Origin of the sequence: Thiopseudomonas acetoxidans, from assembly GCF_030362935.1 — a bacterium.
In the GTDB taxonomy this organism is placed as follows: Bacteria; Pseudomonadota; Gammaproteobacteria; order Pseudomonadales; family Pseudomonadaceae; genus Thiopseudomonas; species Thiopseudomonas acetoxidans.
Genome location: NZ_JAUCDY010000003.1, coordinates 55,773 through 113,443 on the forward strand (window position 1 = coordinate 55,773; position 57,671 = coordinate 113,443).

Genomic DNA, 57,671 nt, shown 5'->3' on the forward strand with positions numbered 1-57,671 from the left:
ATTGCCTCAAGCACCTTTCTTTTATAAGCATAACCGCAAAACCTCCAAGCAAAATTTTGATAAGCATCAATAAACATAGACACTATTAAACTAAGCTTTGGTTTTTAATGGCGTTCGTGTTTCTGTGCGTACATGGGCTGTCAGTGTTGTGAATTCATTGACTGTGCAACAACTCAGAAGTGATTTTATTTTGGCGTTAAAGATTAGTTGGCACGCCAAGTGCTTGTTAGTGGGGGCTGAAAACAAAAACAATTTTACAGGGCCGTAAAAACAGGGTGCATCATGAAAATAAATTTACCAGTCATAGATGAGCAGGTTTCATTTAAAGCAGAACAGCAGTTAATTTCAACGACAGATTTAAAGGGAATTATCACCTCGGCAAATGATGATTTTGTTGAGGTAAGCGGTTACTCACGGGATGAGTTAATCGGTAAAAATCATAATATTATTCGCCATCCAGATATGCCGCGCGCTGCTTTTAAGCAGGTGTGGGATACCATACAAGCCGGTCATTCATGGAAAGGAATGGTAAAAAACCGTTGTAAGGATGGCCGTTACTATTGGGTGGATGCGTTTATTACGCCGATCTCGAAAAATGGACAGAGGGTGGGTTATCAGTCTGTGCGTGCGTTGCCCAGCCAATGCAATATAGAGCGCGCGCAAAAGTTGTATAAAAACTTAGATGAAAGTAATAAAAAATCAGCTTACCAGCAGCCTGTGTCTTACTTTGCACAGCTTTTCTTAAGTTGGTTTTTGCCGCTTTGTGTCAGTGCCGGTTTGCTGGGCTATTTTTATGGTTGGCAGGCTGTGGTTGTTTTACTGGGCGGATTGGCTGTCAGTAGTTTGGCGTTTTCATTGAGGTTGAAGCCTTTGCTGCGTTTAAATGAGTACGCTAAAGGCATAACCTATAACCCTTTGATGCGTTATTTGTACACGGGCTATAAGCACGAAGTGGGCGATATTCAGTTTGCTATCCAAACACGCACCTCGGGTTTGCGGGCTGTGACGGCGCGTTTGCAATACACCGCTTCTATACTGAATGAAGTGAAGAATAAAAGTGCAGCCAGTCTGGCAGGTTCTAATACCTTGATAACTAAGCTGAGTAAAACGGTGGATGCGATTTTTGTCGCCATGGAGCAGCTTTTGGCCAGCCAACTGCAACTTACCCAGGCGTCGGGCAATATGGCCGAGACGTCGAGCGAGTCGCAACGCTTAACGCTGTCTGGGCGAGATTATATTGAGCGTTTGTTAGGCTCGATTAATGAGCTGTCTGATGAGCTGCAGCACATAGAGAAAGAAGTGTCCGAGTCCACGACACGCGGACAGCGCATTGGTACGGTGCTGGAAGTTATTACCATGGTGGCTGAACAGACCAATCTGTTAGCGTTGAACGCTGCGATTGAGGCGGCACGGGCAGGTGATGCAGGTCGTGGTTTTGCGGTGGTGGCAGATGAGGTGCGTAAGCTTGCTTACCGCACTCATGATTCCACTACTGAAATTCGGCAAATCATTTCTGAGCTGCAAGACAATACCAAGGCGTCGTTACATGCGATCGAGTTGGGTGTGGAGCGCTCCGAAGCAACACGCAGTATGGCCAATGAGGTTGATCAAGAGCTGCGCGCTATTTTGGATCAGGTGCAGTCCATGAGCCGTTTGGCGTTAACCATTGATAGTGCGATCCAGACGCAAACGGCGTTGAGCACGCAAACCAGTGATCAAGTAGCGGACTTGCGCGAGGACAGTGCGGGTGTGATGCAGGTAAATCATCAGGTTAACGAACACAGTGAGCAGGTTGAAAAGAATGTGGATGAGCTGTTGGATTTGGCTAACCATTTTTTGAAAATCACGGTTAATACGCGCCGTGCAAGTTAAGAGCTAAGCTCGCTCAATAGCATCATAAAAGCGTTAGCGGCATTGGAGAGGGTGCGCTCCTTGTGCACTATGTAACCCAAGTCGCGGCTGAGCTGGATGTCTGGCATATCCAGCTCGACCAATTCCTCATCCAGCATGGTGCGTGGCAGCACGCTCCAAGCCAAGCCAATTGATACCATCATTTTTATGGTTTCCATGTAGTTGGTATGCATGCTGATGTTGGGTGTGAGTCCGGCGTCCGCAAACAGGTTCAGGGCGATTTTACTGGTGAAGGTTTGGCTGCCGGGAAAAACAGCCGGGTAATCACTGAGATCCTGTAAGCTAATTTGTTTTTTGTGGCTTAACGGATGTTCGGGTGCAACCACAAATACTAGGTCGTCCTGCCAGACTTTAACGCTTTCTAGGTGTTCAACATGCTGTGGCGACAGGGTGATCAATGCCAGTTCACAACGCCCTTGCAGCACATCGTTGTACGCTACTTCTGAATCTAAAAAACGTATATCCAGCACGACCTCTGGGTGCTCCTTGGTGAAGCGGCGCAAAATAGGCGGCAAGCGTCTTAGGCCGATGTGGTGACTGGTGGCTAGGCTTAAACGCCCACTCACAGTGCCGCTAAGATTGCTCAAGGCACGTTTGCTGTCTTCCAATTCATTGACAATGCGGTAGGCGCGCGGCAGTAGCGTTTGTCCGGCCTGAGTCAGGGTGACTTCGCGGCCCATGCGGTCAAATAAGCGCACCCCCAGTTGTTCTTCTAGTGTAGCTAGGCGTTTGCTGACCGCTGGCTGGGTAATATGCAGCTGCTGACCTGCTAAGGAAAAGCTGCCCTGTTCGGCGATGGCGATAAAGGTGTGCAGGCTAGCGAGATCCATGGTTATCTATTCCTGTTTGGAATTTATATTATAAAAAATAACCATTGGAGTTATAGCTTTAATCGACTTAGCATGCAATACATAAGAAAGTTTCGTTTAAGCTGCCGTTGCAGCAACCAATGAGGAAAGTCCCATGGCTGGAAAAACACTCTACGATAAACTCTGGGAAATGCATGAAGTGAAGCGCCGCGACGATGGCTCTTCGCTGATTTACATTGACCGTCATATTTTACACGAAGTGACCTCGCCGCAGGCGTTTGAAGGGTTGCGTTTGGCCAATCGTCAACCTTGGCGCATTGATGCCAACATTGCCACGCCGGATCACAACGTGCCGACCACTAAGGCGGAGCGTGCTGGCGGTATTGATGCCATTGCGGATGAGGTCTCGCGTATTCAGGTGCGGACTTTGGATGATAACTGCAACAGTTTCGGTATTTTGCAGTTCCCGATGAATGATATTCGTCAGGGCATTGTCCACGTGATTGGGCCGGAGCAGGGCGCGACCTTGCCGGGTATGACCATTGTTTGTGGTGACTCCCACACCTCAACCCACGGTGCGTTTGGTGCTTTGGCGCACGGTATTGGTACCTCTGAAGTTGAGCATGTATTGGCGACGCAATGCCTAGTGGCGAAGAAAATGAAGAACATGCAGGTGCGTGTTGAGGGTGAACTGCCCTTTGGCGTGACCGCTAAAGACATTGTGTTGGCGGTTATCGGCAAAATCGGCACCGCTGGCGGCAACGGCCACGCGCTTGAGTTTGCCGGCAGTGCGATTGAAACCTTGTCGATGGAAGGGCGCATGACCCTGTGTAACATGTCCATTGAAGCCGGTGCTCGCGTGGGCATGGTGGCGGTGGATGAGAAGACCATCGAGTACGTTAAAGGCCGTCCTTATTCGCCAAAAGGCGCGGACTGGGATGCAGCAGTGAAGGTGTGGCAGGATTTGGTGTCTGATGCCGATGCCCACTTTGACACTGTGATTGAAATGCGCGCCGAAGACATCAAGCCACAAGTGAGCTGGGGTACGTCACCTGAGATGGTGTTGCCTGTGGATGCCAATGTGCCTGATCCGGCGCAAGAGGCGGATCCAGTTAAAAAGGCTTCGATTGAGCGTGCGCTGAAGTACATGGGCTTAACCGCGAACCAAGCCATTACAGACATTAAACTGGATCGTGTTTTTATTGGTTCGTGCACCAACTCGCGTATTGAAGACTTGCGTGCGGCGGCAGAAGTCGCCAAAGGCCGTAAAGTCGCTAGTAGTGTGATTCAAGCGTTGGTGGTGCCAGGCTCTGGCTTGGTCAAACAGCAGGCCGAGCAAGAAGGTTTGGATAAGATTTTCTTGGACGCAGGCTTTGAATGGCGTGAGCCGGGCTGCTCCATGTGTCTGGCGATGAACCCCGACAAACTGGGCAGCGGCGAGCATTGCGCTTCGACCTCTAACCGTAACTTTGAAGGCCGTCAGGGCAATGGCGGACGCACGCACTTGGTCAGCCCAGCCATGGCCGCCGCCGCCGCGGTGACCGGTCACTTTGTTGATGTGCGTGAACTTTTACAAGGAGCAGAATAATGAAAGCCTTTACCCAGCATCAGGGTTTGGTCGCGCCCTTGGATCGCGCCAACGTGGATACGGATCAAATTATTCCCAAGCAGTTTTTAAAATCCATCAAGCGCACTGGTTTCGGTGAGAACCTGTTTGATGAGTGGCGCTACTTGGATGAAGGTCAGCCGGGCATGGATAACAGCATGCGCCCGATCAACCAAGAGTTTGTGCTGAATCTGCCGCGTTATCAGGGGGCAAGTATTTTGCTCGCGCAGGAAAACTTTGGTTGTGGTTCCAGCCGTGAACACGCGCCATGGGCGTTGGATGAGTACGGTTTTCGCGCCATTATCGCGCCTAGTTTTGCGGATATTTTCTATAACAACAGCTTTAAGAATGGTTTGTTACCCATTGTTTTGCCACAGAAAGTTGTGGATGAGCTGATGGGTTTGGTTGAAGCCAATGAGGGTTATCAGTTAACGATTGATTTGGCTGAGCAGAAAGTGATTCGTGACGATGGTGTGAGCTATGACTTTGAGGTAGATGCGTTCCGTAAGCATTGCTTGCTTAACGGCTTGGACGACATTGGTTTGACGCTGCAAGATGCCGATGAAATTCGTGCGTTTGAAGCGAGCTATCAGCAAAAGTACCCTTGGTTGTTTGGTGCACTGAACCAGTAAAAAACCGCACTTGCAGGCTGACTTTTGTAGGAACCCGGCTTTGCACGAATGGTTTGTTGTAGGAGCGCAACTTTTGCGCGAAGCGGATTTTCAGGCGGCACTGATGTTTTGGGGTTAACCCCAATCGCGCATAAGATGCGCTCCCACAAGGCCCAGTGCTTCCTCGGGAGGCATGGTTTGGTTTTGCTCTTGTGGGACCCGACTTGTCGGGGAAGCTTTTGCTTTTAAAGCAGGGCAAGGTCAGTGGTTGGGTTTTTGGTTTGGTGCTTAGGCAGATTTTGGTTCCCTGACAAGTCAGGTCCCACACTGCACTGTGCCACTTGGAAACTCAGCATGACTGGTTTACTTTTGTTGGAGCGTAACGTTTGCACGAAGCGGATTTTCAGGTGGCACTTCGAATTTATAAACACGGGCTATAGCCCTAGGCGAGAAATGAAATGACAAAAAAAGTTTTAGTATTACCCGGTGACGGCATCGGCCCAGAAATCATCGCTGAAGCGGTGAAAGTACTTAATCTAGCCAACAAAAAATACAACCTTGGCTTAGAGCTGGTTGATGGCGAACTCGGTGGCGCGGCGATTGATAAGCACGGCGTACCTCTAGCCGACTCAACGCTGGCTTTAGCCCGCGAAGTAGATGCGGTACTGCTTGGCGCGGTGGGCGGCCCTAAGTGGGACACCATCGATAAAAGCATTCGTCCTGAGCGCGGTCTGTTAAAAATCCGTTCCGAGCTGGGCTTGTTTGCCAACCTGCGTCCTGCGATTCTGTATCCGCAACTAGCTGACGCCTCCAGCCTTAAGCCTGAAGTAGTCTCTGGTTTGGATATTCTAATTGTCCGCGAATTGACTGGCGGTATTTATTTTGGCACTCCACGCGATACCGTAATCCTAGAGAATGGCGAGCGCAAAGCCTTTGATACCTTACCCTACAGCGAAAGTGAGATCCGCCGTATTGCTAAAGTGGGCTTTGATATGGCACGCTTGCGTAATCAGAAGCTTTGCTCCGTGGACAAGGCAAATGTGCTAGAATCCAGTCGTCTATGGCGTGAAGTGGTTGAAGAAGTAGCCAAGGACTATCCAGATGTTGAGCTGAGCCATATGTACGTCGATAACGCTGCAATGCAGCTAGTACGTGCACCCAAGCAGTTTGATGTAGTGGTCACCGACAACCTGTTTGGCGACATTTTGTCAGATGAAGCCTCCATGCTTACTGGCTCAATTGGCATGCTGCCATCGGCGTCTTTAGATGCCAACAATAAAGGCATGTATGAACCCTGTCATGGTTCAGCGCCTGATATTGCAGGGCAAGGCCTGGCGAACCCATTGGCAACCATCTTGTCGGTTTCCATGATGCTGCGTTACAGCTTTGCTCAATCACAGGCCGCTGAAGCTATAGAAAAAGCTGTTAGCGATGTGCTGGACCAAGGCCTGCGTACAGGCGATATTATGTCGGCGGGTATGCGCAAAGTGGGTACAGCCGAGATGGGTGATGCTGTAGTAGCAGCACTGGAAAAGCTCTAATTAAATTATCGATTAGAACGTTTGTCTAACGGGTTGGCAGAGAAAAATCTGTACCCGTTAGACGTATTAATTTAACAAAGGTGTAGTCGTATGAAACGTGTAGGACTTGTAGGTTGGCGTGGAATGGTTGGTTCTGTGCTTATGCAGCGCATGCTAGAAGAGCGGGATTTTGAACTGATTGAGCCAGTTTTCTTTACGACCTCGAATGTAGGCGGTCAAGGGCCGGCGATCGGTAAAGATGCTCCCGCGCTGAAAGATGCTTATGACATCAACGAGCTTAAAGGTTTGCATGTTATTTTGACCTGTCAGGGTAGCGACTACACCAATGAAGTATTTCCGAAACTGCGTGAAGCAGGTTGGGACGGTTACTGGATTGATGCAGCCTCTGCGCTACGCATGGACGATGACTCGGTAATCGTACTGGATCCTGTAAACCGCAAAGTGGTGGATCAAGCGCTTGAAAGCGGCGTTAAAAACTACGTTGGTGGTAACTGTACGGTTAGCTTAATGCTGATGGGGCTTGGCGGTTTGTTTGAGGCTGGTCTAATAGAGTGGATGAGCGCTATGACCTACCAAGCAGCCAGTGGTGCCGGCGCACAAAACATGCGTGAGCTGTTGGGCCAGATGGGTTACATCCATGATGCCGTTGCTGAGGACTTAGCTAATCCAGCTGCTGCGATTTTAGATATTGACCGCAAAGTAGCTTTGGCGCAACGTAGTGATGACATGCCGGCGCAAAACTTTGGCGTACCTTTGGCAGGCAGTCTTATCCCTTGGATTGATAGCGCGCTGCCAAATGGTCAGAGCCGTGAAGAGTGGAAAGCACAAGCAGAAACGAACAAAGTGCTGGGTCGTTTTAAAAACCCTATTCATGTGGATGGTATCTGTGTGCGTGTTGGTGCCATGCGTTGTCACAGCCAGGCATTAACCATCAAGCTGAACAAAGATGTACCTATGGCTGATATTGAACAGCTCATTAGTCAGCACAACCCTTGGGTTAAGCTGATTCCTAATCAGCGCGACATTACGATGAAAGAACTTACCCCAACAGCGGTAACCGGTACTTTGAATGTGCCGGTAGGGCGTTTGCGCAAGTTAAATATGGGCTCACATTATTTGGGTGCCTTTACCGTAGGTGACCAATTGTTATGGGGTGCTGCAGAACCTTTGCGACGGATGCTACGTATTCTGCTTGAGCGCTAGTTCATACCATTAAATAAAAGGCTGCTTTTCATAGGGCAGCCTTTTGCTTTAAGCTTAATAAAGAGTTTACAGCTTGCTAATGTGTGCAGTAAGTCCAATTCTAAGGCAAAGTGTATTAAAAACAGCGTAATAGACGTGATTAGTTATTGATAAAACTTCAACTGTAAAAGATACTTACTATAAAGATTGAAGAACGATTCTAGCTTTGCTCTTGCAAACTGGTGTCAACGTTAGGCAAAACAGCCGCTTCAAGCATCTCCGTATTGCTCGGAAAGTGAATAAGGGATAAGACTATATGCTTCGGGTTCGTAAACTGGTGTTGGCTGTTGCAGCCGCTACTGCACTTACATCTGGCGTGGCACATGCGCTTGGTTTGGGTAATGTCTCTGTCAAATCTTTCTTGAATCAACCTCTAGAAGCCGAAATTGAGCTTTTAGAGGTTGGTGGATTAACTGCATTAGAAATTAAATCGCAGTTAGCATCCGCTGAAGAATTTTCCCGTGCTGGCGTAGAGCGTCAGTTTTTTCTTACTAACTTGCAGTTTACTCCTATTATCAGCGCAGGCGGAAAAAGCGTATTGCGGATAACCAGTGAGCGGTCGGTGCGTGAGCCTTACCTGAATTTTTTAGTCGAATTGCTCTGGCCTAACGGGCGAATTCTGCGTGAATACACTGTGTTGCTTGACCCACCTATGTACACACCACAAGAAATTGTGTACGTACCAGCAACGACCACGCCGTTGTCTACACCTAAAACAACAGCTCAGTCGGCTGCTAAGCCTGCAGCAGCTAGAAGAGCAACACCTGCAAGTCCACGTCGAATCACGGCCAGTGGCGACAATCAATACCGAGTTGAGAAAAACGATACGCTTTGGTCAATCGCTTCCCGAGTGGGCGGCAGCTCAACAACCCAGCAAACCATGTTGGCTATTCGCGATCTCAACCCGCAAGCCTTTGTTAATGGTGACATTAACAGACTTAAAGCAGGGCAGGTTTTAACCTTGCCAGATGACGCGCAGATTCAAAAGCGCAGCAAGAGTGCTGCAATTGCTGAAATTAAAGCTCAGAGTTCAACACTAACCGGCAGTACGCCTGAAGCAGCTGCCGCGGTAAAACAGCTTGATGCTCGTCAGCGCACCACGGCCGATGCCGCGCCTGCCAAAGTTGAGCAACAAGATACATTACGTCTCGTTGCCAGTGATACAGGACAAGCGGCTATAGGCAGTGAGCGAGGTCGAGACAGTGCCGATGCTTTATTTGCCCAGCTAACCGAGGCTAAAGAGCTGTTGGACTCCAGCAGACGCGAAAACTCAGACCTGCATGAGCGTGTTGCAGAGCTAAATAACCAGCTTGATAAGCTGCAGCAGTTGATTGAGCTAAAGAACACACAGCTTGCCAGCTTACAGCATCTTGATGTGCTCTCTGAGCCTCCAGTAGCCGATGAAGCAGAGGCTGTTGAAGCAGAGGCTGTTGAAGCTGTAGAAGAGCCCGTTGAAGTGATCGAGGGCACAGACGTTGTCCAAGAAGAACAATCGGTTACGGATGAGCAAACAGCCGCATCACAAGAGACAACGTTAGCCGCAGAAACCTCGTCTGAGCCTGTTGCCGAAACCACCGTTGAACCTGCAGCAGAAGAAGCGCAGCAGCCAGAAGCCGCAGTAGAAAAACCTAAGCCAGCAGCTGTAGTACCTCCATTACAGGAAATCCCAAGCCCTGAGCAATCCTTGCTGGATGAATTAATGGACAACCCACTATTCATGCCGGCAGTGGGTGGTGGCTCATTGCTGCTGCTATTATTGCTACTGATGTCGGCTTCACGTCGCAGGAAAAAAGCTAAGGAGCTTAGTCTAGCCGCCATTGCCGAAAGCCCAGACAAACCAGAAAAAGATGGTTTAGCCCCAAGCTTTACAGCGGATGCGGATGAAGATTTACCTGTAGCTGAGCCAGTGTCAGATTTTGCTGATTTCGATACGGTCGAAGTAGCACAAGAGCCAGGACTAGAGATTTCTGCCGAGTCCGTGAACAGCATCGCAGAGGCCGATAACTACATTGCCTACGGCCGATTCAATCAAGCAGCAGATGTACTTATGCAAGCGATTGATAAAAAACCACAACAAGCGGATTTACGCTTCAAACTGCTCGAAGTGTTGGCCGACTTGGAAGACAGAAACGGCTTCAACCGCCAGCTTAATGAGATGGTTGAAATGGGCATAGCGCCTAGCGAGTTAGAAGCAGTCAAAGCGCGCTACCCACACTTGGTTGACAGCGGCACTTCTAGTATCAATCAGGTTGAAGACTCTGAAATTAGCCTAGATGATCTTGGCTTGGATACGCCAGAATTCGATGTTGATGCATTTGCTGAGCTAGACTCAGAGCCATCTACGAACGACTTTACCGATGAGCTGTTTGATGAGCTTGATGGTGGCTCTTCCAGTGAAACTGCCGAACAAGCATTGTTTGAGCTGGACGAGCTGTCACTGACTTTAAGCGATACCCCAGAGATACAGCAGCCTGCTGCAGAGCAACCTTCGGCAACCCCTGAGTTTGAGTTGCCCGACTTTGATGATCTTGATGAAGAGTTACTGGCGTTGGCTGAGTCGCAAACAACTGCAGCTCAACCAGAAGTTGAAACTGAGGGTGAAGTCCCGAGAGTTATCGAAAATCTAGGAGGTGACCTGGTTGATCTTGAAGAACCTATTGATGAAGACTTTGATTTCGACACCCTAACCGAAATCGAAGACGCAGAGTTTGCTGAAGTTGTAAAAGAGGTGCAGGACGAAACCGATACCAAACTCGATTTTGAGCTGCCGGACGATTTTGACCTGTCAATCAATGAAGAGCCAACGCCTGACTTAAAAGATGAGTTGGATTTAGAAAAAATGGACCTTGCGGCAGATTTCACTGAAATCAGTGCTGAGATGGATGAGTTGGCTGAAACTTTAAAAGACAGCATGGATACTGATGACCTGCTCGATGCTGAGTTCCCAGCACAGCAGGCAGAAGAACAAGCACCAACTGTTGATGAGTCTGAACAGGATATTAGCTTTGATACATTGGCTACTATGGACAACCAAGAGTTACCGAGTGAGTCATTAGAAGACTTTGACTTTGGTGATTTGGAAGAGCCTGTTGAAGACTTTACAGCAGAGCTAGACTTGCAGGCTGAGACAGAATCAGATGCTGACTTGATGGATGAGCTAGCTAAATTAAGCGAAGAGAGCAATGCTGAGCCAGCAGCGCACACTGATGGTGAACAAAGACCGGAAGCTTTTGCCGCATTAGAAGAAGCTTTGGAAGATGATTTCAGCTTCCTAGCCGGTACGGATGAAACCACTACTAAGCTGGATTTGGCGCGCGCCTATGTTGACATGGGTGATGGCGAAGGCGCTAAGGATATTCTGGAAGAAGTCCTCAATGAAGGTAATGAAACGCAGCAGCAGGAAGCACGCGAGTTAATGAAAAAACTGAGCTAACTAATGCTGCATGAGTCCACAACTACGGCAGTCGATTCGACTGCCGTTGCTGTTTCTAAACTAGCCATCGGTATTGAATACAACGGTGCCAACTACTACGGCTATCAGACCCAGCATAATCATTTACCTACGATTCAGGTTGCCGTAGAAAACGCGTTAAGCCAAGTTGCCGGTGGGCACCCGGTTCAGTTACATGGTGCTGGACGCACTGATGCGCAGGTACATGCGTGCGAACAAGTAGCGCACTTCCAGCCACCTGTAGCGCGCGACACTAAAGCATGGTTGTTTGGTGCTAATAGATATTTACCTAAAGATATCAGCGTGCTTTGGGTAGCAGAGGTTGCGGAAGATTTTCATGCGCGTTTTAGCGCACAAAGACGCCGTTATCGCTACGTGATTTATTCAGATCCAATACGACCCGCCTTATTAAGAGAGGGTATAACCTGGACGCACAAAAAACTTGATGCACAGCGCATGCATGCAGCAGCACAGTTGTTACTTGGCACCCAGGACTTCACGTCGTTTCGTGCCAGTGAGTGCCAGTCCAAATCCCCGATTAAAACCATTGATGCTATCAGTGTCGTTACCTATGGTCGCTATGTGGTTCTTGATGTGCGCGCCGATGGTTTTTTGCATCATATGGTGCGCAATATTGCTGGTACACTCATTGCTGTAGGTGCAGCAGAAAAGCCGATAGACTGGGTGGCTGGGGTGTTAGCCGCCAAACAACGTGCTCAAGCTGGAGTGACGGCACCACCTTACGGGTTATATTTAGTTCGGGTTGAATACCCGAATGTGTTTGCTTTACCCCAGCGCGAGCTTGGGCCGCACTTTTTATCATCCATGCCAGATATGTTAGCGAGAGTTTGATGCGAACCAGAGTTAAGGTGTGTGGAATTACCAACATTGAAGATGCGCTAGCCGCTGCACACGCAGGCGCTGATGCCATTGGCTTGGTGTTTTATGCACAAAGTCCTAGGGCCGTAACCGCCGAGCAGGCAGCCGAAATTGTTGCCGCCTTGCCACCCTTTGTTACCACAGTTGCTTTGTTTGTTGATGCACCCGCGGATGAGGTTCAGCAGGTTCTTCAGCAAGTGCCTATAGATTTGTTGCAATTTCATGGTGATGAACCATCTGAGTTCTGTGTATCCTTCCAGCGCCCTTATATCAAAGCCCTGAGAATGCAGCCGGGCATTGATATCACCCGACAGGCTAATATGCACCCGTTAGCCCTAGGTATATTATTGGACGCTTGGGTGCCAGGCTTGCCCGGTGGTACCGGTCAAACATTTAACTGGAATGATATTCCCAGTCTTACCCAACCGCTCGTATTAGCGGGTGGTTTAACAGCTGACAACGTGCAGCAAGCGATTACACAGGTTAATCCTTGGGCAGTGGATATCAGTGGTGGGGTAGAAATGAGCAAAGGCCGTAAAGACCATGCTAAAGTGCAGGCTTTTATGCAGGCAGTTAATAATGCGGTTTAATTTTATCAGTATTCTTAGGGCGGTTTAGCATTAAGCGTGTGTGACGTTAGCCATGCTGGGGCCGTCAGTACAATTATTTATTATGCATAGGGCTATTACAGTGTATTTAGCCAAAGCGGAGAAAATTACGAATGAGTAACTGGTTAGTAGACAAATTTATTCCTTCAATTTTGCGCTCTGAAGTTAAGAAGAGCTCAATTCCGGAGGGTTTGTGGCACAAATGTTCCGCTTGTGATTCAGTTCTGTACAAGCCTGAGTTGGAGAAAAATCTAAACGTTTGCCCTAAATGTCAGCACCATATGCGTATTGGTGCACGTCGCCGTTTGGATATTTTCCTCGATGAGAATGGCCGTGAAGAAATTGCTGTTGATCTCGAGCCTGTTGACCGTTTGAAATTCCGCGATAGCAAGCGTTACAAAGAACGTTTGGCTGCCGCACAAAAACAAACCGGCGAGAAAGATGCTCTGGTAGCAATGAGCGGCTTTTTAGAAGGCATGCCGATTGTAGCAGCAGCATTTGAGTTCTCCTTTATGGGTGGTTCGATGGGTGCCGTGGTGGGAGAGCGCTTTGTGCAGGCCGCCAACGTTGCTTTAGAAAAACGCTGTCCTTTGGTGTGCTTCTCGGCTTCAGGCGGTGCGCGTATGCAAGAAGCCTTGTTATCGCTGATGCAGATGGCTAAAACCTCAGCTGTGCTAGCGCGTTTGCGTGAAGAGCAAATCCCCTTTATTTCAGTTCTAACTGACCCTGTTTATGGCGGCGTATCAGCCAGTTTAGCAATGTTAGGCGATATCATTGTTGGTGAGCCCAAGGCATTGATCGGCTTTGCTGGTCCACGCGTTATCGAACAAACAGTGCGTGAAAAACTGCCTGAAGGATTTCAGCGCAGTGAGTTTTTATTGGAGCATGGTGCGTTGGATATGATTGTTCCTCGCAACGAGTTGCGTATACGTATGGGTGCTATCCTGCGTAAACTAACCCATGCACCGATGCAGTATTGCCCAATCGTTGAGGAAGTTGCACAGTAATGCCTGAGCGTACTTTGCAGCAGTGGCTAAGCTATCTTGAACAGCTGCACCCCAGTGAAATTGAACTGGGGTTAGCACGCATTCAAACAGTAGCTGAGCGCATGGACGTACAACGTCCAGCTAGCAAAGTAATCACGGTAACAGGCACTAATGGCAAGGGCTCGACCTGTGCGTTTGTTGCGCAGCTATTGATGCAGCAACAGCTGCAGGTTGGGGTATACAGCTCACCGCATTTCTTGCGCTACAACGAACGTATCCAAATCAATGGCGAAGCAGTGAGTGACGCACTGATTTGTGCAGCCTTTGTGGCGGTTGAGCAAGCACGTCAAGATATCAGCCTGACCTATTTTGAGTTTGGTACTCTAGCAGCCTTATGGATATTCACGCAGGCTAAGCTGGACGCGGTAGTGTTGGAAGTGGGTCTGGGTGGACGCTTGGATGCGGTTAATATTATTGAGCCCGATATCTCGGTAGTGACCAGCATTGCCGTAGACCACACAGATTGGCTGGGTGATACCCGTGAAACAGTTGCCTTTGAGAAAGCCGGGATTTTCCGTGCAGGAAAACCTGCTGTTTGTGGTGATTTACTCCCTCCTGCTAGTTTGCTTGAACAGGCTAAAAACTTAGGCGCACCTTTAGTGTTGCGCGGACGAGATTTCGATTTAGCTGTAGCGCAGCATGCTTGGCACTGGCGTGGCGTTAATGCCAAGCATGAGCCTATAGAGCTGCAATCCATTCCCTTGCTGGATCTGCCAATCGAAAACGCTGCTTTAGCGCTGCAAGTCTATGCTTTGCTCGATATGCCATGGCAACCCGAGCGTATTATTGAGTCATTACAGGCAACCAAACTGACAGGGCGCTTGCAGGTTATAAAACTGCCCTATAAAAACCAACAACGTACACTAATTTTAGATGTGGCGCATAATCCGCATGCGGCTGAGTATCTAGCGCGCTGGCTTGAGAACCGTGCGATAACAGGGCAGCGCTATGCTGTTTTTGGTGCGCTGGCTGATAAGGATGTTCAGGGTGTTATCACAGCCATGACTAAGCAGGTGGCAGACTGGGCCATAGCACCGCTTCCTTCGCCACGTAGTTATCAAACTGCAGATTTAGAACAGATTTTTGCAACGAATCATGCATATGCAAGGTCTTATGAAAGCATCGTCTGTGCTTTAGAAGCACAGCTAAATAAAGCAAGTGAAGCCGATGAGATTGTTGTGTTCGGCTCTTTCTTTACTGTGACCCAGGCGCTTGAGTTTCTACAGCAGGCTTAAGTAAGCTAGAGTTCAAACGTGCTTATCGATTGAGGCCATCTTTATGTCACAAACAGAAAATAAATTTAAGCAACGCATTGTGGGCGCTGTTGTATTGGTTGCGTTGGCAGTTATTTTCTTGCCTATGTTGTTTAATACACAAGAAGAGCAGCCACTCCCGGAAGCGTTGATAGAAGTGCCAAGCAAACCCAACATTCCAGCCGCGCCGGACTTCGCTATAGAAGAAGTACAGCTACCTGAGCCCGTAGCCGAACCTATACCCGACCCCGAGCCTGAGCCGAAAACCCCCATAGCGCAAGCTGCGCCTGTGGAGCCCGAGAAAATCACAGAGCCGGCTCCGAGTCAGTCTACTCAACCAGAAACCGTAAAGCCGCCAGTTGCTAAGCCAGGCATCGATAAAGATAACTTACCTGTGAGCTGGTCAATACAGGTGTCGAGCAGTTCTAATGAAGCCGCTGCCAACAAACTACGCGATGAATACCGTAAAAAAGGCTATAAAGCTTACGTTCGTCCAGAAGCAGCTACATTCAAAGTATTGATTGGCCCTTTTCCGCGCCAAGCTGATGCGATAAGCGAGTGCGAAACGATCAAACAACGAGAGCGCAGTAAGCATGCATGCTTTGTTACTCGTTACCAGCCCTAGGGTTATATCGCACCTGAATGACGACTTTTCCAAAAAACACTTACCAGCACCCACAAGCTTTGTTAAAATCCCCGCTTTAGGGTTCAGGTGTTAACATAGTGTCATTCAATTGGGTCGATTTACTTATTTTTGCCGTCATCGGCATTTCTGCATTAATCAGCTTGGGTAGAGGGTTTGTTAAAGAAGCCTTATCTTTGGTTATCTGGGTTGTTGCCGGTGCAGTGGCTTGGCTTTTTGGCGGCAGTTTTGCGCAGTACCTAACCCCCTACATAGAAACATCTAGTCTACGAATCATCGCGGCCTGTGCCATTTTATTTGTCTGTACACTACTGGTTGGCGGAATCATTAATTTTCTCATTGCGCGACTTATTTTGGTTACGGGGCTATCTGGAACCGATCGCTTCTTAGGTATTTTCTTTGGCGCCGCTCGTGGCGCTCTCTTGGTCACCATTGTCGTGGGTTTGTTAAGCTTAAGTCCCGTAGTTGAAGACTTAGCTTGGCGCGACTCCTTGCTAGTTCCGCACTTTTTATTAATTGCGGATTGGTCAAAAAATATGGTTCTAGGGCTGTCGGCTTAAGAGACAGCAACTCGTAAGCATAATGATTTTTTGTTGAGCTCCCAGAGGTACGCTGAAAATGTGCGGCATTGTCGGAATTGTAGGTAAGTCCAATGTTAACCAGGCGCTGTATGATGCGTTAACGGTATTACAGCACCGTGGTCAAGATGCGGCTGGCATGGTCACAAGCCACCAGGGGCGTTTATTTTTACGCAAGGCAGACGGGCTCGTGCGCGATGTGTTCCGCACTCGTCATATGAAAGAGTTAGCCGGTTGCGTAGGTATTGGCCATGTTCGCTATCCTGTTGAGGGCAGCGCGACGAGTGCTGAGGCTCAGCCTTTTTATGTGAATTCGCCTTACGGTATTACCTTGGCGCAAAACGGTAACCTGACCAATGTGGAGCAATTGGCCAAAGAGATTTATCAGGCTGATTTGCGCCACATTAATACCAACTCTGATGCGGAAGTCATGCTCAACGTTTTTGCTCATGAGCTAAGTACCTACGGTCGTTTACAGCCAACAGCGGATGATGTTTTTGCTGCGGTTGCGCGTGTACACGAGCGTTGCCGTGGCGGCTATGCGGTGGTTTCTATGATTACCGGCTACGGCATTGTCGGCTTTCGCGATCCCCATGCTATACGTCCTATCGTTTTTGGTCAGCGCCAGACTGCGCTGGGCGTTGAGTACATGATTGCCTCGGAAAGTGTAGCACTTGATGTGCTGGGTTTTACGCTCATTCGTGATTTAGCACCGGGCGAAGCCATTTACATAACCGAAAACGGTGAGCTGCACACGCATCAGTGTGCTAAAAACCCACAACTTAATCCGTGTATTTTCGAGCATGTCTATTTGGCGCGTCCTGACTCAATTATTGACGGTATTTCCGTGTATAAAGCACGCATGCGTATGGGTGAAAAGCTGGCAGAAAAAATTCTGCGTGAGTATCCAGACCATGATATTGATGTGGTGATGCCTATTCCTGATACCAGCAACACCTCAGCGCTGGAGCTGGCAAATAAGCTTGGGGTTAAATACCGCGAAGGCTTTATTAAAAACCGCTACATTGGCCGCACCTTTATTATGCCCGGCCAGGCGATGCGTAAAAAATCGGTACGTCAAAAGCTGAACGCTTTGGAGCTTGAGTTTCGTGGTAAAAACGTCTTGCTGGTCGACGACTCTATTGTGCGCGGTACTACCTGTCAGGAAATTATTCAAATGGCGCGTGAAGCGGGTGCCAAAAATGTGTACTTCTGCTCGGCAGCTCCAGAAGTGCGCTATCAAAACGTGTATGGTATTGATATGCCGAGCATACATGACCTGATTGCGCATAACCGTAGTGTGGACGAAATATCTGAACTGATTGGTGCCGACTGGCTGCTGTTTCAAGATTTAGACGATTTAATCGAGTCGGTCAGTGGTGGGAAATTAAAGATTGACCGCTTCGACTGTGCTGTTTTTGATGGTGTTTACGTTACCGGTGATATAGATGCGAATTACCTGAGTCATATCGAAAGCTTGCAGGCTGAGTTACAGTTTGAACCAAAACCTGCGGCCAATGCCACGCTAGAACTGCACAATACGGACTCCTGATACCACCTGAATAAATCAGCGTTAAGAATTAAGCTATAAGGATTAGACAGAAAATGACAATTCAATGGCAGCCCGGTCAATTAGACAGCGACTTAACCGAGGCAGGCTTTGATACCTTAGCTGTGCGTGCTGGACAGCGCCGTGGTTTTGAGGGTGAGCATGGTGAGACGATTTACACCACCTCCAGCTATGTGTTTCGTGATGCGGCACATGCGGCGGCGAGCTTTGCCGGTGATGAGCCGGGCAACGTCTATTCTCGCTACACCAACCCAACTGTACGTACCTTCGAAGAGCGCCTTGCGGCTTTAGAGGGGGCAGAACAAGCCGTAGCCACAGCTTCTGGCATGTCGGCGATTATGGCCACGGTGATGAGTTTCTGCAGTGCCGGTGATCAGGTGTTGGTTTCGCGCAGTATTTTTGGTGCCACGGTCAGTCTGTTTGATAAGTACTTCAAGCGCTTTGGTATTCAGATCGATTACATCACAATTGATGATTTGGATGCTTGGCGTGCTGCCTGCACGGATAAAACCAAGCTCTTATTTATTGAATCACCGTCTAACCCTTTAGCTGAGTTAGCTGATATTCGTGCCTTATCTGAAGTCGCTCAACAAGCAGGTGCCTTGCTGGTGGTGGATAACTGCTTTTGCACGCCTGTGTTACAAAAGCCATTAGCTTTGGGTGCGGATATTGTCATTCATTCCGCCACTAAGTACATCGATGGTCAGGGCCGCTGCTTGGGTGGGGCTGTGGCGGGTAGTGCAGAGTATATGAAAGAAGTGCTGGGCTTTATTCGTACGGCGGGTCCAAGCATGAGTCCGTTTAACGCTTGGGTGTTTTTAAAGGGTTTGGAAACCTTGCGTTTGCGTATGATGGCGCACTGCAGTAGCGCTATGAATTTAGCGCAATGGCTGGAGCAACAACCACAGGTTACCCGTGTTTACTATGCAGGTCTTGAAAGCCATCCACAGCATGAACTGGCTAAGCGTCAGCAAGAAAACGGCTTTGGTGCCGTAGTGAGCTTTGAAGTGCAGGGCGGCAAAGAGGCAGCTTGGCGCTTTATTGATGCCACCCGCATGATCTCTATCACTGCCAACCTAGGTGATACCAAAACCACCATCACCCATCCTGCCAGTACCACACATGGTCGATTAAGCCCAGAAGAGCGTAGTGCTTGTGGAATTAATGATGGGCTGTTGCGTATTGCTGTGGGTCTTGAGGAGTTAACCGATATTCGCGCAGATTTACAGCGTGGGTTAGCGGCTGTTTAAGGTGCGTGGTTTTAGCTCGGGCATGAACACCCGCGCTACTGTTGGAGCCCAGCTTCCGGGTGATGCGATTCATAAGGCAGCACCGCCTCGCTTTTGTGGGACCCGACTTGTCGGGGAAGCTTTTTGCCTTTTGGTCTGAGAAGGGTGCTTAGCTTGGTGCTACAGGCAGATATTGGTTCCCTGGCAAGTCAGGTCCCACACGGCATTGTGCTTCTTTGCAGCCATTACGCTAATGGTTCTAGCTCACCCAAAACCTTAGTTTTTGGTAGGAGGATGCCATGCATCCGACCGCAGATTTCACCAGCAAACACACTTGTCGTAGGCATGGCCTACTCCTACAGGAGCGGTCTGTTTTAAGTGCGGGCATGGTGTTCTGTTTTTGCTTCTAGCAGCCTAAACCCTTTGCGATACAGCAACCAAGCGCTGATACCAGCGATGAGGTTGCCGAATAAAACGCCGTAGTAAATCCCTTCCATCTCCGCCAGATACGCGCCCAGTGCGACAGCCGGCAGATAACAAGCAAACAGACGCAAGATCGAAATTAGTACCGCACGCATGGGCATGCCTAGTGCGTTGCACACCGACACCATCAAGATACACACACCCAAGAAACTGTAGCTGATTGGCACCCACAGCATATAGCTGGCTAGGTAGGTTGCAGTTACGGGATCTTGTGTGAGCGTGCTGACTAGCCAAGGCCTGACCAAGAGCCAGAACAGAGCAACCACTACCTGTAGCATTAAAATAAAACGTACAGCCATGCGGATAAGCTTATGCGCCTGTTCAAGATTACCAGCGCCCAGCATACGACCAAGCATAGGTGGCATGGACATGGTTAGCGCCAGCACAATGACAATCGAGAAGGTTTCCAAGCGCGTGCCCAGCGCCCACGCCGCAATAGCTGTGGTGCCATATAGAGCGACAATACGGGTGGCTATCAAGGCAGCCATACCGGGCATCAGTTGGCTAAGCATAGCTGGCAAGCTGATTTTAGCGATACTGCCAATTGCGGCAGGAATATTTATTTCCCGTAGCTCAAAGCGTAGCCAGCGGCGCTTCAGCAGGCGCGAATGAATTACGCTACTACCGATGATGCAGGACACTATGGTGGCATAGGCGGCACCGGGCAAACCCAAATCAAAGACAAAGATAAATAATGGATCCAGCAGCATATTGAGCACACTGGTAACTACCATCATGAGCCCTGGCAGGCGCGTATCGCCATTGGCTCGACACAGACTGTTGCCAAAGTATAAAAACGCATGACTCCAGCTACTCACCAGCCATGGCAGCCAATAACTATCGGTATAGACAAAAACACTCTCATCAGCACCCAGTGCCAACAAGATGGGTTGCTTGAGAAAAAATATCAGCAGCGCCAGTGCTCCCATCAAGCCACTACCAATTAGCAAGACCAGTCCGCTTAGGCGCTTGGCGTAATCTGTTTGATTAGCACCAATGGCGCGCGAAATAAGCGCTGTTGCGGCAATACCGGTACCGATCTGTACACCAATCATTAATTGGTTAATGGGCATAGTAAAGCCCAGCGCCGCCAAAGGTTGAGTGCCGAGCAGACTAATAAAAAAACTATCTACCAGTTGAAAACTCATCAGCGCCAGCACACCAAACAGCATGGGCCAGGTCATGATAAATAAGTTACGGGCTAAGCTGTTTGATGTAGGCATGGGGGTAATTTGGTTTTAATGCACAAGGGATAAAAGACTAGAGGGACTGTCCTACCAGTAGCGGTGGCACAGGACATTCAAGTCTAGCACCTATGGCGCGCAACAGTTCAGCTTCTACCAATGCGACCTCGCCATTAGAGAGAATAGCGGCAGTGCAGGCTTGGATAAGCTTGGCTTTAAAACTATATTTAAGCGTGTTTAGACGGTTAAGAATTGTGGCTAACAGCTTTAGGTTTATGTTTTTTGGCTCTAACAGCTGCCAAGCACCGTCTAAAGGCGCCAGTGCGGTCGCAGCCGCAAAGGCTTGCTCAATCTGCTGGCGATTTTTTTTGCCCACATGGGCGAGCAGTGATAACAGCAGGTTCATATCCGCTTGAATGGCGCGCACACTCAGTTGTTTGCCGGATGAACGATGGTTTTTTTTACTGTCGAGCTGATACTCCATAATTGCTAGCAGAGCAAATTCAAATAGGCTGACTTTCCCATCGGCACGCACCAAGGCTTCAGTTTGCTTGAGCACTTGTTCTCGTTCAGTTAGGGATAACTCACGCATTGCAGGTAGCGCCAGCTCCACCAGAGGTAGCCATAAGGTGCGGCTGCACTGTTTAAGCCAAGGCAGATGCGCCAAAGTATGCTTAATTGTATCTGACTGTTGATTACCTAGCGTGGCAAGCAGTACAGCTTGCGGATCACTCTCATGGACGATCAAGAGTGCATAAATAACCTGTGCTGCTTGTTGCGGACTGTGCAGAGCTGTTTCTATGTTTTCTGGCAGCTGGGCAATGAGTTGTTGGGCATAATCAATATGCGCTTGATCTACAACACCAATACTGTCGCGTATGGCTTCTGGTGTGATAGCAAAACCTGCAGCAGCAGGGTGGGCAGAAGTGGTTGAAGCTGTTTGCGCGGTTGATTTTTGCAGCGCTCTGAATGCTGGGTCAATGCGTGCGATGCGCTCTTGGATAGGCGGGTGAGTGGCCATAAAGCCGGCTACGGCTTGACCAAAAAACATATGACTGGCTTGTTCAGCATTGGGTGTTTTCAGTAGGGTGGCATCAATGCCGGCGATTTTTTTAAGCGCACCAGCGATGCCATGCGGGTTCCGGGTAAATTGCACGGCAGCGGCATCTGCTAAGAACTCACGTTGGCGTGAAACAGCGGACTTAATCAGGTTGCCAAAAAATATGCCAATGTAACCAATGATAAAAAGCGCTAAACCGAAAGAAATCAAAGCGATTTGAGCTCTGGCATCGTTGTTACGGCTTCTGACCGTTCTGACACGCATCATCACGCGACCAATTAAAGCAATAATCAGAATTCCGTGCAAAATGCCCATCAAGCGAAGATTTAGGCGCATATCCCCATTAAAGATGTGGGAAAACTCATGACCTATCACGCCTTGCAGCTCATCGCGGCTGAGTTGCTCAAGACAGCCGCGAGTTACGGCAACAACTGCTTCGCTGGGTCGGCTACCGGCGGCGAATGCATTAATCGCGGTTTCGTCATCCATCACATAGACTTTGGGTACGCTAATGCCTGAGGCGATTGCCATTTCATCGACTACGTTCAGCAAGCGTTGCTCGAGTAAGTCAGTGGTTTCACGCTGCACCAGCCGAGCGCCCATCGCTTCCGCTACAGCTGAGCCGCCTCCTGTAGTGAGCTGGGAGATTTTATACAGGCTGCCGGAGCTAACCAGCAGTAGCGTGCCGGCACTCACCCAAAATAGCAGTTTAGGGTGCCAGTAATTGCCAGACTCGTATGCAAATGCCACTAAGAACAGCAGGTATATCGAGGCAATAATCATGCACACAGCCACAATAAAAAGCACGACCAGTAGTTTACTGTTCGTGCGTGCGCGCTCTTGATCCTTAAAGAAGTCCATAGGCGTAAGTTATCGCTCGGCTAGTCAAATTTAACTTTAACGGCTTGGCGCGCCTCGGGGCTTTCAATTTCCAGCATCTGCGCTGCTTTAAAACCAAAGTTATTGGCGATGATATTGTTAGGGGCTGACTCACGCTTAATGTTATAGGACATTACCGCATCGTTATAGGCTTGGCGCGCAAAGGCAACGCGGTTTTCAGTGCTGGATAGTTGTTCAGTGAGCTGTTGCATGGTTTGGTTAGCTTTAAGGTCTGGGTAGGCCTCAGCCAAAGCAAAAAATCGTCCCATGGCCGCGCCGAGCATGCCTTCTGCACCTGAAAGAGAGCGTATAGCTGAGCCATCGGTAGGATCACTACTGGCTTTTTTAGACGCGCTTTGTGCCTGATTACGAGCATTGATCACCGCTTCCAAGGTTTCACGCTCGTGTTTAAGGTAGGTCTTAGCGGTTTCGACCAGATTGGGAATAAGATCGTAACGACGTTGCAGCTGCACATCGATCTGTGCAAAGCCATTTTTAACGCTGTTGCGCAAGGCAACCAGTGCGTTGTAGGTCACAAAGCCCCACAGCACAATAAGGACGATAACGCCCAAAATAATCCAGCCAGTCATAATTTTTCCTTGTTTTAGTTTGCTGTCAATGCGCTTAGCTTAGAGCAAGCTTCTTAAGCTGCCTAGCAGGTTGCGCTGATAGTTTACTTGGGCAAGCCGGTGTGCTGTGTGCGCACAGTCGCTTTTTTACGATTATGCGCGGCTGGCTTAGAGTGTTGACGTTTAGGGCTGCGGTAATCATTGGTCTGCGGCTGTTGCCAAGGTATTAATTGGTGGGCTGCGTCGCCAATCAGGTTTTTACGTCCCATGCGCTCTAACGCTTCACGCAGTAGCGGCCAGCTTTTAGGATCATGGTAACGCAAGAAGGCTTTGTGCAAACGACGTTGTTCGTGGCTTTTAACAATAGTTACAGGCTTGCTCTTATAGGTGATTTTGCGTAGCGGGTTCTTGCCCGAGTGGTACATGGCTGTTGCTGTAGCCATAGGTGAAGGGTAAAACGCTTGCACCTGATCGGCGCGAAAGCCGTTCTTTTTTAACCACAGAGCCAGATTAAGCATATCCTCATCGGTGGTACCGGGGTGAGCTGCGATAAAGTAAGGAATTAGATATTGCTCTTTACCAGCTTCTTTAGTGAAGCGTTCAAACATCGTCTTAAAACGGTCGTAGCTGCCAATGCCCGGTTTCATCATGTGCTCAAGCGGGTTTTGTTCGGTATGTTCTGGAGCGATTTTTAAATAGCCGCCTACATGATGCGTCACCAGCTCTTGCACATACTCGGGTGACTCTACGGCTAAGTCATAGCGCACCCCAGAGGCAATCAGTACTTTTTTAACGCCCGGTAATTCACGCACTTTGCGATACAGACCAATTAAAGAGCTGTGATCGGTATTCAGGTTTTGGCAAATGCCGGGGAAAACACAGGAGGGTTTGCGGCAGGCTGCTTCAATTTCGCGGGTTTTACAGGCCAGACGGTACATGTTGGCAGTGGGGCCACCCAAGTCCGATACCACGCCGGTAAAGCCCGGTACTTTGTCACGCATGGCTTCAACTTCATTCAGAATAGACTCGTGTGAACGATTTTGAATGATGCGGCCTTCATGTTCGGTAATCGAGCAGAAAGTACAGCCGCCAAAACAACCTCGCATAATATTGACTGAGAAACGGATCATCTCATAAGCCGGGATTTTGGCATCGCCATAGCTGGGATGTGGCACCCGCGCATAGGGTAGGGCAAACACATAGTCCATTTCTTCCGTGGTCAGCGGTTCTGGCGGTGGGTTCAGCCAGACATCCTGCGTGCCGTGGCGCTGCACCAGCGCGCGAGCGTTACCCGGATTGGTTTCCAAGTGCAGTACACGGTTGGCATGGGCGTAGAGCACGGGATCGTTACGCACCTTTTCAAAAGACGGCAGGCGAATCACACTGCGTTCACGGGTAATCGTTGGGTTGGGCAGAATTTCTAACACCTGTGTGTCTGATTCCAGAGTGTCGCTGTGTTGCTCTAGCGCACACTCTGCCGTGTCTTGGGTGTTGACGTAGGGGTTAATCACCCGATCAACCCGCCCCGGGCGGTCGATGCGGGTGGAGTCAATTTCAAACCAGTTGTCTGGGGTGTCACGGCGAATAAAGGAGGTGCCGCGAATATCGGTGATCTGCTCAATGCTTTCACCCCAAGATAAACGCTGGGCCAGCTCGACAATGGCACGTTCGGCGTTGCCGTATAACAGAATATCGGCGGCGGTATCCATTAAAATGGAACGGCGCACACTGTCTTGCCAATAATCATAGTGGGCGATACGGCGCAGTGAGGCTTCAATGCCGCCTAAAACAACCGGGGTGTCGCTGTAGGCTTCTTTGCAGCGTTGGCTATAAGGAATGCTGGCGCGATCGGGACGTTTACCGGCCAAGCCACCTGCCGTGTAGGCGTCATCGGAGCGTGTTTTACGATCAGCGGTGTAACGGTTGATCATCGAGTCCATGTTGCCCGCGGCTACGCCGAAGAATAGGTTGGGCTGACCCAGTTGCATAAAGTTCTTGGTGTCACGCCAGTCAGGTTGGCTGATAATACCGACGCGAAACCCCTGCGCTTCCAGCAGGCGGCCAATCACCGCCATACCAAACGAGGGATGATCCACATAGGCATCGCCGGTGACAATAATGATGTCGCAGGAATCCCAGCCCAGCGCGTCCATTTCAGCACGGCTGGTGGGTAAGAAGTCAGCCGGACCGAAACATTCGGCCCAGAATTTAGGGTAATCGTATAACGCTTTAATGGCTCGCATAGACCTTATCTTGCTCGATAGCAGCCTCTAAACCGGCTAGCAGCTGCTGACGAACTTTTAGTTTGGTTTGATAATGGGCACGCATATTAAGCTTTTTCATCGTTTGGGCAACTGTTTGTGCTGTATTTATCAATTCATCGGCATGCACGACCTGATCAACAAAACCTGCACTCACGGCTGCTTCTGGTGTAAAACGTTCGGCATTATTGACGGCGCGCTGGAAAGCCGCTGGCGTTAAACGACCCTGTGCGAGCACGATACCGGCCTGGTGCATGACCATGCCAATTTCTACCTCGTTCAGGGCAATAGTGAAGTCACCTGCTGTGGCTATTCGGTAGTCAGCCGCGAGTAATAAAAACGCGCCTTTGGCGATGGCATGACCCGAACAGGCGATAATTATTGGTTGTGGGTGTGCTAACATACGTCGCGTTAAGTCAGAACCTTGGGCGACTAAATCAATCGCGTTGGCGGGGCCGGAAAGCATTACTTTCAAGTCGTAACCGCCGGAGAAAATACCGGGTTGCCCCGTGATAATAACAATGGCTTTATCTTGCTCCGCCTGATCCAAACAGCTGTTAAATTGCTGAATAAGGGCAGGTGATAAAGCGTTAACTTTGCCGTTATTGAGTTGCAAGGTGGCAATGCCATCGGTGCATTGGTAATTGATAAGTTCGTTCATGCGAATTCCTTGTTATTATTTAATAGAAAACAGACACACTACTTAGCTTGATGAATTTGGTAAAGCACAAAAGCTGACCGCTAAGTCAGGCCGCTAGAGAGTTGGAGACACAGGTGGAGTTAGTTGCGGATAAGGTCTTAGATGCCACAGGATTGTTTTGTCCAGAGCCAGTTATGCTTCTGCATAAAGCCGTGCGCGAGATGGAACCCGGGGCTGTGTTACAGGTTTTAGCCACCGACCCTTCAACACAGCGCGATATCCCTAAGTTTTGTGCCTTTTTAGAACACAGTTTGCTCGCCAGTGATGAACAGGATGAGCAGTATAGATACTGGATTCGTAAAAAGCTTAAGTGAGGATGCATGGATTATCAGTTTCGTAATATTGGCATTATTGGCCGTTTAGGCAGCGCACGTGCGTTGGATACTATTCGGCGCTTGATTCGTTATCTGAACGGTCTGCATCTGCAGGTGATTTTAGATGAAGGTATTGCCGACATGCTGCCAGGGCATAACTTGCAAACCAGCAGCCGTAAGCTACTGGGCGAAGTATGCGATCTGGTCATAGTAGTAGGCGGTGATGGCAGTATGCTGGGCGCTGCTAGAGCTTTAGTGGCGCACTCAACCCCTGTGCTGGGGGTTAACCGTGGCAGCCTGGGTTTTCTAACGGATATCAGTCCGGAAAACCTCGAAGAGCAAGTCGCAGAGGTCTTGAACGGTAACTATTTGGTTGAGCAACGGTTTTTACTGGAAGCCGAAGTGCGCCGTGGTGATACGCCAGTTGGTCAAGGCGATGCGCTAAACGATATTGTGCTTCATCCGGGCAAGTCCACACGCATGATCGCCTTTGAGCTGTTTATTGATGGCCAGTTTGTCTATCGCGTTAAAGCGGACGGTTTGATTATTGCTACTCCAACAGGTTCTACCGCTTATGCGTTATCAGCGGGTGGGCCCATTATGCACCCGCGTATTGATGCAATTGTTATTGTACCTATGTATCCACATACGCTATCGAGCCGGCCCATGGTGGTGGCAGCGGATAGTGAGTTGAAAATTGTGCTGGACTCAGAAATGAACATTTATCCGATTGTGTCCTGTGATGGACAGAATCACATTACCTGTACACCGGGCGACACCTTGCATATCAAGCGCAAACCCAAAAAGCTGCGCTTGATCCATCCCTTTGAGCATAACTTTTATGAGATTTGCCGTGATAAGCTGGGCTGGGAGAGTCGCTTAACTCAGGGAAGCGAGTAATGCTCATTGAACCCTCGCGCAGTTACGACATTATCGGTGATCTACATGGTTGTGCTCACAGCTTAGTAGAATTGCTGCAGCTGCTCGGTTATCACCGCAAGGCAGGTGTGTGGCAGCACCCCAGTCGTCAAGCGTTGTTTTTGGGTGACATCATTGATCGTGGTTCGCAAATTCGCGCAACCTTAGAAATTGTGTACCGCATGGTTGAAGCAGGGCACGCGCACTGCATTATGGGTAATCACGAATACTATGCGCTGGCTTGGCATATGCCGGCGCCCAATGGAACTGAACAGCTGTTTGTGCGTGATCATAATCAGCGCCATGCGCGGCTGTGGCAAGAAACAGCAGAAGAGTTTGCCCAGCATCCACAGGAATGGAATGACTATCTGGACTGGTTTGCTCAATTGCCGCTGTATCTTGATGGGGAACGATTTCGTTTGGTGCATGCCTATTGGGATAACCGGCTGATTAAACAAGTAGAGCAGTTGTTTGCTGGCGGTCGAGTGACACGAGAGTTTATTCAGCAATCAGCGATCAAAGACAGTTTTGCCTATCAAGTATTTAGTCGCTTGCTGCGTGGGATTAACTTGCCTTTGCCTGATGGCGTAACAGTGCAAGGCAGTGATGGTTTGCTGCGCCGCACCTTTCGCGCAAAGTTTTGGCCTGAAACTCAGACCGCAAAAACCTATGCGGATTTTGCCTTTCAGCCTGACCCGATTCCAGAGCAGATAGCACTTAAGCCACTGCCCAAAGATTTGCTGCAGCAGGTAGAGCAGCACAGTAATGAGCAACCCATTTTATTCGTGGGGCATTATTGGTGTAAGGGAAAGCCGAGTTATATTCAGCCTAACCTAGCTTGTTTGGATTACAGTGCGGTTAACTCGGGCAAACTAGTGGCCTATCGCTTGGATCAAGAAACACAATTGGATACGAACAAGTTTGTTTGGGTTAAAGGTGGACTGTAATGAGTTGGAGTTTGGCATTAACAGCGAATCTTGAGGTGTCTTTGGCAGGCTTTTCTGAGCGGCTAAAGGCAGCACATATTCCACATCGCATCAGTGAAGCACGCGGCGAGCAACAGGTGTGGGTCGCGGATGAGCCTACTGCAGCGCTGGTGCGCGAACTCTATCAAGCCTTTCTTGCTAATCCCGATCCGGGCTTCACTGCGGTTAACGCTATCAGTAAACCCATCTCACAGCCGCTGTGGCAAAAATTACGCCGTTTTCCGGCAGTGATTACCATTCTTTTATTGACCTTAGCTGTGGCGCTGTGGACGCAGCTGGGCACGTCTTTGGCCGCGGTGGCACAGCTGAGCTTTAATGCCATTATTTTTGAGGGTGATGAAGCCTATTTAGTGTCCTTAGCCTACAGCCTAGAGCAAGGGCAGTGGTGGCGGTTAATCACGCCCATGCTGCTGCACTTTGGTTGGTTACACTTGGCGATGAACTCGCTCTGGTTTTGGGAGCTGGGTCGACGGATCGAGTTACACCAAGGCAGTTGGTTTGTGCTGGTGTTCACTCTAGTGGGCGCTCTGGTATCCAACGTCAGTCAATTTTGGTTCTCGGGTCCCGCTTTATTTGGTGGCTTGTCCGGCGTACTCTATGCCTTGCTCGGTTTTTGTTGGATTTACCAGCGCATTAATCCTGTGGCTGCTTACAACTTACCCAAAGGGGTGGTGGGCATGATGCTGGTGTGGTTGGTGCTCTGTTTGGTGGGTGTGGTGAGTGCCATGGGCTTTGGTCAAATTGCTAATGCGGCGCATGTGAGTGGTTTAGTGCTGGGTTGTGTGGCTGGCGCAGTTATGGGTGTATTGAACAAACTAAAAGTTAGCGAGTGAGCATATGCTTATTCAGGTTTTATATTTTAATATCCATTAAAACAAATGGTTAGAGGTTATATATGAGCGACTTCCTTAAGATGATTGACAACATTGATGCTGAAGTGTATGCCAGCTTAAAGCAGGCTTTAGAGCTGGGTAAGTGGGCCAATGGCACGCTGCTTAATCAAGAGCAAAAAGAGCTGACCATGATGGCGATAATTGCCTGGGAGCAAAAAAACCTGCCTGAAGAAGAGCGCACCGGTTACATGGGTGGGAAACAATGCGCCTCACAAAGCAAGAAACAAGCTGAGATCGATACCAGCCTGTTTACACCTGCCGCCGGGACAGTGCACTGATGCAGGAGCTTGCGCGTGGTGCCGTACAAAAAATGCGGATTGAGCTGGGCGAGCCAGCTCAATACCAGTTACGTATTGGTGAGCAAGCAATTGCTGCCAATGAACTAATTGGACAGGCCTTGCAGTTAGAGTTTCTGGGTGAGATTAACTGTAATCACTGCCAGCGCCCCACCAAAAAAAGCTTTGCGCAGGGGTATTGTTGGCCCTGTTTTAAAAGCCTAGCTCAGTGCGATACCTGCATTATGAGCCCAGAAAAATGCCACTTCGATGCCGGTACGTGCCGCGAGCCTGAATGGGGCGAGCAGTTCTGCATGATCGAACACGTGGTTTATCTGGCCAACTCGACAGGTGTGAAGGTGGGTATTACGCGGGTGTCGCAGATGCCTACGCGTTGGTTGGATCAGGGTGCGAGTCAAGCACTGCCTATTTTCCGTGTACAAACCCGTCAGCAGTCTGGTTTTGTTGAAGATGCTCTGCGCTCACAAATATCGGACCGCACTAACTGGCGTGCTTTATTGCGCGAGGATGCGAAGCCACTGGATTTGCCCGCGATTCGCGAACAGTTGTTTAAGCGCTGTGCAGAGCCCATTCACGACTTACAGCAGCGTTTTGGCTTGCAGGCCATACAGGCCGTTGATGATGCACAGGTGCTGGAGATTGAATATCCGGTTGAGCAGTACCCGAGCAAAATTACCAGCTTTAACCTAGACAAAAACCCTGTTGCCGAAGGCACCTTGCAAGGCATTAAAGGCCAGTATCTAATTTTTGATACCGGGGTGATTAATATCCGTAAATATACCGCTTATCAGCTGGCACTGCGCCAACTCTAGCAATAAAACCAGCGCACCGAAACCTGTGTCTTCCGGCACTTACAGCACATGCACCCTCGAGGAATTTATGCGTACTGAACAACCGAAATTGATCCGTTTAGTGGATTATCAGCAGCCCGACTACCTCATTGACGAAACCCATCTGACCTTTGAGCTGTATGAGGATTATGCCTTGGTGCATGCGCACTTGGTGATGCAGCGTAACCCCGCATTGGGCTGCGACTTGCCTAGGCTGGTGCTTGATGGGGTTGAGCTGCAACTGTTGCATTTGGCGATGGATGATCAGGTGTTAACCGCCGCTGATTATCAAGTAGATGCCGAGCAGCTTAGCCTGCAACCGCTGCGTCCTAGCTTTACCCTCGACAGCACAGTACGCATTGAGCCGCAAAATAACACCGCGCTCGAAGGGCTGTATAAATCAGGCGAGATGTTCTGCACCCAGTGTGAAGCGCAGGGTTTCCGCAAAATTACTTATTACCTCGATCGTCCGGATGTGATGAGCAGCTTTACCACCACAGTGATTGCCGAGAAGCAGCGTTATCCGATACTGCTCTCTAACGGCAACCTGATTGAAGAAGGCGTGGAAGACAAGCGCCATTGGGCAACCTGGCAGGACCCGCATAAAAAACCAGCGTACTTGTTTGCTGTGGTGGCCGGTGATCTCTGGTCGGTGGAGGACAGCTTCACCACCATGAATGGCCGTGAGGTGACGCTGCGGATTTTTGTCGAGCCGGAAAATATCGACAAATGCCAGCACGCGATGAATAGCCTGAAAAAATGCATGCGCTGGGATGAAGAGCAGTACGGGCGCGAATACGATCTGGATATCTTTATGATCGTGGCGGTGAACGACTTTAATATGGGCGCAATGGAAAACAAAGGCTTGAATATCTTCAACTCAAGCTGTGTGTTGGCCAAGCCAGAAACCTCCACTGACGCCATTTTTCAGCGCATTGAAAGTATTGTCGCCCACGAATACTTCCATAACTGGTCGGGCAACCGCGTCACCTGCCGTGACTGGTTCCAGTTGTCGCTTAAAGAAGGCTTTACCGTGTTTCGTGACAGCGAGTTTTCTGCGGATATGAACTCGCGCACAGTTAAACGCATTGAAGATGCCACTTTTTTACGCACCCATCAGTTTGCTGAAGATGCTGGCCCCTTAGCACACCCCGTGCGTCCACCTGAGTACATGGAGATTTCCAACTTCTATACTTGGACGATTTACGAGAAAGGCGCAGAAGTGGTGCGCATGCTGCATACATTGCTCGGTCCAGAGCGCTTCCGCCAAGGCTCGGATTTGTATTTTGAGCGCCATGACGGTCAGGCTGTGACCTGCGATGATTTTGTCGCAGCGATGGAAAGCGTTAGCGGCATGGACTTAACCCAGTTCAAACGTTGGTACAGCCAAGCCGGTACGCCCGTGCTGCGCGTTACGGATGAATATGATGCCGAACGACAGCTGTACCATATCGATATCGCACAAAGCTGCCCAGCCACGCCGGGGCAAGCTAACAAACAGCCCTTTGTCATTCCAGTGGCGATGGGCTTATTAGGCGCAGAAGGGCAAGCCCTCAGCGCACGTTTGCAAGACGCAGAACAGTGTGTAACGCAAGATAACTGGGTGCTGACCCTTAACCAAGCTCAGCAGCGTTTTACCTTCACCGAGGTGAGCGAACGCCCGTTGCCGTCACTGCTGCGTGGCTTTTCCGCGCCGGTTAAATTGCACTATGACTACAGCCGTGAGCAATTGGCGTTCTTGTTGCAACATGACAGCGATGGTTTTAATCGTTGGGAAGCCGCCCAGCAGTTAGCCGTGCAGGTGATTGAAGAAGTGTGCGAACAGCTACGCACTCATGCCCCTGTGCAGGTTGATGGGTGTTTAGCGCAGTCATTTGCCGCCGTATTGAACAACCCGCACTTAGACACAGCGCTGCAAGCAGAAATTATCAGCTTTCCCAGCCTAGCCTACCTGCTGGAGTTGCAAGAACAGGCCGACGTTCAGCTGACTGATAAGGCACGTGAAGCCGTACGCTTGTATCTGGCCGAGCAGTTAGCGGAGCCTTTGCAGGCGCTCTATAACCGCCTGCGTGAACAGGCGAAGCAAACCCAGTACCGTCCCGAGGCTGAGCAAATCGGCAACCGTCGTTTGCAAGCCATGGCGCTCAGCTACCTAACGCTCTTGCAGCGTGACGACATTGTTGCAGCCACCGTGGCGCAATTTGAGCAGGCGGACAATATGACTGAGCGTTTATCCGCGCTCAGCTGCTTAGTCAACAGCACAGCACAGAGCCAAGCCCAGGCGGCCTTAGTTCAGTTTGCCGAAGAATTTGCGCACGATCCCCTAGTGATGGACCAATGGTTTAGCGTGCAGGCGGCCAGCTCAGTGCTGGGCGAGTTGGCGCACGTTCGCCAGTTAATGCAGCACCCCAGCTTTAGCATTAAAAACCCCAACAAAGTGCGCGCGGTGATCGGTGCGTTTACCCAGCATAATTTGCCCCAGTTCCACGCAGAAGACGGCAGTGGTTATGTGTTCTTAGCCGAGCAGGTAGCGGCGCTGGATGCGCTCAACCCACAGATGTCCGCCCGTATTATTACGCCCTTAACCCGCTGGCAACGCTATACGCCTGCACAGCAAGCGTTGATGCGTGCTCAACTAGAACAGCTGCAAGCCCTGCCTAAGTTGTCCAAGGATTTGTATGAGGTGCTAGAACGTACGTTGGCTTAATGCTGGCGCTTTGCTTGCTGCTAATGTGGCTTGCTCAAGTGCTGCCGGTTAAAAAGCCAGCTCAAGTGCTGCCGGCTAAAAAGCCAGCTCAAGTGCTGCCGGCTAGCCACATTCGCGCAAAAGTTGCGCTCCTACAAGAGCTGCGCCAAGCGACCGGCTGCGTACAAGCAAACACACCCTTTGATTCTTCAAAGTTGTTTAGCGAGGAGTATAAAAAAGCTTGCGTTTAAACAAGGTATCTACAAATACGTTTTGCTTAACATGACTGACAGAAGTCTATGATTTATAGAGGAAAGTATAGTTGTCAGCAGCAAATAGGGGAGGTTTTTGCTACTGACTTTTGAGTCAGTAAAAGACTAGCAGGGCAACTCAAATAAACTATCTCAAACACTTGTTTGCCTTTGTTTTTGGCACTATGGTTGTGGTCTATACGCAAAAAAAAACCTCATACAAAAAATATATAAGGGGAAATGGTTTATGTTCTTGCCTGTGCAGCAACCACTTAAGTTACTTAAGCAGAGCACTTTAGCGCTGGCTTTAAGTCTGTCAGCTAGTTGGCTAACACATGGTTATGCTCATGAACCACAACCCCCTCATGCCGCGCAAACCCTTCGCGCGACACAAAGCCTAATGCTTGATATTGCCCATGCGGGACAGCGCATTATTGCTGTAGGTGACCGTGGCTATATTTTATACAGCGATGATGAGGGTAAAACTTGGCAGCAAGCCAAGGTTCCTACGCAACAATTGCTAACGGCTGTATATTTTGTTGATGCTAAGCACGGTTGGGCTGTAGGACATGATGCGCTGATCCTACACAGTAACGATGGTGGGCTAAATTGGACGCAGCAATACCAGGACTTAGCGCTAGAAGCGCCTTTGTTAGATATCTGGTTTGCCGATGAGTATAAGGGTTTTGCTGTAGGAGCCTACGGTACTTTGTTGCACACTCAAGACGGTGGGCAGCACTGGGACAGCATCGGTGACGCGTTAGAGAATGAAAATGGCTACCACCTTAACGCAATTACAGCGGTCAAAGGAGCAGGTGTTTTTATCGTAGGCGAAATGGGTGTGATGTATCGCTCGCTAGATATGGGTGAAAACTGGGAAACAGTTACCAGTCCTTATCAAGGCTCATTATTTGGTGTACAAGCAACAGCTCAAGAAAACACCTTGTTGGTCTATGGTTTGCGGGGGCATGTATTCAGATCAACAGATTTTGGTGATAGCTGGCAAAGAATTAACTTGCGCACTGCCAATGGGGTTTTTGAGTTTGGCTTAGCAGATAGTAGCTTGCTTGTAGATGGCAGCGTGCTAATTGTCGGTCATGGTGGCAGCGTTTTGCGCAGCACTGATGCAGGCCAAAGCTTTTCGATTGTTAACCGAGCAGATCGCCTGTCACTGGCAGGCGTTACTGCAACGCAGAACGGTAATTTGATTTTAATCGGCCAGCATGGCATTCATCTAGCGTCGCCTAGCGGCGTAGCTTTAGAAAAATAAGACTGGAGTAGGGATATGACGGGGAAATCCACAAGTAATCCAGCAGCAGTTGCTGAGCGGCTCATTTTTAGTAACCGTCCTTGGGTTATCCTGATTTGTGCACTTACCAGTGTTTTTTTATTCTGGCAAGCGGCACAAGTACGACCAGAAACCAGCTTTGAAAAAATGATTCCACTGCAGCACCCCTACATTGAAAAGATGTTGCAGTACAAGGATGACCTCTCGAACCTAGGTAATAGCGTACGTATTTCTGTTGAAGCGACTGAAGGCGATATCTTCGACCCTGAGTACATGGAAACGCTGAAGCAAATTAGCGATGAAGCCTTTTATATTCCCGGTGTAGACCGTGCTGGCGTGCGCTCTCTTTGGAGTCCAAACGTGCGCTGGACTGAAGTGACCGAAGAAGGCTTTGATGGTGGGGAGGTTATTCCACAAACCTATGATGGCTCGGCAGAAAGCCTGGAAGAGTTACGCAGTAATATTCTTAAGTCGGGTCAAGTAGGGCGCTTGGTGGCGAATAATTTCAAGTCCAGCATTGTTGAAATTCCGTTATTGGAAGTGTTTCCTGATCCGCAAGATCAGGGCACCTTACTTAAACTGGATTACCGTGATTTCTCACATCAGCTTGAAGAGCACATTCGTGATAAGTATCAGTCTCAGAACCCTAAGATCAAAATCCACATTATTGGTTTTGCTAAAAAAGTCGGTGACTTAATTGATGGCTTGATTGGTGTTGCGATGTTCTTTGCGGTCGCGCTAGGCATCACGTTCTTGCTGCTATTGCGTTTCACACGCTGTATCAAAAGCACCTTGGCTGTACTGTTTACTACGCTAGTGGCTGTGGGTTGGCAGCTAGGGCTGTTGCATCTGATGGGTTTTGGTATTGACCCTTATTCCATGTTGGTGCCGTTCTTGGTCTTTGCCATCGGCATCTCGCATGGTGTGCAGATCATTAACGGTGTTGCCATGTCGTCTAGTACCGCCGTGAATGCGCTTAGCGCCGCACGTATGGCGTTTAGGCAGCTATTTGTGCCGGGCATGATAGCGTTATCCTCCGATGCGGTTGGTTTCATTACGCTGTTATTGATTGATATTGGCGTGATTCGTGAGCTGGCTATCGGTGCTTCGGTGGGTGTGGCGGTCATTATTCTGACCAACCTGATTTTCTTGCCAGTGGTGGTGTCGTATTTGGGATTAAGTAAAGCAGCTCTGAAGGCAAGTCGTGAAAGTGGGGCGCGAGAAAGCGGCATATGGCGCAAAGCGTCTAACTTTGCCAACGCTAAAGTAGCACCTATTTCTATTGGTTTAGCGGTGGTGGCTGTGTGTTTAGGTCTTTGGTATGGGCAAAATTTACAGGTTGGCGATCTTGACCAAGGAGCTCCCGAGCTGCATCCCGACTCGCGTTATAACCTTGATAACGACTTTGTGATCAATAATTACTCAACCAGCTCAGATGTCTTGGTTGTGATGGTAAAAACACCCACGGAGTCGTGCTCTAAGTACGACGTGATGAATGCGATGGATAACCTGACCTGGAAAATGGAAAATACCCAGGGCGTGCAGTCGGTGGTATCCATGGTGACCGTGGCCAAGCAAGTGATTAAAGGCATGAACGAAGGAAATTTGAAGTGGGAGGCTTTGTCACGTAACGCACACGTGCTGAATAACTCCATTTCCCGTGCCGACTCACTGTATAACTCAGATTGCTCACTAGCCCCCGTGCTTATTTTCCTTGAGGATCACAAAGCCCAAACGCTCGCAACCGCTGTCGCTGCAGTGGAAGAGTTTGCTGCGCAAAACAATACCGATGATTACCAGTTCCTATTGGCAGCGGGGAATGCGGGGATTGAGGCGGCGACCAACGATGTGATTTCTGCTTCTGAAGGCATGATGCTTATTGCGGTATACAGTGCAGTGATTTTTATGTGTCTGCTAACGTTCCGTTCGGTTGCGGCAACGGCCTGTGTGATTTTACCGTTGGTGCTCACTTCGGTACTGGGTAATGCCTTAATGGCATGGTTGGGGATAGGCGTTAAGGTTGCGACTTTGCCTGTTATTGCGTTAGGCGTGGGCATTGGGGTGGACTATGGGATTTATATCTACAGTCGCCTAGAGACCTTCTTACGCATGGGCATACCGCTGCAAGAAGCCTACTATCAAACCTTAAAATCAACTGGTAAAGCCGTGCTCTTTACCGGGGTGTGTTTAGCCATTGGCGTGGCAACATGGATTTTCTCAGACATTAAATTCCAAGCAGATATGGGCTTAATGCTGACCTTTATGTTCCTTTGGAACATGCTGGGTGCAATTTGGTTACTGCCCGCGTTGGCACACTTTTTAATTAACCCTGACAAATTAAAAGCAGCATCAGTTAACAAAGAAGCCTCTGCATAATAGATGCTCGATGATGTCATAGGTGCTTTATGCTCTATGGCGTCATTCCAGCGGCGCCGCAGGCCTCTGGAAACTGGCTTGAGCATTGTTCGTTAAAGTACCTTTTAGCCGCTTTGCGACAATCCCTATAAATTAGCGAACCAGCAGTGTAGTTGTCGCACAGGCTAGAGGTGTTAATGCTGCGGTTGCGGATTTGATAATAAAACACGCCTGCGCTTTTACTCTGGCTTTTGCGCTTATTGGAAAAACCAGCACCGTCCCACTGCCATTTCACCGAACGTAACGGCCCGGGCTGAGCTGCTTTTGCGGGTTTGCGCTGTGTTTTTTTGGTTTTTATTCCCGGTGTTATATTGATAGCACCGCGTGGCTGGTAATTATCATCGTTGAACTCTGTTTGCCTCTCGCTGGCCAGCACCGCAGTGTTGGACACTAGCAAGGCTGTTAGAAGAAAAAGCAGGGTGGGGGTTTTATTAGCCATACGCCTGAGTCCTTTCATGTAGATATGGCTAAGTATAGACCGCAGAATATATTTTTCTATTTAAAAAGAACCCTCAGCAGGGTGGAATTGAAGTTCGTTAGCGGGAACCACAAAATACCAATACAGCGTAAGGAGCTGCCCTTTGTAGTTTGGATGTATCTCAAGAGACTGGGGGTTTAGCATGGGCAGTGTTCCTGCTAGCCCAGCTCGCGCAACGGCGATGGAGAAGGCACTCAGGCAGAACAGGCTCGCAGCTAAGAGATACAGCTACATTCCAGAGAAGGTCGTGCCCGGCACACGATGCCAGCGGTCATGCAGATAATAAGAGTCCTGCCCAAGCAAATAGATGCCGCCCCAAGCGCACACAGCCGCAAGGACGATATTAATCAGTAGTCTTAGTCCATTCATCAATCTGTACCAAAAGGGTCGTTAAAATCGGCGCTGCGCGGCAGGTTTCGCGGCAGGTTTCGCGGCAGGTTTTTAAATGCATTTAATGCCCGTTCACGACTCGAGGCTAAATCCACTATGGGTTTGGGGTAATCAGTGGTATCAAATAAGCCACCCAGCTGTTTCGGCTGGTGGATGTCTTTGTCACTTAAGTGTGCCAGCTCAGGCAACCAGTGCCGAATAAAGTCGCCTTGTGGGTCAAATTTTTTGGATTGGCTGATGGGGTTAAATAGACGAAAATATGGCACGGCATCTGTACCTGTTGATGCGCTCCACTGCCAGCCGCCATTGTTTGCGGCTAAATCACCATCGATTAAGTGCTGCATAAAAAAGCGTTCACCTTCACGCCAGTTAATCAGCAGGTTTTTAGTTAAAAACATGGCCACAACCATGCGCAGACGGTTGTGCATCCAACCAGTGGCTAGAAGTTGTCGCATCGCTGCATCAATAATCGGGAAACCGGTGCGGCCTTGTTGCCAAGCCAGCAAGTCATCGGGTGCTTTGCGCCAAGCTAAAAACTCTGTTTCAACCTTGAAGGCTCGGTGACGCGATACCTTGGGGTATCCCACCAGTATGTGCGTGTAAAACTCACGCCAAAGCAGTTCGTTAATCCAAGTCACCACGCCTGACTTGCCGCAATCAAACTCGCCCTGGTTCACCGCTAGCGCAGCATGCAAGCATTGGCGCACAGACAGCACACCGGCAGCTAAATAGGCAGAAATCTGGCTAGTGCCTAGCTCGGCAGGGAAGTCGCGTTGCTCTGAATAATCATCAATCGCCTCAGCACAAAAGCTATCCAGACGTTGCTGTGCAGCGGTTTCACCCGCAGGCCATAGGGCTTGCAGTGAGGTGGCAACTGTTGTGAATCCAGCCACGTTAGCAGGAACGGGATCGGCCTCAATGGGTAAAACCGCTTGCGCTGTAGGTACGGTAAGGCATGGTGCAATGTAATTGTGTAAGCGCTGATAGCAGACCTTACGAAACTGGCTGAATACTTTAAAGTAGCTGTCATTTTGCGTGAGAATACTGCCGGGCTTAAACAACAATCGGTCATGATGACTTTTAAATAAGAGGCCCTGTTCAACCAGTTGCGCACCAACGGCTGCATCACGTTGGCTTTCGTCAACGCCATACTCGGTATTAACATGCACAGCGCTAATGTTTAATTCATGGCACAGCTGGGCTATGACTGTAGGCGCTTCTTGCCAACGTTCGGCGCTACGAATCAGTAAGGGGATGTTGAGTGCCGCGAGGTTTCTTTGCACTTCGGCAAGGTTACGCAGCCAAAAATCGACTTTGCAGGCGGCATTATTGTGTGTTTGCCACTGCGCTGAGCTGAGTAAAAACACCGCAATCGTAGGGCCCGCTTGAGTGGCGGCGAGCAAGGCGGTGTTGTCATGTATCCGCAGATCAGTACGCAACCAAATGAGTTGGCGCATGTGCAGTTCCTTATTGATGGTGTAAAAGATTGAGATGCTGCAGGCTGTGGTAGGTCTGCAGCGGATCGGCAGCGCAGTTAAGCTGGGTTAAATCGGCTAATTCATCGCGATGAATCGTCACCGATTGGCCCGATAACAGCACAGGGCAGGGCAGGTTCTCTATCAGCTCACGCAGCGATTCAACCTGTATACGTTGGCTACCGTAGAGCAACAGTGCCCGCGGTTGTAGACGTTTAACAGCAAGCGTCAAGTCAGGCGCCGGAATAGGCCATTCAAGCACCCGCACCGAGCATTCGGCATAGCTGGCCAGCCATCCGCAAAGCCACAACTTTGGCTCCATTATTTGTTCAGATAAGCTGACAACCAGCAGCGGCGGGCTGTGATGCAAGCGGTTGTTGTGCGCTATACGACTGGCAAGCTGAGTACGCAGCCACGTCATAAAAAATACCTGCTCAACCCGAGCACCCTCAGTGACTCTCCAGTGTTGCTGTAGCTTTTCTAGCAAGGGCAACAGCAAGTGCTGGCAGAGTGTTTCTGGCGGGTATAGCGCCATCGCTTGCTTAAAACCCTCATCCAGTTGGCGCTCGGCCAGCTGTTCAATCCATGTAAACCATTGCGCCTGCTGGGTGCGCCAAGGCGAGTCTTCAGCCAATGGCTGCCCTGTCTGTTCTTCAAGCAATTGCTTCACTTGGCTAACCGCCACGCCACGCTCAAGCCAGTCAAGAACTTTACGAATCCGCTTAATATGTTCAAAGCTATACAGACGATGACCCTTGGCGGTGCGCAGTGGTTTGATGAGTCCGTAACGACGCTCCCACGCGCGCAAAGTGACGGGATTGACTCCGGTTTGCTGGGCGACATCGCGAATCGGGAATAGTGGCTCAGCGTGTCGCTTACCAGCCTCTTGCGCTGTTTGGGAGATAAAATCATTCATAGCGCGTTACGCAAGCTAAGGTTTTCAGGGTGCGGCTGCAAATACACCTGCCCAGCAATGTAGCGATCGGGATGGCGGTTAAAATGATGTTTTATCAGCGTCAGCGGCACAATTAACGGCACAATACCGGTGCGATACTGCGTAATTAAGGCTTGTAACTCACGCTTTTCAGCGCTACTGAGCGAGTGTTTGATATAGCCACTGATGTGCTGTAACACATTGGTATGCGTGCCGCGATTGGCTATTTTTTTCAAAGCAGGCATAAACAAATTGAAGTAATCATTAGCTATACTAGCGAGTTCTAGCTGCTGATTGCTGGCCAGTAAACGACCTAGCGCGGTGCAGTCGGCTGGGCTGCTGGCCATTAGCTGATATTTATAACGGGCATGGAAGTCGTAAAGTTTTTGCCGTGTTAAACCGCTGTCGAGCAACTCACGCCACTGGGCATAGGCGAATACACGGGTGATAAAGTTTTCCCGTAATACCGGATCATTCAAACGGCCATCTTCTTCCACAGGTAAAAGTGGCTGTGCCTGCATTAAAGCGGCAGCAAACAAGCCACTGCCATGCTCAGCGCTATGGCCGTCTTTTTGATACACCTTCACGCGCTCCATGCCGCAAGAGGGCGATTTTTGCATCAAAATATACCCGCAAATATCATCCAGCTCAGCAGCCGTGCGTTGACCAAAGGCGGTCAAAGCCTCAGTCACGTCCAGCGCTTGATTCACTGTACCGATAGCACGCGGCTGCGCCACATCACCAACCAAACGAATCGGCTCACGTGGTGTGCCAAGGCCAATGGCTTGCTCAGGACAGATGGAAACATAGGTAAAGTATTGACTCAGCACGTCTTTGCACAGCAAGGATTGTTTGTGTCCGCCATTAAAACGCACGGGCGCGCCGAGCAAACAAGAACTGATGCCAACCTTGATTAACTTATCTGTGCTCATAACCAAATACCTATACAAAATAAAAGCCTTGTACAAGAATATATTAAAAGCTGTACAGGTCAATTAATTTGTATAGGTATTTTTATTTGTGGATAGGCAGCCTGTTCAATAAACATCTTCACGATAGCGACCTTGGACTTTAAGTGTTACAACGCTGATATCTAATGGCGCAAGGATGTCATTCAGTGCCGTCATAATGCTGTTGGCCATGTCTCTGCCGCCGCAGACCAGAATTTGTGCATCACTTTTAATCAATTTGCGTAGTTTTTCGCCGTCTAAGCTAATCTTATCCTGCACATAGGCGCGGTCATTGGTGCGTGAAAATACGGCGTTCAGTTCGGTCAGTCGTTTGTCTTTAAGGTAGGTGTTTAACTCAGGCTCGTAGAGAAAATCGGACTGTGGAGAACGGCCACCCCAATACAGATACATAGGATGGTGTGCCCAGTTATGGCGGATGAAGCCCATTAATGGCCCGATACCAGTGCCGGCGCTGATGAGTACGATGGGCGCTTTACCAGAAGCAGGGCGAAAGTCTGGATTGAGTTGAATAAAAGCTTCGATGTTGCCACCTATGGGCAGCGTGCAAAGAAAGTTTGAGCACAGGCCGTTAGGGTGCTGGCGCACACAGATTTCCAGAATACCGTCTTTGGAAGCAGAGGCCAGTGAATAAAAACGCGGTACTTGGCTGCCCGGCGGAATAATACCAACCAAATCGCCAGCATCAAAAGGTGGTAATCCGCTGCGCTTAAATAAGCGACTGATAAGATTGATTTCTGTGTTGTTTTCTGACGCGATGAAACGCAGTACAGCAGTTGGCGCCTGTACGTCAACACCGTAATCCACGCGCTCAGCAAGCGTTAGAGTGGTGGTTTTAGGTCGTGTTGGAATATGCACCAGCGTCAGCTCGCTGCCCAAAGCTTTACCCACTGCATTACCCCAGCGGGCGAACTCCTGCGGTGATTGTCGGTTGATGCGGTCTAGCGGTAATAACTGTGGCCATCCTTTAGCACTGAGTGTTTCTTCTACTTTTTTTGCAAACCCGCAAAATTGAGGATATTGACGGTCACCAAAGCCCAGTACGGCAGTAGCAAACGTCGGTTGTTGGTGTATCTTTTCCAGTCGCTGAAAGAACTGTTTAGCTGAGGCCGGTGCATCACCATCACCGTAGGTAGCGCTAAGAATAAATAACCGCTGCGCAGAACGATAATTAGAGGCGAGTTGGTTCATTGGTGCGCTATGTACGCGGTAACCAGCTTGAACTAGGTTGTCGTGTAAGGTTTTGGCAAAGCCCCAAGTGCTGTTACTTTCGCTGCCCACAAGGATCACCGTATCAGCAGTGTTGGCAGCACTGTTAGCAGCGAACTTGGGTTTGGAGCTATGGCGCTTCCACCAGATCAGAGGGCCTGTTACAGCCATTACGGGGATGGCCAATGCGAACAAACCAAGGATTATGCCAAGCCACCAGAGCCCTTCGCCTGTATGCAGCATATAAATAAATTCATAGAACACATGGGTGGCATCGTGCTCTTGATAAGAAAGCCACTCGCCGCTGACCTGGTCGATATAGCCAGCACCCTGCTCAGTCGTTAGAGAGTACATGCCGTCAGGATCGTTAGGGTAGGGGTAAACCAGCTCGCGCAGTTGAGTTAAGTCCATAGCTTTTAAAGCAGCTAATGTGTTGGTAGCTGCAGGAATACCGCTCGATACCTGTTGTGGCAGTTCAGGCTCGGCCTCTATCCCCTCAGATATTAGCTCGAAAGTAATGGCGGAAAGGTAAACCCCGGTTAATGCAGACAGCAGCAGGCCAATTATCACAACCCGGCCAAACTCGATGTGCAAACGTTGACTTAGAGTGCCACGGACTGGCTGTAGCAGTTGACGCCAGCCGCCCATGCGGGTGGCCAGTAAGAAAACACCTGAAATCGTTAACGTAACTAATAGCAACGCCGTGATGCCTGCTATTGCACGACCGGGAGTATCCAGTAACAAGGAGCGATGTAGGTTCTTCACCCAGCGCGAGAAAGATGATGGCTCATAGGGGCCGATGGTTTCTCCAGTTTGAGGATTCACACGATCAGCTCCGACCTGACCATCACGGGTGAAATAAACAATCAAAGTGCCCGAAGGCGTGCGAACAATTTGCTCGGTTTCAGGATAACGCTTGGCCAACTTACCCGTCAGCTCGGCAACGCTTATCTGTCCAGCGGCTGGTAGAACAGTAGCCAACCGCTCCAGTGCTGGGTTAAGCGATAGGATCGCTCCCGTTACAGCAAGTAGGACGACAAACAACGCAGCGAGCAGGCCGGGTAATGAGTGCAGTTGGCGTAGCATGATAATAGACTCCTGGTTTGCTCAGCTTTAGAAGCCGTAGCTGAATGACTGCACGTAGCCACGACCTGCAAAGGATTTGCCCGCACCATCAGTGGTTAACGGCGCACTAACGTCGGCACGGTTGTCACGCTTGTCTTCGACAGAGGTGTCCACGCGCACCTCGTACCCCGCATCAATCAACGCATCATCAATATCGACGGTGACCTTGAGGGTTTTGCCGCTCAGCACACTGGCTCCAGTCACGCCATCATATTCACTGCTGCGTAGCCCGCTGCCACGCGCCCAGTCAGGTAGGTGCTTGTAGTATTTTGATTTTGTTCCGGCCAGCCAAAACGTGCGCTGGTATTGACCGTTCTCGTTAACGAGGTACAGCACTATATAAGCACCATCACCGCTGTAATTTTTCAGCTGGGTGGTGAACGTCACTTCACGCGCCTGGCTGAGGGTAGACAGACTGATAGCCGCAAGCATGGCAAGAATAAGAGTGAGCTTTTTCATGATCTGTCTCCGTTATCACGATTGCTTTGTTTATCTGTTCTTTTTTGCTTGTTTCGATTGGGTAACTCGTCTGTTACGCCCGAGTTTTGTTTGAATTTCGTTTCTAGCTTACGTAGACGCAAAGAGGCAGGAAAATACTCGGCCTTAACCTTGTTACCGTCCTGATCAAGCCCCTTAACTTCATAACAGCCATCATCAACCTTGATGCGCTGCACCTCCCAGCCTTTGTCTTCAAGCATTTGGCGCAAGGCTTCTCGCGGCTGCCAGTTAGCTATGGGGTCATTGCAGTCGTCATCAGCAAAGGCTGTTCCAGTTGCCAAAGTAGCTGCAAATAGAGTGGTGAAAAATAGTGGCGTTTTCATGGCTTTCTCCCAGATTGGCTTACGTCTTTACTGTAGGCCTGATATCTGAAGCTAACCTTAAAAAATCACATCAATCCTGCAGTTAGAACATGATTTTTAGACAGCGTTGTAAAGCGTTAATTTGCTGAGACAGCATTTTAAAGTGGTCGGGTTCGTTGAGGAACTTTTCAGGGACTGGGATGGTTTTCATCAATGTCGCAAATAACATCCATGAAATATCCCACAGTTTCTTTCCAGTGGACCTTGTGTTGAGACAGCAGGCGCATTTGATACTTGAAGTCGTCCCATTACGAGACTGTAATGCCCAGAACCTGCTTTACCACATCAGGCTGGAAGAACGTGTTGTGTGGAACCTTGAACGCACGAGATGCGCCATCGATGGCTACGGTCAGGGTGTTATTGCACACCACACGCACAGTGGTCGGTGTTGCGGTGGTGGCCATGGTGCCGTCACAGGACGTGGCCAGCAGCAGATAGCCGTTCACCTGATCTTTGCCTTTTAAAGCGAAGTCCAGACCGGTACGTGCCAATGCCCAAAACTTACGACCGCCTTTGAGCACGCCTGCTGTTTCCAGTTCGTACCCGGATACCTCGGTCAGGTCACGATAGAACTCGATCACATCACGGGGCTGTACCACCTGATAACGATTGGACACTACCGACAGAGCCGTTTTGGTATCTGAGCGGTAGAGGACACGTTGTTCAGGGAATGTATGAATGGCACCCAAAGGGCCATGCACTTCTGACTTGAAGTGAACCGGGCTATCAAGGATTTCCCAATCCATCCCGGCTTCCCGCCGCCAGACCTCAAGGGGTTGCTTGGGCGAGAGTTGATTGCCTAACCCATGCCAAGGTGTATCACCGGCATAGGCCATCTGTTCGACTAAATGAGCCATGGGGTTTCTCCTTATAACTAACTGAGTTGTTTCATCGAGGTAAAGCTGTGGCCGCACTGGTTACAGTGATGCTTGGGCGGCATGGAACGCTCCAGCTCCGAGCCGACTTTGGCTCCAAGCAGGGTGCCTGCCAAACCAGAGAAGATACTGCTGATGATGATTCCGGCAGCAAACTGAACGGCCCCACCGGCAGGAATACCTTTGCCGAGGGTTTTGGAAACGGCTGTGGCTATGCCGCCAATTGCTCCGGCACCCGCAGTGGTTGTGGTGATGCTGGAAGATTGGTGTGTGTTTGTTGAGCCGCAATGTGGGCATCGTACTGTCATGGTCAAGACTCCAATGGATGATGACGTCGTCGTCATGACAGTAATGTGTGACTGTAATTTTTTTGAATAAGATAAACCGGAAAGACGGTTGGCCGAGAGATGTGGTAGGCTTGACTCAAATTGATTGAATCATTCGATACAGTCGAATCGAGTATTTAGTGTGAGGTGTGCAATGTCTAGACCTGTCATGACGGCAAACGAAGCAAAAACGAAATTTGGTGAGGTATTGCTGATGTCCCAGCGAGAGCCCGTACACATCAGCAAGCACGGCAAGCCAGTGGCAGTATTGGTATCGTCCGAGGATTTTGTCAGCACGGATGAATTGAAGCTGGAGCTATTGCGTTTGAGGGCGGAGCGGGCGAGGGAACAGATCGCGGCAGGGGATACCGTTGATGGCGGCCAGTTTTTTGACCAGCTCTTGCAAGGAAACGATGACTGATGGCAGCGGCTTTTCGTTTAACCCGTGACGCACAACAGGATTTAACGGATATTCGTCGTTATACCGCACAGCAGTGGGGCCAGGAACAGTCTAGCAAGTACCTGTTAAATCTGCGCAGCACCATCAAGCTGTTGGCCGAGTTTCCAGGGCAAGGCAGCAAGCGAGAAGATGTGGGTCAAGGGGTATACAGCTTTCCCTGTGCGAGCCACATGCTTTACTACCGGATAGAGCAGAAGCAATTGCTGGTCTTTGCGGTACTACACCAGAGGATGCTACCTACGGGCCATATACGGGCGTAGGCAGCTCACACCTTAGTGCAATTGAACGCAGGACCACTCCTGATTTGGATTAAATATTGCGTTGATTCACTCGCTGGCTCAGCTGTTCAGCGCTTTCTTTACGTTCGCTATAGCGATCAACCAGGTAAGGCGTAGCATCACGGGTCAGCAAAGTGAACTTCATCAGCTCTTCCATCACGTCCACAATCCGATCGTAATAGGACGAGGGCAGCATGCGTCCAGCTTCGTCAAACTCCAGATAGGCTTTGGCGACTGACGATTGGTTAGGGATGGTCAGCATGCGCATCCAGCGCCCCAGAATACGCATCTGATTGACGGCGTTGAATGACTGGGAACCACCTGACACCTGCATCACTGCCAGGGTTTTACCCTGTGTGGGGCGTACTGCACCCACTGACAGGGGAATCCAGTCAATCTGGGTTTTCATTAGACCGGTCATAGCACCGTGTCGCTCCGGTGAACTCCACACCATGCCTTCGGCCCACTGCACCAGTTCATGAAGCTCTTTGACTTTGGGATGCTCAGCGGGAGCATCGTCAACCAGTGGTAGCCCGCTTGGATCAAACATTCGGACCTCTCCACCCAAGGCAGTCAGGATGCGGGCTGCTTCTTCAGCGGTTAGTCGGCTGTAGGAGCGTTCACGCAGAGAGCCATATAACACTAAAAAACGCGGTGGGTGGCCTGTGCGCTGCGGAGCAAAGAGCTGCTGTGTGTCTGGTTTTTGGAATAGCTCTGGTTCCAAGTTAGGCATATCAGCAAATAAATCAGACACGCTTACCCTCCTGGTTAATGACCACTGCACCATCTTCCTTGGTAAATGCGCCTTGTTGCGGATTGGGTAGAAGTGCCAGTACTTCCTCTGAGGGACGACACAAGCGTGTGCCTAGCTCTGTTACCACGATGGGGCGATTGATCAAGATGGGGTGTTCCAGCATGAAACTGACCAATTCTTCATCGCTCCATTTTGGGTCACCGAGACCCAGTTCAGCATAAGGTGTGCCTGATTCGCGTAGCAACTCTCGTACAGGAATACCCATGGCTGCAATCAGTGATTCCAGCGTTTTACGGTCAGGTGGGGTGTTCAGGTATTCGATGATGGTTGGCTCTTCTCCACTATTTCGGATTAAGCCAAGTGTGTTGCGTGACGTGCCGCAGGCTGGGTTGTGGTAGATGGTGATGCTCATATTGCGTATTCCTTCAAGAGTGGTATATTGCTCATCAGTATGACAGTTCAATTATAATTGAAGAGTGGCAGAATGGATAATAAAACTGCAACACAAGTTTTCGAGTCCCTTGCTTCCCCGGTACGCCTGGATGCGTTCAAGTTGCTGGTCAAGCAAGGGCCGGATGGATTGGTAGCAGGTGAAATAGCCAGCTTGCTGGATTTGCCTGCAACAAACCTATCCTTTCATCTGAAAAATCTGACCCAGGCAGGCTTGCTCAGCGTGGAGCAAGAGGGGCGGTATTTGCGTTATCGCGCTGACATTCCCCTGATGCTTGAGCTGATCAGCTTTTTGACCCACGAGTGCTGTGCTGGCCATCCCGAGCTGTGTCTTGAGTTCAGAGCTGAATCCAGTTGTTCGCCAGAAATATTGCCTAAGAGAGCCTAAACGAGGACAAGCAATGAGCGTAAAGAAGACCAGTGGCGGTTGTTGCGGCCCAAAGAAGCAACCAGAACCTGAACAGCCTGTGGCTAAAGTTGGTGGTTGCTGTGGGCCAAAGAAAAACGTCGAACCAGAGCAGTCCAGTGCAGAACAAGCAGGTGGTTGTTGTGGACCTAAGAAACAGCCCGACGTTACAAACGTAAAGGTAGCAAGTACCTGGAACCTGAAGTATTTCAGCCTGCTGGCTGTATTAACTGTCATGTGGCTGTTGGCATACAAATACATTCTGCCTACATCCACTTGGCTGGTGTTCGATGTAATTGGGCTGGAACAGGGCTCACACGCCGGCGCTGCATTGGAGTTCTTTATCTATGACACGGTAAAGATTCTGCTGCTGCTGAGTGCCCTGATTTATGCCATCGCCTGGTTGCGAGCTACGGTGGATATGGATCGGGTTCGTGACTACCTAGTGGGTAAAAAGCGAGGTTTAGGCTACCTGTTTGGAGCGACTTTTGGTGCGGTGACCCCGTTCTGTTCCTGCTCCAGTCTGCCGCTGTTTCTCGGCTTCACCACAGCCAGGGTTCCCATTGGTATCAGCATGGCATTTTTGATCACCTCACCCCTGATCAACGAGGTTGCGGTAGTGCTGTTGTGGGGCTTGCTGGGCTGGAAATTCGCCATGATCTATGTGCTGGTCGGCATTACAGCAGGGGTCATTGGTGGCTTGGTCATGGATAGTTTGAAAGCTGAGCGTTGGTTGCAGCCATTTATTTTAGAAAAAATCGGCAAAGAACCTGCCAAATTCTGTAAAGGCAAGCAAGGCGATGCCGGCCAACAGCAATCCGGTGTTTATCTGCGTCACCATTTCGCATGGGACGAAATGAGCACCATTTTCCGCAAAGTTTGGATCTGGGTGATCATCGGGGTGGGCGCAGGTGCTGCTTTGCATGGCTTCGTACCGGATAACTGGTTTGCGGAAAACCTGGGTGCTGGCGAATGGTGGTCTGTACCTGCTGCAGTGTTTGTGGCCATCCCACTATATTCCAACGTAACCGGAATTGTGCCGGTGATGGAAAGCTTGTTGCTGAAGGGACTTCCTGTTGGTACTACATTGGCGTTTTGCATGAGTTCTGTTGCAGCCAGTATTCCGGAAGTGATGATGCTGCGCCAAATCATGACGCTGAAACTGCAAGCCACGTTCATTTTGTATTTGTGGGTGATCTTCACTCTAGTCGGCTGGCTGTTTAACCTAGTCGGACCTCACATACTTTGATTTAAGCGAGACGATCATGTTGTTAGCGTTGGTTATATTTTTGCTCACACTGGTGTTTGTCATTTGGCAGCCAAGAGGGTTAGGCATTGGCTATAGCGCTCTGGCTGGTGCGATTGTCGCACTGGCCTTAGGTGTGGTGCATTGGGCAGATGTGGCGTTGGTCTGGGGGATTGTCTGGGATGCCACTTTTACCTTTGTGGCCCTGATTATCATCTCGTTGATACTGGACGAAGCGGGAATCTTCACTTGGGCGGCACTGCATGTGGCACGGCTCGGTGGTGGCCGTGGGCGCAGGCTGTTGCCATTGATTGTGGTGCTGGGCGCAATGGTCAGTGCACTGTTTGCCAACGACGGCGCTGCTTTGCTGTTGACGCCTATCGTGATCGCAATTTTGCTGCGCTTGAATTTTACGCCGATGGCAACACTGGCGTTCATTGTCGCCACGGGCTTTGTGGCGGACACCACCAGCTTGCCGTTGATCATTTCCAACCTAGTCAACATCGTCACTGCCAACTACTTTGACATCAGCTTTGGTAGCTATGCAGCAGTCATGGTGCCGGTCAATCTGGTATCCCTGTTGGCCACTTTGTTGGTGGTGTGGTTGGTGTTTGCCCGTGACATACCACGAGACTATGCTTTGGAAGGACTGGAATCACCGCAGAGTGCAGTGAAGGATCCGTTGGTGTTTCGCCTGACATTCCCACTGCTGGTGGTATTGCTGCTGGCCTATTTTGTTACTGCTCCTTTGGGTGTTCCCGTATCTGTAGTAACCGGAGCCGCAGCATTATTACTGATGATTGTAGCGGGACGCTGGTGGCAAGGCGGGCGTGATGCACAGGTATCGGTGCGCAAGGCATTGCAGGGTGCGCCTTGGCAGATTGTGCTGTTTTCTCTCGGTATGTATCTGGTGGTATACGGGCTGGGCAAGGCAGGCTTGACTGGGTTGGGAGCGGATGCATTGCAATGGCTGGCTGGCCAAGGAGACTTTGTTGCCACGGTAGGAAGTGGTGTACTGGCGGCACTGGTGGCATCGGTGATGAACAACATGCCGTCAACGCTGGTCAGTGCCTTGGCAATTGAGCAGGCACAGGTGGCAGAACAAACCCGTGAACTGATGATTTATGCCAGTGTGATTGGTAATGACCTGGGGCCGAAACTCACCCCGATTGGCAGCTTGGCTACTTTGCTATGGCTGCATGTGCTGGCTGGGAAAAACTACCGTATCAGCTGGGGACAGTACATGAAGGTTGGTCTGTTATTGACACCACCGGTGTTGCTGGCGAGCCTAATTGCGTTGTATTTCTGGTTGCCTATGATTGGTGACTAATTGTTTTAACTGCAATCAGTGACGTGTTAGCGATTCATAGCGATACTTACCCTCCATATCGAGCCTTACTCTATCTTTGTCGAAGTGAGAGGAAAGTTTGCGCGGCCTGCCTGCTAGGCTATTGAGTGTCGATTATCATGGAGTGAAGTGGGCGGCTGTGGCTAGCTCAGAAACAACAAAGCCCCAGATTACGGGGCTTTGAAGACTCCAGTGGATTGCACTGGAAAGAAAGATGGTGGCTACACCGGGACTTGAACCTGGGACATCAGCATTATGAATGCTGCGCTCTGACCAACTGAGCTATGTAGCCAATGGGTGCGCATTATTCTTATCTTGCGCATACTTGTCAAGTGTTGCGGAGAAAAACTTGGTTAGTCGCGCGCTATTATATCCGCTGCATGCAGCCCGCATTCCTTTTGTTCAGCTTGCTCCCACCACCAGCGGCCTTCGCGTTCGTGCTGATTAGGCAAGATAGGGCGGGTGCAGGGTTCGCAACCAATACTGCTGTAACCTTTGCTGTGTAATGGATTATAAGGCAGCTCTAGCGCACGAATATAATTCCATACATCTTCGCTGGTCATATTGGCCAAGGGATTAAACTTATACAGTGTTTTTTCTTGGGAAGAAAAGCTGTTGTCTACTTCCACCTCGGGCAAAAAATTTCTCGTGCTAGGGCTTTGGTCTTTACGCTGGCCTGTTATCCAAGCGTCGGCCTGAGCTAGTTTCTTGCGCAATGGGGCTATTTTACGAATTGAACAGCACTCGGAATGACCGTCTTGGTAGAAGCTAAACAAGCCTTTTTGGCTGGTGAACCGCTTTAGTTCGTCGCCGTCCGGGCACAGGACCTCCAACTGCAGTGAGTAGTGGTTACGCACCTGCTCAAGAAACTGGTAAGTTTGCGAATGTAAGCGGCCAGTATCGATGGTAAACACCTTAACCTGAGGGTTAATTTTCCACGCCATATCGACTAAGACAATGTCATCTGCGCCACTAAATGAGAGCCATAACTCGTTGGGGAATTGCTCAAAAGCGGTTTTTAAAATGTGCTGTGGACTTCGCTGTTCACAGGCTTCTACTAATGAAACTAGGCGACTATTGGCTTGCATATCAATATACTGTCCAAATAAGGTAAGATAGCATCTTAGCAAAAGGCTTATGGCCTTTGAACCTATTTAGTCCCGTATTGCTAGATGTTTTAGTTATATGAATAGATAGTTGCTCCGGTGGAAAAGTCGCCGGCAAACTGTATACAGCTAATTTTTGAGGATTTATTTGTGGAAATCGCTTGCTTAGATCTTGAGGGTGTTTTAGTTCCGGAAATTTGGATTGCGTTTGCTGAAAAAACCGGTATTGAAGCGCTTAAAGCTACTACCCGAGATATACCTGATTATGATGTGCTGATGAAGCAGCGCTTACGCATTCTGGATGAGCATGGTTTAAAACTAGGCGATATTCAGGAAGTAATTTCCACGTTAAAACCTCTAGATGGTGCAGTTGAATTTATTGACTGGCTACGCGAGCGTTTCCAAGTAGTTATTTTGTCGGATACTTTTTACGAGTTTTCGCAGCCTTTAATGCGCCAGCTAGGGTTCCCTACGCTGCTATGCCACAAGCTTGTGGTTGATGAGACCGACCGCGTGGTGGACTATCAGTTGCGCCAAAAAGACCCTAAGCGTCAGTCAGTTCTAGCCTTCAAAAGCCTGTACTACCGTATTATTGCTGCCGGTGATTCTTATAACGACACCACTATGCTGTCTGAAGCGCATGCAGGTATTTTGTTCCATGCACCGGATAACGTAATCCAAGAATTTCCACAGTTTCCGGCGGTGCACACTTTTGCCGACCTGAAGCAAGAGTTTATTAAAGCATCTAATCGCAAGCTGAGCTTATAAGTTAGCGCTTTAGGTTCCTTAAGGTTTTTCTCTGCTGGTCGATATACAAATCATAGCTTTTTAATGGCAGGTGAGTGTAATGAATAAACCAATGGCAAGCGTTCTTGATTCAGTTGATCAGCGTACTCAGCTTGTAGGGGAAAACCGCTTAGAAATATTAATGTTTCGACTAAGCGGGCGTCAGCTTTTTGCGATTAACGTTTTTAAAGTGCAAGAAGTTGTGCGTTTACCAACGCTTAGAGCGATTCCGCAGCGCCACCCTCATGTGAAAGGCGTTGTTAGCTTGCGCGGGCAAACTATTCCGGTGATTGATTTGGCACAGGCCATTGGCATGCGCCCAAGCGTGATTGACGAAAACAGCACTATTATCGTGACCGAATACAATCTCTCAGTACAGGCGTTTTTGGTTAGCAGCGTTGAGCGCATTATCAACCTCAACTGGGAAGATATTCAGCCACCCCCCAGTAGCGCAGGGCGTTCGCACTACCTAACCGCGATCACTAAAGTAGAAGACAATATTGTCGAAGTGATCGATGTGGAAAAGGTGCTGTCTGAAATTGTACCCATGAATACATCGATCCCAGAAGAGCATCTTACCGATCCTTTGTTGGCCAAAGTTCAGGGACGTGAAGTGCTGATTATTGATGACTCAATGGTAGCTCTGCGCCAATTATCAGAGACGCTAACCCAGCTTGGTCTGGTCGTGCACAAAGAAACGGATGGTTTAAAAGGTATCAATCGTTTAAAAGCATGGGCCGATGAAGGACATGTGTTAACGGATAAACTGCTTATGGTGTTTACCGATGCAGAAATGCCGGAAATGGATGGTTATCGTTTAACCACGGAGATACGCAGCGATCCACGCCTAAAGGATTTATATGTGGTTATGCATACGTCTTTGTCGGGCAGTTTCAATAATGCCATGGTGCAAAAAGTGGGTTGTGATAATTTCCTGTCAAAATTCCAGCCTGACAAGTTAGTCGGAGTGATTCTTGATAGATTGAGCAGAGACCCCGACTAAGACAGCCGGTTACTCTTCAAATAGCTGCTCGTGCCACTCCACCAGTGGAGTTGGCGTCTGCAGCTTTTCTCCGTAAATCACCGAATAGGTTAAAACGTTCTGCACGTATTGGCGCGTTTCATCGAAAGGAATGGTTTCAATCCAGACATCATAAGGCAGATATTCTGCGTTTTTCAGCCACTGCCTTACTCGGCCCGGGCCGGCGTTATAAGCGGCAGTGGCTAAAATGCGGTTGCCGTTAAATTGCTTCATCATTTGATTCAGGTAGGCCGTGCCTAGCTGAATGTTGGTATCTGGATTAAGCGCCTGCTGTGGCGAACTCAGCGGGATGTTATAGCGCTTAGCTGTTTCTTTAGCTGTTCCCGGCATCAACTGCATTAGGCCCATGGCTCCAGCATGTGAGCGTACCGTAGGCATAAAAGCACTTTCTTGGCGAGTAATTGCATAAGCCCAGCTTGGATGAATACCTTGCTGCTGTGCCGCTGAGACTAAGTTGGCTTGGTAGGCTAACGGAAAACGGATATCTAGGTCATCCCAGTATTGTGCTTGCGCTAGGGTACGAATAGCTGGATTAAACCAATCTAACTCAATTGCTAGCTTAGCTTGAGCTTGCAGTTCTTCTTGGCTAAACAACCTACTTGCGTGCTGCCATTCGCGCTGTGATGCCGCAAAATCACCCAACGCATGAAGCTCGTAAGCGCGCTGAATGGCCTTGCTATTGCGAACCTTGTTCAGCGTTTTGGGGGGTACATTAACCGGCATATTATTCAGCGAATAGCTTGATTTGCTTCGGTCAGCAGCCATAAAACCATAAAAATCACGCTCTTTTGCAAGCGATTGAAATTCACTTACTGGTGCAGGCTCAAGCGGGCGGGTAATCTGCTTGCTGCGAATTTGCCAGTACCGCCAACGGTTAGTTCTGGCCAAGTCCGCAGGTAACGCGCTAATAGATTGCTCAGCCTCGTTCCACTTTCCTATACGCAGCAGTAAGCGTGCATTCCATTGTGCGACCAACTCATCAGAGAGTTGCGGATCCCAGTCGCGAATGACCTCGAGAGCGCGCGGATCAAAGCGTTTAGCTAAAATGACGCCTACGTCGCGCGCCACTTTTGCTTTCTCGTCATTTGAAAAATCAAGCTGTTTGCCATAGTGTGTCAGCAGTTCAAGCGCGTTATCGGCTTCTTCGCGAAACAAGCGTCGCAAACCAATTGAAACAATGGCGTTATTTTCCTTATTTCGTTCAGCGAAATTTTGCTTATCTTTGATAAGGCTTGGTTTTTGCGCTACATCTATAAATAACTGCGCTTTGGCTGAGTTGGGGTGTTCTTTGCTCAGAAATTTAGCCAAACCATAGTTGCGAGCCTCAACGGCTAAGGCCAGTCGTGCCCAAACCTTATCGGCTGTGCGTAAGCCTGCTTTATTCCATGCTTCAAAAATAGGATCGCAAGCATTGGGGCGCGACTCACTGCTGAGCCATAGCTTTTCCGCTATTTGGAAAGCCGCATGCTGTTGTCCTTGCTGCAGCTGAGCCTGAGCAAACCAGCAGTCAAGCTCAACCAAATTCAGCTCTGGGCTGTAGTGTTTAACAAACACCGTCCAGTTACCTTGCTTGGCCAGCATGCGCAACCACTCAAGTTTAAACATACGGATTTGCGGCAGATCACCATGCTCCAGCAAAAACGCTTCGACTTCATCTGTGTGCGCTTTGACTAAGCGCAGCTTGAGCTCGGCCATCGTTAAGTAGGGGGTTAAGGGGTAGCCGTGAAGCTTTTTTTTGTTGGCTAAATAAACAGAAGGGTTGCCAGTATCCATGGCTTTTTTTGCTTGTGCATAGAGCAAGCGTTGCTGCTCTAAACCTGTGTTTGCTTGGCTAAAGGGAACACAGGCAAACAGTGAAACGAATAAAAACAAACGAATGATGTTTCGCATAAAAACCCTGTGCAAAATACATGCTAAAGGCAGAATCAATACCCACATACTTGGGCGCAATACTATAGCACACTGTACAATATGCGCTCTGAAATTGGAGGCTAGCTCAATGACGTTGTTAAAAATGAACCAGGTATCTCTTGCATACGGTGTAACACCTTTGTTGGAGAAGGTTTCATGGCAAATTACGCGAGGTGAACGCGTATGTATTATTGGGCGTAACGGCACTGGAAAGTCCACTTTATTGCGTGTTGTTAAGGGTGAACAACAGCAGGATGAGGGTGAAGTTTGGCGTGCGCCGGGTTTAAAGATTGGTGAGTTACCGCAAGAACTGCCCGCAGCTGATGAGCGTAGTGTTTTTGATGTTGTTGCCAGCGGCTTACAAGGTGTAGGCGAGCTCTTGGCGCGCTATCAGCACCTTACCCAAAACGTCACGACCGATGCTGATTTGCAGGCTTTAATGGATGTGCAGCAGAAGCTTGAGGCATTAGATGGCTGGCGTTTACAGCAGCTGGTAGACAGCACCATCAGCCGTTTACAATTACCCGCACAGGCTAAGCTTAGCGAGTTGTCAGGTGGTTGGCGTCGGCGCGTACTTTTGGCGCAAGCTCTGGTTGCTGAGCCTGATGTGTTATTGCTGGATGAGCCCACCAACCACTTGGATATCGGCGCTATCGCTTGGCTGGAAGAAGTGCTGCTGTCGTTTAATGGTGCGGTACTGTTTATTACCCACGATCGTACTTTTTTACAGCACATTGCCACACGCATTTTAGAGTTAGACCGCGGAACCCTGTTGGACTGGGATGGTGATTACGCCAGTTTTCTTGAGCATAAAGAACAGTTACTGGCAGCCGAAGAAACAGCCAATGCGCTGTTTGATAAAAAACTGGCGCAAGAAGAGGTCTGGATTCGTCAAGGCATCAAGGCTCGCCGCACCCGTAATGAAGGCCGAGTACGCGCTTTAAAAGCACTACGCCAGGAACGCAGTCAAAGACGCGACCGCCAAGGCGTGGTCAACCTGCAAATCGGCGAAGCCAGTCGCTCAGGTAAACAGGTCATTGTGGTTAAAGACGTCAGCTTCTCTTACCCCAACGGACCCACGCTCATTGAAGATTTCTCTATGGTACTTCAGCGCGGCGACCGTATTGGTCTTCTCGGTGCTAACGGTAGCGGAAAAACAACCCTGCTAAAGCTTCTGCTAGGCAAGTTAAAGCCAACCAAAGGCAGCGTAGTGGAGGGCACTAAACTGCAGGTGGCATATTTTGATCAAATGCGTCACCAGCTAGATTTGGAAAAAACGGTAGCCGACAACGTTGCTGAAGGCAGCGACACCGTCATTATTAATGACAAGCCCAAACATATTTTAAGCTACCTAAATGACTTCTTGTTTACCCCGCAGCGTGCCCGAACCCCGGTTAAAGCGTTATCCGGCGGCGAAAGAGCACGTTTGTTGTTAGCTAAATTATTTACCCAACCCGCTAACCTGCTGGTGCTGGATGAACCAACCAACGATTTGGATATGGAAACGCTGGAGTTGCTGGAAGAAGTGTTGTTGGATTTTGAAGGTACAGTACTTATCGTGAGTCACGACCGAGCTTTTTTAGACAACGTGGTTACCAGCACACTGGTTTTTGATGGTACAGCGAAAGTACACGAATTTGTCGGCGGTTTTGATGATTGGATTCGGCAGGGTGGTAAATTGAAACTGTTGGGTATGACTGAGTCTGTGGCTACAGAAACCAACTTAAATGAAAAAACTGATCCAGCGCAAGCAACTGATAAAAGTGCTGAGACAAAGCTGCAGCAAGGGCTAAATGATGGCATAGTCACCGCCAAGAAAAAACTAAGCTACAAACTGCAACGAGAACTGGATGCTATTCCAGCTAAAATCGATGCACTAGAGCAAGAATTAGCCCAGCTGCAGCAACAAACATCAGACCCTGAATTCTATATGCAGTCGACAGACAAAACTGAGCCTGCATTGCAGCGAATGTTGGACGTTGAGCAACTCTTGGAAGAACTGCTTGAGCGCTGGGCGGAACTGGAAGATGAATAGAGGAACTTGCATGGCCGTTGAATACCGCATCACCTTTGATGATGAACATGCCTTTAGCTATAAAATCGAACTAGACCGTGAGCCGTTATTAGCCACTGAGCATATCCCGCTCAGTGACTGGACCGATTTAAATCACCAACGCTGTACAAACTGCCCTTTAGATTCAAGCAAACATAAAACCTGCCCAGCCGCTGCGGATTTACAAACGGTGGTTGAGGA

The 57,671-nt window shown here is 49.5% G+C and carries 50 protein-coding genes, 1 tRNA gene and 2 pseudogenes (1 of these 53 only partly in view); 32 read left to right on the plus strand and 21 right to left on the minus strand.

Annotated elements, in window-relative coordinates; translation table 11 throughout:
• Positions 1-282: 282 nt before the first annotated feature.
• Positions 283-1,872, plus strand: coding sequence for a methyl-accepting chemotaxis protein (locus QEZ41_RS03545; protein ID WP_289410011.1), 1,590 nt, complete (start codon positions 283-285; stop codon positions 1,870-1,872).
• Here the strand turns inward: QEZ41_RS03545 and QEZ41_RS03550 are convergent.
• A complete protein-coding gene (locus QEZ41_RS03550; RefSeq protein WP_289410012.1) occupies positions 1,869-2,741 on the minus strand; it encodes a LysR family transcriptional regulator in 873 nt (290 codons plus the stop codon). The genes QEZ41_RS03545 and QEZ41_RS03550 overlap by 4 nt on opposite strands.
• A gap of 133 nt (positions 2,742-2,874) precedes the next feature.
• Between QEZ41_RS03550 and leuC the strand changes: the two genes are divergently transcribed.
• The 13 genes from leuC (at position 2,875) to QEZ41_RS03615 (ending at position 18,998) form a co-directional block, all read left to right on the plus strand.
• Positions 2,875-4,308, plus strand: a complete 1,434-nt coding sequence (gene leuC, locus QEZ41_RS03555) for a 3-isopropylmalate dehydratase large subunit (RefSeq protein WP_289410013.1) — start codon at positions 2,875-2,877, stop codon at positions 4,306-4,308.
• Positions 4,308-4,958, plus strand: coding sequence for a 3-isopropylmalate dehydratase small subunit (gene leuD, locus QEZ41_RS03560; RefSeq protein ID WP_289410014.1), 651 nt, complete (start codon positions 4,308-4,310; stop codon positions 4,956-4,958). Before leuC ends, leuD begins: the two co-directional genes overlap by 1 nt.
• A 437-nt stretch (positions 4,959-5,395) precedes the next feature.
• Positions 5,396-6,478, plus strand: a complete 1,083-nt coding sequence (leuB, locus tag QEZ41_RS03565) for a 3-isopropylmalate dehydrogenase (RefSeq protein ID WP_289410015.1) — start codon at positions 5,396-5,398, stop codon at positions 6,476-6,478.
• 90 nt (positions 6,479-6,568) lie between these two features.
• Positions 6,569-7,681 carry an aspartate-semialdehyde dehydrogenase gene (gene asd / locus QEZ41_RS03570; RefSeq protein ID WP_289410016.1) on the plus strand — a complete coding sequence of 371 codons (1,113 nt, stop codon included), beginning with the start codon at positions 6,569-6,571 and terminating at the stop codon, positions 7,679-7,681.
• A 295-nt stretch (positions 7,682-7,976) separates the two neighbouring features.
• Positions 7,977-11,153, plus strand: a complete 3,177-nt coding sequence (locus QEZ41_RS03575) for a FimV/HubP family polar landmark protein (RefSeq protein ID WP_289410017.1) — start codon at positions 7,977-7,979, stop codon at positions 11,151-11,153.
• 3 nt (positions 11,154-11,156) lie between these two features.
• Entirely contained in the window at positions 11,157-12,023 is an 867-nt protein-coding gene (gene truA / locus QEZ41_RS03580; RefSeq protein WP_289410018.1) for a tRNA pseudouridine(38-40) synthase TruA, read from the plus strand.
• A complete protein-coding gene (locus tag QEZ41_RS03585; protein WP_289410019.1) occupies positions 12,020-12,640 on the plus strand; it encodes a phosphoribosylanthranilate isomerase in 621 nt (206 codons plus the stop codon). Before truA ends, QEZ41_RS03585 begins: the two co-directional genes overlap by 4 nt.
• Positions 12,641-12,771: 131 nt before the next feature.
• Entirely contained in the window at positions 12,772-13,665 is an 894-nt protein-coding gene (gene accD, locus QEZ41_RS03590) for an acetyl-CoA carboxylase, carboxyltransferase subunit beta (RefSeq protein ID WP_289410020.1), read from the plus strand.
• A complete protein-coding gene (gene folC / locus QEZ41_RS03595) occupies positions 13,665-14,939 on the plus strand; it encodes a bifunctional tetrahydrofolate synthase/dihydrofolate synthase (protein WP_289410021.1) in 1,275 nt (424 codons plus the stop codon). The genes accD and folC overlap by 1 nt, the downstream gene beginning before the upstream one ends.
• Positions 14,940-14,982: 43 nt before the next feature.
• Positions 14,983-15,582 carry an SPOR domain-containing protein gene (locus QEZ41_RS03600; protein ID WP_289410022.1) on the plus strand — a complete coding sequence of 200 codons (600 nt, stop codon included), beginning with the start codon at positions 14,983-14,985 and terminating at the stop codon, positions 15,580-15,582.
• 98 nt (positions 15,583-15,680) lie between these two features.
• Positions 15,681-16,160 (plus strand): CvpA family protein, encoded by a 480-nt coding sequence (locus QEZ41_RS03605; protein ID WP_289410023.1) that lies wholly within the window; start codon positions 15,681-15,683, stop codon positions 16,158-16,160.
• Between the two features lie 58 nt (positions 16,161-16,218).
• Complete coding sequence (gene purF / locus QEZ41_RS03610; RefSeq protein ID WP_289410024.1) at positions 16,219-17,730, plus strand: amidophosphoribosyltransferase; 1,512 nt, start codon at positions 16,219-16,221, stop codon at positions 17,728-17,730.
• A 53-nt stretch (positions 17,731-17,783) separates the two neighbouring features.
• Positions 17,784-18,998: an O-succinylhomoserine sulfhydrylase gene (locus QEZ41_RS03615; RefSeq protein WP_289410025.1), complete on the plus strand. Its 1,215-nt coding sequence runs from the start codon at positions 17,784-17,786 to the stop codon at positions 18,996-18,998.
• 353 nt (positions 18,999-19,351) lie between these two features.
• On the opposite strand, the gene QEZ41_RS03620 is transcribed toward QEZ41_RS03615, so the two are convergent.
• The 5 genes and pseudogenes from QEZ41_RS03620 to QEZ41_RS03640 form a co-directional block, all read right to left on the minus strand.
• Positions 19,352-20,683, minus strand: a complete 1,332-nt coding sequence (locus QEZ41_RS03620; protein ID WP_289410026.1) for an MATE family efflux transporter — start codon at positions 20,681-20,683, stop codon at positions 19,352-19,354.
• 37 nt (positions 20,684-20,720) lie between these two features.
• Positions 20,721-22,565, minus strand: coding sequence for a M48 family metallopeptidase (locus QEZ41_RS03625; RefSeq protein ID WP_289410027.1), 1,845 nt, complete (start codon positions 22,563-22,565; stop codon positions 20,721-20,723).
• 20 nt (positions 22,566-22,585) lie between these two features.
• On the minus strand, positions 22,586-23,173 hold the full coding sequence (locus QEZ41_RS03630) for a LemA family protein (protein WP_289410028.1): 588 nt from the start codon (positions 23,171-23,173) through the stop codon (positions 22,586-22,588).
• Positions 23,174-23,262: 89 nt separating this feature from the next.
• Positions 23,263-25,395: pseudogene (locus QEZ41_RS03635) on the minus strand (YgiQ family radical SAM protein); the annotation flags it as partial.
• The gene (locus tag QEZ41_RS03640; protein WP_289410029.1) at positions 25,382-26,074 is read right to left on the minus strand and encodes a crotonase/enoyl-CoA hydratase family protein; all 693 of its coding nucleotides are present in this window, start codon (positions 26,072-26,074) and stop codon (positions 25,382-25,384) included. The gene QEZ41_RS03640 and the pseudogene QEZ41_RS03635, both read right to left, overlap by 14 nt.
• A 113-nt stretch (positions 26,075-26,187) precedes the next feature.
• Here QEZ41_RS03640 and tusA point away from each other — a divergent pair, with 113 nt between their 5' ends.
• The 9 genes from tusA (at position 26,188) to QEZ41_RS03685 (ending at position 36,951) form a co-directional block, all read left to right on the plus strand.
• Positions 26,188-26,427 carry a sulfurtransferase TusA gene (gene tusA, locus QEZ41_RS03645; protein WP_289410030.1) on the plus strand — a complete coding sequence of 80 codons (240 nt, stop codon included), beginning with the start codon at positions 26,188-26,190 and terminating at the stop codon, positions 26,425-26,427.
• Between the two features lie 6 nt (positions 26,428-26,433).
• Entirely contained in the window at positions 26,434-27,327 is an 894-nt protein-coding gene (locus QEZ41_RS03650; protein WP_289410031.1) for an NAD(+) kinase, read from the plus strand.
• Positions 27,327-28,292, plus strand: coding sequence for a metallophosphoesterase (locus QEZ41_RS03655; protein ID WP_289410032.1), 966 nt, complete (start codon positions 27,327-27,329; stop codon positions 28,290-28,292). Before QEZ41_RS03650 ends, QEZ41_RS03655 begins: the two co-directional genes overlap by 1 nt.
• On the plus strand, positions 28,292-29,164 hold the full coding sequence (locus tag QEZ41_RS03660; RefSeq protein WP_289410033.1) for a rhomboid family intramembrane serine protease: 873 nt from the start codon (positions 28,292-28,294) through the stop codon (positions 29,162-29,164). Before QEZ41_RS03655 ends, QEZ41_RS03660 begins: the two co-directional genes overlap by 1 nt.
• 62 nt (positions 29,165-29,226) lie before the next feature.
• Entirely contained in the window at positions 29,227-29,502 is a 276-nt protein-coding gene (locus tag QEZ41_RS03665; RefSeq protein ID WP_289410034.1) for a YeaC family protein, read from the plus strand.
• On the plus strand, positions 29,502-30,332 hold the full coding sequence (locus QEZ41_RS03670; RefSeq protein ID WP_289410035.1) for a DUF2797 domain-containing protein: 831 nt from the start codon (positions 29,502-29,504) through the stop codon (positions 30,330-30,332). The genes QEZ41_RS03665 and QEZ41_RS03670 overlap by 1 nt, the downstream gene beginning before the upstream one ends.
• A 67-nt stretch (positions 30,333-30,399) precedes the next feature.
• Positions 30,400-33,057: an aminopeptidase N gene (gene pepN / locus QEZ41_RS03675; RefSeq protein ID WP_289410036.1), complete on the plus strand. Its 2,658-nt coding sequence runs from the start codon at positions 30,400-30,402 to the stop codon at positions 33,055-33,057.
• Between the two features lie 477 nt (positions 33,058-33,534).
• A complete protein-coding gene (locus QEZ41_RS03680) occupies positions 33,535-34,557 on the plus strand; it encodes a WD40/YVTN/BNR-like repeat-containing protein (protein WP_289410037.1) in 1,023 nt (340 codons plus the stop codon).
• Positions 34,558-34,572: 15 nt separating this feature from the next.
• A complete protein-coding gene (locus QEZ41_RS03685) occupies positions 34,573-36,951 on the plus strand; it encodes an efflux RND transporter permease subunit (protein WP_289410038.1) in 2,379 nt (792 codons plus the stop codon).
• A 34-nt stretch (positions 36,952-36,985) separates the two neighbouring features.
• Here QEZ41_RS03685 and QEZ41_RS03690 read toward each other — a convergent pair whose 3' ends face one another.
• The 10 genes and pseudogenes from QEZ41_RS03690 to QEZ41_RS03735 all read right to left on the minus strand — a co-directional run bounded on the left by QEZ41_RS03690 (position 36,986) and on the right by QEZ41_RS03735 (position 45,612).
• Positions 36,986-37,429 carry a hypothetical protein gene (locus tag QEZ41_RS03690; protein WP_289410039.1) on the minus strand — a complete coding sequence of 148 codons (444 nt, stop codon included), beginning with the start codon at positions 37,427-37,429 and terminating at the stop codon, positions 36,986-36,988.
• 267 nt (positions 37,430-37,696) lie between these two features.
• The gene (locus QEZ41_RS03695; RefSeq protein ID WP_289410040.1) at positions 37,697-37,837 is read right to left on the minus strand and encodes a hypothetical protein; all 141 of its coding nucleotides are present in this window, start codon (positions 37,835-37,837) and stop codon (positions 37,697-37,699) included.
• The gene (gene phrB / locus QEZ41_RS03700; RefSeq protein ID WP_289410041.1) at positions 37,837-39,315 is read right to left on the minus strand and encodes a deoxyribodipyrimidine photo-lyase; all 1,479 of its coding nucleotides are present in this window, start codon (positions 39,313-39,315) and stop codon (positions 37,837-37,839) included. The genes QEZ41_RS03695 and phrB overlap by 1 nt, the downstream gene beginning before the upstream one ends.
• Positions 39,316-39,325: 10 nt before the next feature.
• Positions 39,326-40,249 carry a MerR family transcriptional regulator gene (locus QEZ41_RS03705; protein ID WP_289410042.1) on the minus strand — a complete coding sequence of 308 codons (924 nt, stop codon included), beginning with the start codon at positions 40,247-40,249 and terminating at the stop codon, positions 39,326-39,328.
• Positions 40,246-41,199 carry a YbgA family protein gene (locus tag QEZ41_RS03710; RefSeq protein WP_289410043.1) on the minus strand — a complete coding sequence of 318 codons (954 nt, stop codon included), beginning with the start codon at positions 41,197-41,199 and terminating at the stop codon, positions 40,246-40,248. The genes QEZ41_RS03705 and QEZ41_RS03710 overlap by 4 nt, the downstream gene beginning before the upstream one ends.
• A gap of 105 nt (positions 41,200-41,304) precedes the next feature.
• Positions 41,305-43,530, minus strand: a complete 2,226-nt coding sequence (locus QEZ41_RS03715) for a PepSY domain-containing protein (RefSeq protein ID WP_289410044.1) — start codon at positions 43,528-43,530, stop codon at positions 41,305-41,307.
• Between the two features lie 27 nt (positions 43,531-43,557).
• Positions 43,558-44,028: a DUF2271 domain-containing protein gene (locus tag QEZ41_RS03720; protein WP_289410045.1), complete on the minus strand. Its 471-nt coding sequence runs from the start codon at positions 44,026-44,028 to the stop codon at positions 43,558-43,560.
• The gene (locus tag QEZ41_RS03725) at positions 44,025-44,390 is read right to left on the minus strand and encodes a PepSY domain-containing protein (RefSeq protein WP_289410046.1); all 366 of its coding nucleotides are present in this window, start codon (positions 44,388-44,390) and stop codon (positions 44,025-44,027) included. Before QEZ41_RS03725 ends, QEZ41_RS03720 begins: the two co-directional genes overlap by 4 nt.
• Positions 44,391-44,560: 170 nt before the next feature.
• Positions 44,561-45,286: pseudogene (locus QEZ41_RS03730) on the minus strand (DUF932 domain-containing protein); the annotation flags it as partial.
• 17 nt (positions 45,287-45,303) lie between these two features.
• Positions 45,304-45,612: a hypothetical protein gene (locus tag QEZ41_RS03735; protein WP_289410047.1), complete on the minus strand. Its 309-nt coding sequence runs from the start codon at positions 45,610-45,612 to the stop codon at positions 45,304-45,306.
• A 172-nt stretch (positions 45,613-45,784) separates the two neighbouring features.
• Here QEZ41_RS03735 and QEZ41_RS03740 point away from each other — a divergent pair, with 172 nt between their 5' ends.
• Together QEZ41_RS03740 and QEZ41_RS03745 are read left to right on the plus strand one after the other, a co-directional pair.
• A complete protein-coding gene (locus tag QEZ41_RS03740) occupies positions 45,785-46,051 on the plus strand; it encodes a type II toxin-antitoxin system prevent-host-death family antitoxin (RefSeq protein WP_289410048.1) in 267 nt (88 codons plus the stop codon).
• Positions 46,051-46,350, plus strand: coding sequence for a type II toxin-antitoxin system RelE/ParE family toxin (locus tag QEZ41_RS03745; RefSeq protein ID WP_289410049.1), 300 nt, complete (start codon positions 46,051-46,053; stop codon positions 46,348-46,350). Before QEZ41_RS03740 ends, QEZ41_RS03745 begins: the two co-directional genes overlap by 1 nt.
• A gap of 49 nt (positions 46,351-46,399) precedes the next feature.
• Here QEZ41_RS03745 and arsH read toward each other — a convergent pair whose 3' ends face one another.
• Together arsH and arsC are read right to left on the minus strand one after the other, a co-directional pair.
• Positions 46,400-47,101: an arsenical resistance protein ArsH gene (gene arsH, locus QEZ41_RS03750; RefSeq protein WP_434556787.1), complete on the minus strand. Its 702-nt coding sequence runs from the start codon at positions 47,099-47,101 to the stop codon at positions 46,400-46,402.
• Between the two features lie 13 nt (positions 47,102-47,114).
• Positions 47,115-47,534: an arsenate reductase (glutaredoxin) gene (gene arsC, locus QEZ41_RS03755; RefSeq protein ID WP_289410051.1), complete on the minus strand. Its 420-nt coding sequence runs from the start codon at positions 47,532-47,534 to the stop codon at positions 47,115-47,117.
• A gap of 72 nt (positions 47,535-47,606) precedes the next feature.
• Here arsC and QEZ41_RS03760 point away from each other — a divergent pair, with 72 nt between their 5' ends.
• The 3 genes from QEZ41_RS03760 to QEZ41_RS03770 are packed head-to-tail and all read left to right on the plus strand — an operon-like array spanning position 47,607 to position 50,554.
• Positions 47,607-47,960 carry an ArsR/SmtB family transcription factor gene (locus QEZ41_RS03760; protein WP_289410052.1) on the plus strand — a complete coding sequence of 118 codons (354 nt, stop codon included), beginning with the start codon at positions 47,607-47,609 and terminating at the stop codon, positions 47,958-47,960.
• Positions 47,961-47,973: 13 nt separating this feature from the next.
• Positions 47,974-49,227 carry a permease gene (locus QEZ41_RS03765; protein WP_289410053.1) on the plus strand — a complete coding sequence of 418 codons (1,254 nt, stop codon included), beginning with the start codon at positions 47,974-47,976 and terminating at the stop codon, positions 49,225-49,227.
• A gap of 16 nt (positions 49,228-49,243) precedes the next feature.
• Positions 49,244-50,554 (plus strand): arsenic transporter, encoded by a 1,311-nt coding sequence (locus QEZ41_RS03770; RefSeq protein WP_289410054.1) that lies wholly within the window; start codon positions 49,244-49,246, stop codon positions 50,552-50,554.
• 233 nt (positions 50,555-50,787) lie between these two features.
• Here QEZ41_RS03770 and QEZ41_RS03775 read toward each other — a convergent pair.
• A tRNA-Met gene (locus QEZ41_RS03775) sits at positions 50,788-50,864 on the minus strand.
• Positions 50,865-50,925: 61 nt separating this feature from the next.
• The gene (locus QEZ41_RS03780) at positions 50,926-51,660 is read right to left on the minus strand and encodes a phosphoadenylyl-sulfate reductase (RefSeq protein WP_289410055.1); all 735 of its coding nucleotides are present in this window, start codon (positions 51,658-51,660) and stop codon (positions 50,926-50,928) included.
• Positions 51,661-51,828: 168 nt separating this feature from the next.
• On the opposite strand from QEZ41_RS03780, the gene thrH reads away from it, so the two are divergent.
• Together thrH and QEZ41_RS03790 are read left to right on the plus strand one after the other, a co-directional pair.
• Positions 51,829-52,446: a bifunctional phosphoserine phosphatase/homoserine phosphotransferase ThrH gene (gene thrH / locus QEZ41_RS03785; protein ID WP_289410056.1), complete on the plus strand. Its 618-nt coding sequence runs from the start codon at positions 51,829-51,831 to the stop codon at positions 52,444-52,446.
• Positions 52,447-52,537: 91 nt separating this feature from the next.
• Complete coding sequence (locus QEZ41_RS03790; RefSeq protein ID WP_289410164.1) at positions 52,538-53,467, plus strand: chemotaxis protein CheV; 930 nt, start codon at positions 52,538-52,540, stop codon at positions 53,465-53,467.
• 9 nt (positions 53,468-53,476) lie between these two features.
• Here QEZ41_RS03790 and QEZ41_RS03795 read toward each other — a convergent pair whose 3' ends face one another.
• Positions 53,477-55,396, minus strand: a complete 1,920-nt coding sequence (locus QEZ41_RS03795; protein WP_289410057.1) for a transglycosylase SLT domain-containing protein — start codon at positions 55,394-55,396, stop codon at positions 53,477-53,479.
• A gap of 109 nt (positions 55,397-55,505) precedes the next feature.
• Here QEZ41_RS03795 and QEZ41_RS03800 point away from each other — a divergent pair, with 109 nt between their 5' ends.
• Positions 55,506-57,452, plus strand: coding sequence for an ATP-binding cassette domain-containing protein (locus QEZ41_RS03800; protein ID WP_289410058.1), 1,947 nt, complete (start codon positions 55,506-55,508; stop codon positions 57,450-57,452).
• 10 nt (positions 57,453-57,462) lie between these two features.
• Positions 57,463-57,671, plus strand: the 5' end (the start) of a protein-coding gene (locus QEZ41_RS03805) for a DUF6901 family protein (protein ID WP_289410059.1). The gene runs 484 nt beyond the window's last position; the window shows 209 of its 693 coding nt (coding positions 1-209); the start codon lies at positions 57,463-57,465; its stop codon lies beyond the right edge, outside the window.

Excerpts from the sequence above, each read along its gene's own strand:
- QEZ41_RS03545 (WP_289410011.1), top strand. The coding sequence starts at position 283 with ATGAAAATAAATTTACCAGTCATAGATGAGCAGGTTTCATTTAAAGCA.
- QEZ41_RS03550 (WP_289410012.1), bottom strand. The coding sequence starts at position 2,741 with ATGGATCTCGCTAGCCTGCACACCTTTATCGCCATCGCCGAACAGGGC.
- leuC (WP_289410013.1), top strand. The coding sequence starts at position 2,875 with ATGGCTGGAAAAACACTCTACGATAAACTCTGGGAAATGCATGAAGTG.
- leuD (WP_289410014.1), top strand. The coding sequence starts at position 4,308 with ATGAAAGCCTTTACCCAGCATCAGGGTTTGGTCGCGCCCTTGGATCGC.
- leuB (WP_289410015.1), top strand. The coding sequence starts at position 5,396 with ATGACAAAAAAAGTTTTAGTATTACCCGGTGACGGCATCGGCCCAGAA.
- asd (WP_289410016.1), top strand. The coding sequence starts at position 6,569 with ATGAAACGTGTAGGACTTGTAGGTTGGCGTGGAATGGTTGGTTCTGTG.
- QEZ41_RS03575 (WP_289410017.1), top strand. The coding sequence starts at position 7,977 with ATGCTTCGGGTTCGTAAACTGGTGTTGGCTGTTGCAGCCGCTACTGCA.
- truA (WP_289410018.1), top strand. The coding sequence starts at position 11,157 with ATGCTGCATGAGTCCACAACTACGGCAGTCGATTCGACTGCCGTTGCT.
- accD (WP_289410020.1), top strand. The coding sequence starts at position 12,772 with ATGAGTAACTGGTTAGTAGACAAATTTATTCCTTCAATTTTGCGCTCT.
- folC (WP_289410021.1), top strand. The coding sequence starts at position 13,665 with ATGCCTGAGCGTACTTTGCAGCAGTGGCTAAGCTATCTTGAACAGCTG.
- QEZ41_RS03600 (WP_289410022.1), top strand. The coding sequence starts at position 14,983 with ATGTCACAAACAGAAAATAAATTTAAGCAACGCATTGTGGGCGCTGTT.
- purF (WP_289410024.1), top strand. The coding sequence starts at position 16,219 with ATGTGCGGCATTGTCGGAATTGTAGGTAAGTCCAATGTTAACCAGGCG.
- QEZ41_RS03615 (WP_289410025.1), top strand. The coding sequence starts at position 17,784 with ATGACAATTCAATGGCAGCCCGGTCAATTAGACAGCGACTTAACCGAG.
- QEZ41_RS03620 (WP_289410026.1), bottom strand. The coding sequence starts at position 20,683 with ATGCCTACATCAAACAGCTTAGCCCGTAACTTATTTATCATGACCTGG.
- QEZ41_RS03625 (WP_289410027.1), bottom strand. The coding sequence starts at position 22,565 with ATGGACTTCTTTAAGGATCAAGAGCGCGCACGCACGAACAGTAAACTA.
- QEZ41_RS03630 (WP_289410028.1), bottom strand. The coding sequence starts at position 23,173 with ATGACTGGCTGGATTATTTTGGGCGTTATCGTCCTTATTGTGCTGTGG.
- QEZ41_RS03640 (WP_289410029.1), bottom strand. The coding sequence starts at position 26,074 with ATGAACGAACTTATCAATTACCAATGCACCGATGGCATTGCCACCTTG.
- QEZ41_RS03650 (WP_289410031.1), top strand. The coding sequence starts at position 26,434 with ATGGATTATCAGTTTCGTAATATTGGCATTATTGGCCGTTTAGGCAGC.
- QEZ41_RS03655 (WP_289410032.1), top strand. The coding sequence starts at position 27,327 with ATGCTCATTGAACCCTCGCGCAGTTACGACATTATCGGTGATCTACAT.
- QEZ41_RS03660 (WP_289410033.1), top strand. The coding sequence starts at position 28,292 with ATGAGTTGGAGTTTGGCATTAACAGCGAATCTTGAGGTGTCTTTGGCA.
- QEZ41_RS03665 (WP_289410034.1), top strand. The coding sequence starts at position 29,227 with ATGAGCGACTTCCTTAAGATGATTGACAACATTGATGCTGAAGTGTAT.
- QEZ41_RS03670 (WP_289410035.1), top strand. The coding sequence starts at position 29,502 with ATGCAGGAGCTTGCGCGTGGTGCCGTACAAAAAATGCGGATTGAGCTG.
- pepN (WP_289410036.1), top strand. The coding sequence starts at position 30,400 with ATGCGTACTGAACAACCGAAATTGATCCGTTTAGTGGATTATCAGCAG.
- QEZ41_RS03680 (WP_289410037.1), top strand. The coding sequence starts at position 33,535 with ATGTTCTTGCCTGTGCAGCAACCACTTAAGTTACTTAAGCAGAGCACT.
- QEZ41_RS03685 (WP_289410038.1), top strand. The coding sequence starts at position 34,573 with ATGACGGGGAAATCCACAAGTAATCCAGCAGCAGTTGCTGAGCGGCTC.
- QEZ41_RS03690 (WP_289410039.1), bottom strand. The coding sequence starts at position 37,429 with ATGGCTAATAAAACCCCCACCCTGCTTTTTCTTCTAACAGCCTTGCTA.
- QEZ41_RS03695 (WP_289410040.1), bottom strand. The coding sequence starts at position 37,837 with ATGAATGGACTAAGACTACTGATTAATATCGTCCTTGCGGCTGTGTGC.
- phrB (WP_289410041.1), bottom strand. The coding sequence starts at position 39,315 with ATGCGCCAACTCATTTGGTTGCGTACTGATCTGCGGATACATGACAAC.
- QEZ41_RS03705 (WP_289410042.1), bottom strand. The coding sequence starts at position 40,249 with ATGAATGATTTTATCTCCCAAACAGCGCAAGAGGCTGGTAAGCGACAC.
- QEZ41_RS03710 (WP_289410043.1), bottom strand. The coding sequence starts at position 41,199 with ATGAGCACAGATAAGTTAATCAAGGTTGGCATCAGTTCTTGTTTGCTC.
- QEZ41_RS03715 (WP_289410044.1), bottom strand. The coding sequence starts at position 43,530 with ATGCTACGCCAACTGCACTCATTACCCGGCCTGCTCGCTGCGTTGTTT.
- QEZ41_RS03720 (WP_289410045.1), bottom strand. The coding sequence starts at position 44,028 with ATGAAAAAGCTCACTCTTATTCTTGCCATGCTTGCGGCTATCAGTCTG.
- QEZ41_RS03725 (WP_289410046.1), bottom strand. The coding sequence starts at position 44,390 with ATGAAAACGCCACTATTTTTCACCACTCTATTTGCAGCTACTTTGGCA.
- QEZ41_RS03735 (WP_289410047.1), bottom strand. The coding sequence starts at position 45,612 with ATGACAGTACGATGCCCACATTGCGGCTCAACAAACACACACCAATCT.
- QEZ41_RS03740 (WP_289410048.1), top strand. The coding sequence starts at position 45,785 with ATGTCTAGACCTGTCATGACGGCAAACGAAGCAAAAACGAAATTTGGT.
- QEZ41_RS03745 (WP_289410049.1), top strand. The coding sequence starts at position 46,051 with ATGGCAGCGGCTTTTCGTTTAACCCGTGACGCACAACAGGATTTAACG.
- arsH (WP_434556787.1), bottom strand. The coding sequence starts at position 47,101 with ATGCCTAACTTGGAACCAGAGCTATTCCAAAAACCAGACACACAGCAG.
- arsC (WP_289410051.1), bottom strand. The coding sequence starts at position 47,534 with ATGAGCATCACCATCTACCACAACCCAGCCTGCGGCACGTCACGCAAC.
- QEZ41_RS03760 (WP_289410052.1), top strand. The coding sequence starts at position 47,607 with ATGGATAATAAAACTGCAACACAAGTTTTCGAGTCCCTTGCTTCCCCG.
- QEZ41_RS03765 (WP_289410053.1), top strand. The coding sequence starts at position 47,974 with ATGAGCGTAAAGAAGACCAGTGGCGGTTGTTGCGGCCCAAAGAAGCAA.
- QEZ41_RS03770 (WP_289410054.1), top strand. The coding sequence starts at position 49,244 with ATGTTGTTAGCGTTGGTTATATTTTTGCTCACACTGGTGTTTGTCATT.
- QEZ41_RS03780 (WP_289410055.1), bottom strand. The coding sequence starts at position 51,660 with ATGCAAGCCAATAGTCGCCTAGTTTCATTAGTAGAAGCCTGTGAACAG.
- QEZ41_RS03790 (WP_289410164.1), top strand. The coding sequence starts at position 52,538 with ATGGCAAGCGTTCTTGATTCAGTTGATCAGCGTACTCAGCTTGTAGGG.
- QEZ41_RS03795 (WP_289410057.1), bottom strand. The coding sequence starts at position 55,396 with ATGCGAAACATCATTCGTTTGTTTTTATTCGTTTCACTGTTTGCCTGT.
- QEZ41_RS03800 (WP_289410058.1), top strand. The coding sequence starts at position 55,506 with ATGACGTTGTTAAAAATGAACCAGGTATCTCTTGCATACGGTGTAACA.